The following is a 54,832-nucleotide window of genomic DNA, read 5'->3' on the forward strand; positions in this document are numbered from 1 at the left end:
GACTGGCTCCACACCTACAATCACCACCGCGGACACACCGCCCTCGCAGGCAAACCACCCGCCAACCGCGTCCCCAACCTCACTGGGCAATACACCTAGTCGCCCGTGGCGCCGTCTATCTGCTCGCGCAGCAGGTCCGCGTGGCCGTTGTGGCGCGCGTACTCCTCGATCATGTGGGTGTAGACCCAGCGCAGGCTGAAGACCTCGCCGCGGTGGTGGCTCTCCGCCTGCGACAGCAGGTCCAGGGAGCGGCCCGAGGCGGCCTGGCGGGCCAGTTCCACCTCGGTCTGCCACACCCGTTCGTTCTCGGCCCAGGTGGCGTCCTCGTCGAAGTGGAAGTCGCCGTCCGGGTCCTCGTCGGTGCAGTACAGCTCGGGAAGGTCCTCGCCGAGCATGATCTCCCGGAACCAGTACCGCTCCACCTCCGCCATGTGCCGTACGAGGCCCAAGAGGCTCAGCTCGGAGGGCGCGAGCGCGGCGCGGCGCAGCTGCTCGTCCTGGAGCCCCTCGCACTTCCAGGCGAGGGTGGCGCGGTGGTAGTCGAGCCAGCCGTCGAGCATGTCCCGCTCGTCGGCGGTGGTGGCGGGCTCGGTGCGATGTGATCCGGAACTGGTGGTCATGGGGGACATCCTCGGTGAACCGGGCCCCTGCCACCAGGGATTAAGCTGCGGAAGTCCCACAAGGATCAACCTGGAGGTTCCCCGGTGAAGGTCGGCTGCATCGGACTCGGCGACATCGCGCAGAAGGCGTACCTCCCTGTCCTCACCACCCGCCCCGGGATCGAGCTGCACCTGCAGACCCGTACCCCCGCCACCCTCGAGCGGGTCGGGGAGATCCACCACGTCCCCGCCGCGCGCCGGCACACCGATCTCGACGCACTGCTCGCGGAAGGGCTCGACGCGGCCTTCGTGCACGCCTCGACCGCGGCCCACCCCGAGATCGTCACGCGGCTCCTGCGGGCCGGCGTGCCCACGTACGTGGACAAGCCGCTCGCCTACGAGCTCGCGGACTCGGTGCGGCTGGTGGAACTGGCCGAGGAACGCCGGGTCTCACTGGCCGTCGGCTTCAACCGCCGCCACGCGCCCGGCTACGCGCAGTGCGCCGACCACCCGCGCGAGTTGATCATCATGCAGAAGAACCGGGTCGGGCTGCCCGAGGACCCGCGCACCCTGGTCCTCGACGACTTCATCCACGTCGTCGACACCCTGCGCTTCCTGCTGCCCGGCGAGGCCGAGCACGTCGACGTCCGTGCCGTGGTGCGCGAGGGGCTGATGCACCAGGTGGTGCTCCAGCTGGCCGGCGACGGCTTCACCGCGCTCGGCATCATGAACCGGCTGTCCGGCTCCACCGAGGAGATCCTGGAGGTCTCCGGCCGGGACACCAAGCGGCAGGTCGTCAACCTCGCCGAGGTCATCGACCACAAGGGCCAGCCGAGCGTCCGGCGCCGCGGGGACTGGGTGTCCGTGGCCCGCCAGCGCGGCATCGAGCAGGTCGTGGACCACTTCCTGGAGGCCGTCGAGACGGGCAGGACCCTCAGCGCCCGGGACGCGCTCCTCACCCACCGGCTGTGCGAGCGGGTGGTGAAGTCGGCTCTGGAGCAGGCCTCCTGAGCGAACGGACGCCCGCCACCGCGCAGTACACCGCGAGCGCGGCGAGGGCCGCCCCCACCGGCCAGTCCCCGAAGCGCCCGTAGAGGGTCGTGCCCCGGGCGAGCGGGACCTCGTACACCGCCGCCGCGCTCGCGGAGGTCGGCAGCGCCGCGCCGATCCGCTCGCCGGACGGGCCGTGCACGACGCTGATGCCCGTGAGGGTGGCGTGCACCATCGGGCGGCCGTTCTCGGCCGCGCGCAGGGCCGCCAGCGAGGCGTGCTGGGGCGGGGCCCAGCTCTCCTGGAAGGTGGAGGTCGCCGACTGGGCGATGAGCAGCGAGGCCCCGTCCCGGGTCAGGCGCCGGCTCATGTCGGGGAAGGCCGACTCGAAGCAGACCAGCGGGCCGAGACGGACACCGGCGGGGGCGCCGCCCCCGCCGTCCTGCCGCGCGGGCAGGTCCATGACCACGGGGGCCGTGCCGGGCACCCGGTCCTCGCCCGCCGCCTTGCCGACCGAGGTGGCCCAGCCGAGCAGCGCCCGGGCCGGTACGTACTCCCCGAAGGGGACGAGCCGCATCTTGTCGTAGCGGTCGCCGGTGGGGCCGCCAGGGCCCACGAGCACCGCGCTCTTGTAGATCCCCGGCCGGTCCGCCCGCCGCGCGTCCACGTTCACCAGCAGCGGAGCCCCGACCTCCGCCGACAGCGAGGCCAGCCGCCGGGCCAGGTCCGGGCGGGCCGTCAGGTCCTCGCCGACGCTGCTCTCGCCCCACACCACGAGGTCGACCCGCTGCCCCGCCAGCGGCCGCGTCAGCCGCTCTCCGACCGCGAACCGCCGCTCCGCGCTGTCCGGGCCGTCCGCCACCGGACCCGGTTGTACGACCGCCACGCGCAACCGGCCGGACTCCGCGGGAACCGCCGCCCACACCCACACCACCGCGGTCAGCACCGCGCACCCCGAAAGCCCCGCCACCGCCGGGATCCGCGCCCCAGGCACCGCGACCAGCAGCACCACGGCGCAGTTCACCGCCACGACCAGCAGGCTGACCAGCCACACCCCGCCCACGGAGGCCAGCCGCAGGGCGGGCGGCACCTGCCACTGGCTCGCCCCCAGCAGCCCCCACGGCCCGCCCAGCCCCTGCCAGGACCGGACCAGCTCCGACAGCAGCCAGCCCGCCGGTACGAGGACCAGCGCGGACAGCGCCCGGCCGGCCGACGGGGCCCCGCCGAGCAACTCCCGTACCAGGAGTGCCCAGGGGATCCAGAGCAGCCCCAGCAGGGCCGCCACTGGCACCAGGAAGACGTGCAGGCTGGGCAGCAGCCAGTGGTGGACGGCCACGATGAACCCCGCGCCGCCGAGCCAGCCCTCCAGGGCCGCCCGCCGCCCGGTGGGGGCCGACCTCAGCAGCAGCATCCAGGGCGCGAGGGCGACGTAGGCGAACCACCAGAGCGCGGGGGCGGGGAAGGCGAGGGCGGGCAGCGCCCCGGCGGCGACCGCGGCGGGCGCGCGCCACCGGTCCATCCACTCGTTCCGCATCGCGACCATGGCGCGCCTCCCCTTCCAGTCTGGCAGTGCAGTGCAGTGCAGTGCAGCGCCGGGCAGGCTCAGGCGGACATGTGCCGCCAGGTCTCGTGCACGGTGACGCGCGTGAGCCGCCAGCCGTCACGGGTGCGGGCCAGTGCGAAGGAGTAGCGTCCGGCGGCGACGAAGTTGGGCGCGGTGACCGTGCCGTCGAACTCCGGACCCGCCAGGCGCATCGGGTTGAGGAAGTCGGCCCGGACCTCGGCGCTGTCGCCGGGCGAACCGCCCAGGTCCTCCAACCGGACCAGCCGGTTGACGATCAGGTGCTGACGCACGGGGAAGAGCCGCATGGTCTCCGCGAGCCAGTCCGCGACCTCCCTCACCGACCCCTCGATCCCGCCCGCCGAGCTGTAGTCGACCCGGCCGGAGGCGGTGAAGAGGGCACGGTAGGCGTCCCAGTCGCCGTCGTCGACGGCCACCGCGTAGCCCGTGACCACCTCGTCGATCGCCATCCGGTCCATTACCGTCGCGAGATCCACACGCTGAGTCATCGGGTCAGTGTGGGGCTGCGCGTGCCCGAGGCCAAGGGGCGTGCGCGGACCGGATCTTCCCGCGGCCGCTCAGCGACCGGAACGGGCCTCCCGCTGCCGGACCACGACGAGGAACGCGTCGCTGTCCAGATCCATGACCACCTCGGCCGGCACCCCCTCCCGCATCCGCTGCGCCGCGTACTCCTCCGCGGGCCAGCTCCCCCGCGGACTTCCGGCCGGAAAACGCTCCAGTACCACTCGACCCATGGGACACCCCCTGCTTGCTTGCCTTCCGGTCTCTTCAGGTCTCTTCAGGCACAACGACGCGGAAGCCGCCCGGGAACGTTCCCGAGCGGCTTCCGGTTCACCCGAAGCGGTGGAGCGGGGTCCTGCTAGGAGCCGGACTCACCTGCGTGCGGGCTCAGCACGTCCGCGCCGATCAGCGCGAACAGCAGGATGCCCAGCAGGATCCGGTAGATCACGAAGGGCATGAAGCTCTTCGTCGAGATGAACTTCATGAACCACGCGATCACGGCGTAGCCCACGAAGAAGGCGATGACCGTCGCGAAGATCGTCGGGCCCCAGGAGATGTGGCCCGGCTCCTCGAGCACGTCCTTGATCTCGAACGCGCCGGAGGCCAGCACGGCCGGGATGGCCAGCAGGAAGGAGTAGCGCGCCGCGGCCTCGCGGGTGAAGCCCAGCAGCAGACCGCCGGAGATCGTCGCGCCGGACCGGGAGACGCCCGGGATCAGCGCCATCGCCTGGCAGAGACCGAAGATCAGGCCGTCCTTGACACCCAGCTGCTGGAGCGTCTTGCGCTCGCGGATGGCGCGGTGCCGGCCGCCCTCCTCGTCGCGGGCGGCCAGCCGGTCGGCGACGCCCAGCACGACGCCCATCACGATGAGGGTGGTCGCCGTCAGCCGCAGGTCGCGGGCCGGGCCCACGATCGCGTCCTTGAAGACCAGGCCGAGGACACCGATCGGAATCGAGCCGACGATCACCAGCCAGCCCATCTTGGCGTCCTGCTCGGAGCGCAGGGCCTTCGTGTACAGGGAGCGGAACCAGGTGGAGATGATCCGCGCGATGTCCTTGCGGAAGTAGATCAGCACGGCGGCCTCGGTGCCGATCTGCGTGATGGCCGTGAAGGCCGCTCCTGGGTCGTGCCAGCCGGCGAACGCCGCGGTCAGCCGCAGGTGGGCGCTGGAGGAGATCGGGAGGAACTCCGTAAGCCCCTGGACGAGACCGAGGATTAGGGATTCGAACCAGCTCATGTCGGGGTGCGCTCGTCCTTGTGATCGTCGGGCAGTTCGCCCCCGATGCTAGGGCCCGTGCGAAGTGCCGCTGACCACTGGGGGGTGCTGGGGCGTCAGCTCGTACGACGATCCCCGGGTTCGCGGGGGTGCCAGGCGGTGCCGCTTGCGCCAGGCGACGGCTCCGGCCCCCACCACCGAGACCACGATGAAGCCGAAGGAGGCGAGGAACGCGGGCGAGCCGGGGGAGGAGGCGCTGGCCCCCGCGATCACGTACGCGGTGGTGTTCGGCACGACGCCGATCGCCGTGGCGAGGAGGAACGGGCCCCAGCCGCAGCGGGACACCGCCGCGCAGTAGTTGGCCACCACGAAGGGGACTCCGGGGAAGAGCCGGACGGCGAGCATCGAGCGGAAGCCGTGCCGGCTGAGCTGGCCGTCCGCCGCCTCCAGCCAGCGGCCGCGCAGATGCGGACGCAAAGCCTCCTGGCCCATGATCCGCCCGAGGCCGAAGGCGATCCCGGCGCCCAGGACGGTGCCGCCGACCGCGGCGACGAGGCCGAACTGGGTGCCGAAGACGGCTCCCGCGGCCAGGTTCAGCAGGGGACGCGGCACGAAGGCCGCCGCGCACACCCCGTACGCGGCCGCGAAGAGCAGGACCGCCGTGCCCACCGGGAGGCCCGGGGGCCAGCCCTCCGAGAGCAGGCGCTGGGGCTCGAACAGCAGCACGCACACGCCGGCCGCCACGAGCAGCACGACGAGCAGCGACAGCCGGGTCCACGGCGCGAGGAGGAGGGACATCCCGGGAGACTAGCCGAGGTATGCGGCGGCGCGCCGTAATCTGGGCCTCATGCCGTCGAACGGCCGACGACCCCCGAGGGTTCCCGGCAGCGCCCTCGCGGACACCCTGCTGGAGCGGCTGACCGGGACGTACGCGGCGGCCGCCGACCCCGTGCGGGCCGAGGCGATGACCGCGTACATGAAGGACGTGGCGCCCTTCCTCGGCATCCCGACACCGCTGCGCCGGGACCTGTCGAAGGCGGTGCTCCGGGACACCCCCAAGCCGTCCGAGGCGGACTGCGCGGCGCTCGCGCTGCGCTGCTGGCGGCTCCCGGAGCGCGAGTACCACTACTTCGCGGTGGACTACCTGCGCCGCCACGTCTCCCGGTGTTCCTCCGGCCTCCTGCCGGTGGTCCGGCACCTCATCGTCACCGTCCCCTGGTGGGACACCGTCGACCTGCTGGCCGCGCACGCGGTCGGCCCGCTGGTGGCCGCCGACCCGGAGCTGGCGCGGGTGATGGACGAGTGGATCGAGGACGAGGACCTCTGGCTCGCCCGCGCCGCCCTGCTGCACCAGCTCCGCTACAAGGCCGCCACCGATTCCGGGCGCCTGTTCGCGTACTGCCGCCGCCGGGCCGGCGACCCGGACTTCTTCCTGCGCAAGGCCATCGGCTGGTCCCTGCGCGAGTACGCGAAGACCGACCCCGACGCGGTGCGCGCCTTCGTCGCGTCCGCAAGCGGCACCCTGTCTCCGCTGTCCGTGCGCGAGGCGCTCAAGAACCTCTGAGGGCCCTCCGGTTCACCGGGTAAATCATTCGACGGGCCCGGGGCCGTCCGGCAGGATCGGGGGCATGTCCCGGTTCGCCTTCCCCGCAGCGCCGTCCGCAGTCGCGGACGCGCCGAAGGCTGCCGAATTCGCCTTTCCCGCAGAGACCTTCGCCGCATTCGACGGCGCACGAAGCTGACCCTTCCCGGATCGTCCGGCGGACCCCGCAGGGGGAGGGTCGGCTCGGTTCAGGGGTCCCGTCCACGCTTCGAGCAACGGGAAGAGACAAGCGATCATGGCCAAGACGGCCTTCGTGCGGACCAAGCCGCACCTCAACATCGGCACCATGGGTCACGTCGACCACGGCAAGACCACCCTCACCGCCGCCATCACCAAGGTCCTCGCCGAGCGCGGCGGCGCCTCCTTCGTGCCCTTCGACCGCATCGACCGGGCCCCCGAGGAGGCCCGGCGCGGGATCACCATCAACCTCACGCACGTCGAGTACGAGACCGACACCCGGCACTACGCCCACGTGGACATGCCCGGGCACGCGGACTACATCAAGAACATGGTCACCGGGGCCGCGCAGCTCGACGGGGCGATCCTCGTCGTCTCCGCCCTCGACGGGGTCATGCCGCAAACGGCCGAGCACGTGCTCCTCGCCCGGCAGGTCGGCGTCGACCACATCGTCGTCGCCCTGAACAAGGCCGACGCCGGGGACCCCGAGCTGACCGACCTGGTCGAGCTGGAGGTCCGCGAGCTGCTCACCGCGCACGGCTACGGCGGGGACGCCGCGCCGGTCGTACGGGTCTCCGGACTCGGGGCGCTGGAGGGCGACCCGCGGTGGACCGGGGCGATCGAGGCGCTGCTGGACGCGGTGGACACGTACGTGCCGACGCCGGTGCGGTACACGGACGCGCCGTTCCTGCTGCCCGTGGAGAACGTGCTGACCATCACCGGGCGCGGGACCGTCGTCACCGGAGCCGTCGAGCGCGGCAGCGTCCGCCTCGGCGACCGCGTCGCGGTCCTCGGCGGCGACGGCGAGCCCGCCGAGACGGTCGTCACCGGGCTGGAGACCTTCGGGAAGCCGATGGAGTCCGCCGAGGCCGGGGACAACGTCGCGCTGCTGCTGCGCGGGGTCCCGCGCGACGGCGTGCGCCGCGGACACGTGGTGGCGGCGCCCGGCAGCGTGACGCCCAAGCGTCACTTCACCGCGCAGGTGTACGTGCTTTCCGGGCGCGAGGGCGGCCGTACGACTCCGGTCGCCACCGGCTACCGGCCGCAGTTCTACGTGCGCACCGCCGACGTGGTGGGCGACGTGGACCTGGGCGAGGCCGGCCTGGCCCGGCCGGGGCAGACGGTCACGATGACCGTCGAGCTCGGGCGGGACGTCCCGCTGGAGTCGGGGCTCGGCTTCGCGATCCGCGAGGGCGGGCGGACGGTCGGCGCGGGGACGGTCACGGCCGTCCTGGGCTGACCCGGACGTTCGGGGCCGTACCGGCCCCTCTGTGGTGACGGCGGAGCCGCTGCGTCAGACTGCCGTCACCACAGACATGCGGGGAAGCAGAGGGGCGGGCGAAATGGGCGGCGACACGGCACTCGTGCTGGGCGGCGGGGGACTGACGGGCGTGGGCTGGGAGTGCGGAATCCTGTACGGGCTCGCCCGCGCGGGCGTCGACCTCACCACCGCCGACCTCGTCGTCGGCACCTCGGCGGGCTCGGTCGTCGGCGCCCAGCTCACCTGCGGGCAGCTGTCCGTGCGGGAGCTGTACGAACGCCAGCTCGGCGATGCCACCGGGGAGATCCCCGCGAAACTGGGGGCCGGCGTCATCGCGCGGTACGCCCTCGCGATGGCCCGCTCCCGCGACGCGACGGTCTACCGGCAGCGGGTCGGTGCCATGGCCCTGGCCGCCGACACCGGCGCGGAGGCCGAGCGCCGCGAGGTGCTCGCGGCCCGGCTGGTCTCGCACGAATGGCCCGAGCGGCGGCTCGTGGTGACCGCCGTGGACGCGCTCACCGGCGAACCGGCCGACTTCGACCGCGAGAGCGGCGCCGGGCTCGTCGACGCGGTCTCGGCGAGCTGCGCCGTGCCGGGCGTATGGCCGCCGGTGACGGTCGGCGGACGGCGGTTCATCGACGGAGGCGTCCGTTCCGCCACCAACGCCGACCTCGCCGCGGGGTACGCGCGCGTCGTGGTCATCGCGCCGATCTCGCTCGGCTCCGGGCTCGTCCCCTCGCCGGCCGCGCAGGCGGCGCGGCTGCGGGAGGCGGGGGCGCGGGTGCTGGTGATCAGCCCGTCGGCGCAGGCCCGCAAGGCCTTCGGGCGCAACGTACTCGACCCCGCCCGGCGGGACCCCGCGGCGCGGGCCGGTCTGGCGCAGGCGGTCGAGCACGTCGAGGCGGCGGCCGCGGTCTGGTCCGGCTGAGCCGGGAAGGGGCCGGGGGCCGCGGGGTCCCGCACCCGGCGGAACGTCCCGTTGCGGCCCGGCCCGACAATGGTGGGGTGAGCGACGAACAGATCCCGGTCGTCCGGGACGTGGGCCAGGGCACCGCCAAGCTGATGCCGGACGTGGACGGTGAGCGGGCCTGGCTGCTGACCGTCGACGGGGCCCCGCAGTCGTACGTGGACCTGGACGATCCGCAGCACCTGGAGTTCGAGTACGTACGCCGCCTCGCGCACGTCCTGGACTGCGCGGCGGAGCCGGGGCGCGCACTGGACCTCCTGCACCTGGGCGGCGGCGCCCTCACCCTGCCGCGGTACGCGGCGGCGACCCGGTCGGGATCCCGGCAGGCGGTCGTCGAGTTCGACGCGGGCCTGGTCGAGCTGGTCGCCGAACACCTGCCGCTGCCGGCGGCCTCCGGGATCACGGTGCACACCGCCGATGCCCGGGCCTGGCTGGAGGCGGCGCCCGCGGCGAGTGCGGACGTGGTCGTGGCCGACGTCTTCGGCGGCTCACGGGTGCCGGCGCAGCTGACGTCGGTGGAGTACGCGCGGGCGGCGGCGCGGGTGCTGCGGCCCGGCGGGCTGTACGCCGCGAACCTGGCGGACGGGGCGCCGTTCGACTTCCTGCGGGCGCAGCTGGCGAACTTCGCGGAGGCGTTCGGGGAGCTGGCACTGATCGCGGAGCCGGGGGTGCTGCGGGGGAGGCGGTTCGGGAACGCAGTGCTCCTGGCCTCCGACGCGGGGCTTCCGGTGGCCGCGCTGGCCCGGCGGTGCGCGGGGGACGTGTTCCCGGCGAGGGTGGAGTACGGGGACGGGCTGGTGCGGTTCAGGAAGGGGGCGGTGCCGGTGGCCGACGCGGACGCGGGGCCGTCGCCGGCTCCGCCGGAGGGCGCGTTCTCGGTGGGGTAGCCGGCTCGCCGCCGCGCCGTGCAGGGACTCCGCCCCGCGCCCCGCGCCCCGCGCCTCAGACGCCGGCCGGGCTGGAGGGGGCGGCGGGGCTGGAGGGGGTGGCGGGGCCGGACGGGGCGGCGGACTGCTGGGTGAAGGTGGTCGGTTTGGTCTTGCGGGTCATGTGGCGGACGTCCGGGATCAGCAGGACCAGGGCCGTGGCCAGGACGACCAGGGAGGCGCAGCCCCACAGGGCCTCGGTGCGGCCGAAGGCCGTTTCGGCCGGGCCGGCCAGGGCGGTGGCCAGGGGGAGCATCGACACCGAGCCGAACCAGTCGTAGGCGGAGACCCGGGAGAACTTCTCCTCCGGGATCTCCTGGTGCATCGTGGTCATCCAGTTCACGCCGAAGACCTCGATCGCGGCCCCGCTGACGAACATCACGGCGCACAGTCCCCAGACCGGCAGCGGCACGGCGAGGCCCGCCGACGGCAGCGCCAGCGGGAACACGCACAGCGTGCCGATCAGCAGCAGCCGGCGCGGTTTCCACGCCATCATCAGGACGGCCCCGGCGATGGTGCCGACCCCGAAGAAGGCCAGGGCCACGCCCCAGGGCGCCGCCCCGCCCAACCGGTCCCGGGCGACCAGCGGACCGTAGACCGCCTCCGCGGCGCCCACCACGGCGACGACGACGGAGAACTGGAGCACGATGCTCCACAGCCAGGGGCGGGTCCGGACCTCCACCCACCCCTCGCGCAGATCGGCCAGCAGGCCGCCGCCGGGGGCCCGGTCGGGGACGTGGCTCACGTCGAGGAACGCACGCAGCAGGCCCGCGACGGCGAAGGCGGCCGCGTCCACGGCCAGGACCCAGCCCGGGCCGAGCACGGCGATCATCGCCCCGCCGAGGGCGGCGCCGCCGATGCCCGCGCCGTTCATCGCCATGCGGAACAGGGCGAAGGCCCGGTTGGAGTGCTCGCCGGAGACCGTGGACAGCAGCATGCCCTCGGCCGCGGGATTGAAGAAGGCCGTGCCGGTGCCGCACAGGGCGGTCAGCAGCATCATCTGCCACAGCCGGGGGTCGCCGGTGAGGACGAGCAGCGCGAAGGCGGCCTGCGAGAGGCAGTTCAGGGCGTTGGCCGCGACCATCACGCGGTGGCGCGGCAGCCGGTCGGCGACGGCGCCGCCGATGAGCAGGAAGAGGACGAGCGGCAGCGTACGGGCGGCCGCGACCAGTCCGATGTCGCCGCTGGACCCGCCGGCCTCCATCACCGCGAAGGTGGCCGCGATGAGCGCTCCGTGGCTGCCGAGGTTCGTGACCACCGCCGCACCCGTGAGCAGGGTGTAGTTGCGGCCCGCCCAGTCCGGCCGACGACGGCGTGCGGGCGTACGGGGCGCGGGCGTACGGGGTGCCGCGTCGGGGGGAGAACTCACCCCCGGACTATCCCCGCCCCGGGCCGAGAATCCAAACGGATTCCCGGACCGGGGCGGCGGAGGCGGAGATCAGCTGGTGGAGAGCCGGATCGAGCTGAGCATCTTGTCGGAGACGTCGGTCGGGACCTCGTCCTTCACGCCCGCCGCGCCGACGATCACGAAGCTGGCGAAGTCACCGACGGCGTTCTTGAAGCCGAAGCCGATCGCCTTGCCGTCCGAGGAGCACTTGTTCTCCTTCTTCACTCCCGGGGCGGTCGCGACCACCGTGTGGCCCTTGAGGCCGGAGGCGGTCGTGTACTCCTTGGCCTCGCTGACCTTCACCGTTCCATTGGGCTCCTTCTGGGCGTACGCCGCCCAGACCCAGGTGCCGGTGTTGTCGGTCGCGACCTGGGCCGTGTCCTTGGCGCCCTGGGCACCCTTGACGCCGGTGTCCGCGAGCGAGTACTTCTCCATGGTGCCGTCGGCGTTCTTGTCGACCGTGCACCACTCCTGCTTGAGGGTGGCGGTCCCGGACATCGTGACGACAGGCTTGCCGTCGGTCTCGTCGTGGAGGGAGAGGGACACCCCGGAGTCGTTGACGTTCCACTCGGGGGGCACGTCGTAGGTCACGTTGTACTTGGTGTTGACGACGACCTTCCAGCCCGGGATGACGGGCTGCATGTTGCCGCCGGCCCGCGGGTTGGGGCTGCTGCCGGCCGGGGCGGGTGTCTCGGAGGCCGGCGGGGAGCTGGCCACCGGCGGCTTGTCGTTGGCCTCGGTCTTCTTGTCGTCCCGGGTCAGGACGTACGCGCCGGTCGCGGCGGCCGCCACGAAGACGGCGGTCGCCGCGACGATGGCCACGGTCTTGGTCGAGTACGGGCTCCCGCCGCCGCCCTGGGGCTGCTGAGGCTGTTGGGGCTGCTGGGGCGGGCCCCACTGCTGGCCGGGAACGCCCGCGGGCGGCTGGTAGCCGGGCTGCTGCGGGTATCCGTAACCGGCCTCCTGCGCGTACGGGTTCGGCTGCCCCGGCTGCTGCTGGTACGGGTTCTGGTGCGCGTCCTGAGGGTTCTGTTCGCCCCCGGGGGGCTGCTGCTGTCCTGGCCACATGGCCGGTAACGATAGTGGGAGCGGACCACGGGAGCCACGGCCGCCCCCTCGCGGGCTCTGGCCAAGGACATCTACTCGCGGGTAACATCGCGTTTCATGAGCGCAGATCAGATGAACGTGGGCGAACTGCTCGCCGCGACGGTGCCGATGGCCCGGACCCTGAACCTCCAGTTCCTGGAGACCACCCCCGAGCGTGCGGTCGTCCGGCTTCCGGACCAGCCCGACTACCACAACCACGTCGGCGGCCCGCACGCCGGCGCCATGTTCACCCTCGCCGAGTCCGCGAGCGGGGCGATCGTCCTGGCCGCCTTCGGCGACCAGCTCTCGCGCGCCGTGCCCCTCGCCGTGAAGGCCGAGATCGGCTACAAGAAGCTCGCCAAGGGCGTCGTGACCGCCACCGCCACCCTCGGTCGCCCGGCCGCGGAGGTCATCGCCGAACTCGACGCGGGCGGCCGCCCAGAGTTCCCCGTCACCATCGCCATCCAGCGCGAGGACGAGGCCGTGACCGGCGAGATGACGGTCGTCTGGACCCTGCGCCCCAACGCATAGCGTTCCGGCGCCGCCGCGAAAGGCCCCCGCCCCTGCCGCGCGGGGGCCTTTCGCGTGCCCGTGGTCCCGTGGCCGGACGAGCCAGCTCCACGGAACCACGCAATCCACGGGCGTGCGACGGCTAGAGTCCGTCGGACGACGATGGAGGGAGCGCCCGTGGCCAAGGTCAACATCAGCCTCGATGCGGAGCTCGTGGTGGAGGTGATGGTGCTCGCCGGGGTCGGCTCGCCGCAGGACGCGGTGGAGGCCGTCGTACGGGACTACATCGCGCGCGGGCACCGCACCGAGGCGCGGATCCAGCGGCAGGACGAGCCGCGGCGGGCCGCCGACAGCCTGCCGCCGCTGCCGGAGGGCTGAACCTGGACGACCGCGGCGGCGCGTCTCGGCGGAGCCCGCGCACGCGCGGCGCACAGTGGGCGGGGGAGCGGTCCGGCGCGGGCCGCTCCCGCCGAACCCCGCCGCAGGAGCGCCGATGAGCGAGGCCGTGTCCAGACGTTCGGCGATGCGGCTGCTCGCGGCGGCGGGCGGGGTGGGCGCGGCCCTCGGAACGGGGGCCTGCGCGCCGACCGTCCCGCCGGGTGCGGGGCCCCGCACGACCACGCCCGCGGCGGGGGCCCCGGCCGGGCCCGCCGCCGGGCCCGCGGACTCGGCCGCCGCCCGCGTCGAGGCGCTGCTGGAGCGGCTTACCCTCGACGAGAAGACCGCCCTGCTGCACGGCGCCCGGGACCCCGCCCCCCTCGGCCAGGCCGGCTACGTGCCCGGCGTCCCGCGCCTGGGCATCCCGGCGCTGCGCCTCGCCGACGGGCCCGCCGGGGTACACGTCGCCAGGCCCGCCACCGCACTGCCCGCGCCGGTCCTGCTCGCCTCCGCCTTCGACCCCGCGCTGGCCCGCGAGTACGGGCGGGTCCTCGGCCGCGAGGGCCGCGCACTCGGCCAGGACGTCCTGCTGGCGCCCATGGCCAATCTCATCCGGACCCCGTACGCGGGCCGGAACTTCGAGACCTTCGCCGAGGACCCGAGACTGACGGCGGACCTGGTCGCGGAGGTGGTCCGCGGCGTCCAGGACGAAGGGCTCATCGCCACCGTCAAGCACTTCGCCCTCAACAACCAGGAACACGGCCGCGACACCGTCGACGTGATCGCCGCCGAGCAGACCCTGCACGAGACCGAGCTACGGGGCTTCGAGGCCGCCGTGGCGGCCGGCGCGGGCGCCGTGATGGGCGCCTACAACCGGGTCAACGGCGTCCACGCCTGCGAGAACAAGCCGCTGCTCGACGAACTGCTGCGGGGGAGCTGGGGGTTCGACGGCTGGGTGATGTCCGACTGGAACGCCACCCACAGCACCGTCGCCGCCATCGGCGCCGGCCTCGACATGGAGCTGCCCGGCGGCACCCACTTCGGCGGGCCGCTGCGCGAGGCGGTGCGCGGCGGTTCCGTGACCGAGGCCGCCGTCGACCTCGCCGTCCACCGGATCCTGACCACCATGGACCGCTTCGGGCTGCTGGCGGCCCGCCCCGCCGCCCGGCCCGCGCGCAACCCCGCCGCCGGGGCCCGGATCGCCCGCAAGGTGGCCACCGCCGGAGCCGTGCTGCTGCGCAACGAGGCCGGCACCCTGCCCCTGACCGGCGCCGCCGCCCGCTCGGTCGCGGTGATCGGCCCCACCGCCCAGGTGCCGTTCGTCGGCGGCGGTGGCAGCGCGCACGTGGTCCCCGACGGGGCGGCCGCCCCGCTCACCGCCATCCGGCAGCGGGCCGGCAACGGCTCCACCGTGCGCCACGCCCTCGGCGAGGACCTGTACGGACGGCCGCTCCCCGCGAGCCTGCTGACCCCGCCCGCCGGCCTGGACGACCAGCCGGTGGCCGCCGGGCGGGAGTGGACCCACGCGGGCGAGTTCCGGCTGGCGGCGGACGACGAGTGGACCCTGATCGTCCACTACACCGGGCAGCGGCCCGTCGTGCGCCTCGACGGCGAGGAGCTGTTCCCCGTCCGGCAGGGCATGGCCGAGCACTTCGCCGGCGGACTGCTCGGCTCCGCACCCGACGGGATGGCCGTCCGCCGCCGCACCCTCGCCCTCAAGGCGGGCCCGCACCGGCTCACCGTGACCGCCCGGGGCGGCGACGCGGGCCAGCGCTTCCGGCTCCGGCACACCACCGGGGCGATCCGGGCCGCGGACCTCGCCGAGGCCGTGAGGACCGCGAAGTCGGCCCGCAGCGTGGTCCTGTTCGCCTACGAGGACGCCACCGAGGGCCGGGACCGGACCTCCCTGGCCCTGCCGGGCGGGCAGGAGCGGCTGATCGAAGCGGTGGCCGCCGCGAACCCCCGTACGACCGTGGTGCTCAACACATCCTCCGCCACGACCATGCCGTGGCTCGCCCGGACCGGGGCGGTCCTCCAGATGTACTACCCGGGCCAGGAGGGCGCGGGCGCCACCGCCGACGTCCTCTTCGGCGACGTGGACCCGGGCGGCCGCCTCACCCAGACCTTCCCGGCCGACGAACGGGCGACTCCGGTCGGCGGCGATCCGCTGCGCTACCCGGGCGTGGGCGGCCGGCAGGAGTACGCCGAGGGCATCCACGTCGGCCACCGCTGGTACGACGCCCAGCGGGTGGCGCCGCTGTTCCCCTTCGGACACGGGCTCTCGTACACGACCTGGCACTACGAGAACCTCACGGTCCGGCCGGAGCGCGAGGGGGTGCGCGCGGAGTTCACCGTCCGCAACACCGGCCGCCGCAAGGGCACCGAGGTGGCCCAGGTGTACGTCGGCCCGTCCCCGGAGCTCCGGCTCGACCAGCCGGTGCGCGCACTGGCCGGCTACCGGCGGCTCACCCTGGCGCCCGGCGAGGCGCAGCGGGTCACCGTCAACGTCGACGCCCGGACACTGTCCTCCTGGGACCCGGAGGGGCACGCCTGGGTGCTGGGTTCCGGCCGCCGGGAGGTGTTCGCGGGCCGTTCCTCCCGAGAGCTGCCGCTGAAGTCAAAGGTCGTGGTGGGGAGCCGATAGGCTGCCCGTTCGGCGTGTCACAGGGGGCGCGCCGGGACGACACGGGAGGACGTACCGGTGCACATCCAGGAATGGCTGGAGACGATTCCGGCGGTCAGCATCTATCTCCTGGTGGGTCTGGTCATCGGGCTGGAGAGCCTCGGCATTCCGCTGCCGGGCGAGATCATCCTGGTCAGCTCGGCGCTGCTGGCCTCACAGCACGGCGAGATCGACCCCGTGATCCTGGGGCTCTGCGCGATCACCGGAGCAATCGTGGGGGACTCGATCGGCTACGCGATCGGGCGCCGGGGCGGCAAGCCGCTGCTGGAGAAGCTGGGACGGCGCTTCCCCAAGCACTTCGGCCCGCAGCAGGTGGCGCTGGCGGAACGCTCCTTCGACAAGTGGGGCATGTGGGCCGTCTTCTTCGGGCGGTTCGTGGCGCTGCTGCGGATCTTCGCGGGGCCGCTCGCGGGCGTGCTGCACATGCCGTACTGGCGGTTCCTCGTCGCCAACGTCCTCGGCGGGATCCTCTGGGCGGGCGGCACCACGGCCGTCATCTACACGGTCGGCATCGTCGCGGAGCCGTGGCTGAAGCGGTTCTCCTGGCTGGCCCTGGGCCTCGCCGTGCTGTTCGGCCTCGTGGTGACCCTGGTGGTGCGCAGTCGGATGAAGAAGGCGGCCGCCGAGGCGGGCGCGGCCGCGGCCGAGATCCCCGCGCAGTCGGAGGCCCGGGCGACGGTCGGCGAGTGACGGCGGCGGAGCGGCCGGAGCCCGACTGGTCGACCGAGGGCCGGGAAGACCACTACCACTCGCTGGTGAACGGGCTCGGACGCGCCGCCGAGGCCGGGGACACGGACCTGGTGCGGCGCCTGCTGGCCGGGGGAGCCGAGGTGGACGCCTGGGTCCAGGGCGGCCGCAGGGCGCTGGACCTGGCGGTGTGCGCGGGGCACGCGGACATCGTACGGCTGCTCCTCGCCGCGGGCGCCGACCCCCGGCACGTCGCCGGGCCGTACTACGAGTCGGGGCTGCTGTCGCTGGCGGCGATGAACGGTCACACGGACGTCGTACGCGCCGTCCTCGACGCGGGCGTCGACCCGAACGGTCCGGAGGGGAAGCTCCACCACGTGCCGCTGATCCTCGCGGCCACCACCGTGGAGGGCGGATACTCGGAAACCGTGGACCTGCTGCTGGAGCGGGGCGCCGACATCGAGGGGCGGATGAAGGGCAGTACCGCCCTCGACTGGGCGGCCGCCTGCGGATACCCCGCGATGGTGGAGCAGCTGCTCGCGCGCGGCGCCGCGGTCGCGAAGCAGACCGTGCTGGGCGCGATGGCGGGCCGCAAGCGCAACGCGGACGGCGGCATCAGACACGGCTGGCGCGACCGCGACCCGGAGTACGCGGCCGTCCTGTCCGCACTCCGGGTCGTGTGGGAGACCCGTTAGCCCTCCACGGTGACCGAGGCGCGGTGCTGCTTGGCCAGCTCCACGTACATCAGGGCGTTGATCCGGATGTGCTCGCGCTCCTCCTCGGACAGCTCGCGGCGCACCTTGGCCGGGACGCCCGCCACCAGCGAGCCGGGCGGCACGACCATGCCCTGCGGGACCAGCGCCTGCGCGGCGACCAGCGAACCGGCGCCGATGACCGCGCCGTTCAGCACGGTCGCGCCCATGCCGATCAGGCAGTCGTCCTCGACGGTGCAGCCGTGCACGACGGCGTTGTGGCCGATGGAGACCCGCTCGCCGATCGAGACCGGGAAGCCCGGGTCCACGTGGACCGTGCAGTTGTCCTGCACGTTGCTGTCGGCCCCGAGCGTGATCGGGCCGCAGTCGGCGCGCAGCACCGCCGAGTACCAGATGCTCGCGCCGGCGGCGAGGGTGACGTCGCCGACCACGACCGAGGTGGGCGCGGTGAAGGCCGTCGGGTCGATGTCCGGGTTCTTGCCGCCGACACCCGCCACGAGTGCCTGGGCCGCCTGGTGCGTCATGTTCTCTTCCTCTGCCGTCTGGATGTCGTCCGGGTGCCGCGCCAACAGCACCGTAGGGCACGCGGTCCGGCGTGGCGGCGATGGGGTGAAGATCACAGGATGGTGGTCCGGACGACCGCCGCCCGGCGCATTACCGTGGCCGGGTGCCGAAAAAGCAGAACACGTTCTCATCTCTGACGGCCCTGCGCCGCCGGCTGGCGAGCCGCGCGGTCCACACCGGCTGGCGCTGGATGCAGCGGGCCGGCGCGGTCACCGCGCAGACCCCCGGGCCCCTGCGGTTCGGGGCGATCGGCGACGGCACCCGGCTCGCCTTCCCGCAGGGCACGATCTTCGGCGAGCCCTGGATCCGGCTCGGCGGGCACTGCATCATCGGCGAGCAGGTCACCCTGACCGCCGGGATGATGCCGGACCTCGACCTGGGCACGGAGCCGATGCTGGTGCTCGGCGACGGGGTCGTCATCGGCCGGGGCAGCCATGTCATCGCCGACGCCCGGATCGCCATCGGGTCGAACACCTTTTGCGGTCCCGGGGTCTACATCACGTCCACGAACCACAGCTACGACGATCCGCACGAGCCCGTCGGCCGGCAGTGGCCGCGCAGCGCGCCCGTGGAGATCGGCCCGGGGTGCTGGCTCGGCACCGGCGCGGTGATCCTGCCGGGCGCGCGACTGGGCCGCAACGTCGTGGTGGCCGCGGGGGCCGTCGTACGGGGCGAGGTGCCGGACCACGCCGTGGTGGCGGGCGCGCCGGCACGCATCGTGCGGCGCTGGGAGCCGGAGACGGGCTGGCAGCCGCCGCTGCGCACGCCGGCGCCGGTGCCGATCCCGGACGGGATGACCCCGGAGCAGCTGCGCGGGCTGGCCCGGCTGGCGGAGGCGGAGCAGGCGGGGGTCGAGACGGCCGGCTAGGCGTCTCCCCGGGGTCTCTGGGGGCGGGTCAGCCCGCGGCCAGGAGGACCGTTCCCGCCAGGGCCAGGCCGGCGCCCGCCGCCTGGATGCCGCGCAGCCGTTCCTTGAGCACGGCGAAGGCGGCGAGCGCGGTGACCACCGGGTAGAGCGAGGACAGTACGGCGGCCAGCGTGACCGGGCCGCTCTGGGCGGCCAGGGAGTACGTGCCGTTCGCCGCGACGTCCGCGAGGCCGACGAAGGCCAGGGCGGGCAGCAGCCCCCACAGGATCCGCGAGCCGGTGCCCGCGGGCAGGGCCGGGACGCCGCGCCGGGACTGCGTCCACAGGGCGGCGCCGCCCACGGCGACGTTGGTGACCCGCTGGACGAACAGTGCGAGGAACAGCCCGGTGAGGGTGGTGGACGCCTGCGCGATCAGGGCCATCACCGCGCCGAACCCGAAGGCCGCGACCAGGGTGAGGACGACGGCCCGCCGCTGGACGGGCGCGCCGCGCAGCTCCGGGCCGCCCGCGAGGACGATGCCCACGACGGCCACCGCGATGCCCGCGAACTGGCCGGGGCCGGGCCGCTCGCCCAGGACCAGACCCGCGGTGACGGGCACGACCACGCCGAGCGAGCCCAGCGGGGAGACCACGCCCATCGGGCCGAGGGCCAGCGCCTTGTAGAAGCTGAGCATCGCGACCGGCCCGACCAGACCGGCGCCGACCGCGAACCACAGCTGCGGTCCGGCCTCCCGCCAGGCGCCGGTGCCGAGGACCACCCCGCCGAGCACGAGGACCGCGAGGACCTGCGAGACGACGACCACCGTGAGCGCCGGTATCCGGCGGGTCAGCAGCCCGCCGCCGAAGTCGGCGAGGCCCCACAGCACGGCTGTGGCCAGGGCGAAGAGGGCGGTCATGGACGGGCCTCGCAGTACAGTGCAGTGAACGCCGGAGTGCAGCATCGAACACAGAACACGGTAGTGCACTCCATTGGACCGTGTCATCCAAAATATTGGACGGAATGGTGTCGGATCTCGAACAGCTCACCCAGGCGCTCGCCCGGAACCTCAAGCGGTGGCGCGGGGAGCGCGGTTTCACCCTGGACTCCCTGGCGGCCCGCGCGGGAGTGAGCCGCGGGATGATCATCCAGATCGAGCAGGCGCGTACGAACCCCAGCGTGGGCACCACGGTCAGGCTGGCCGACGCGCTGGGCGTGAGCATCTCCGCGCTCCTCGACCACGACAGGGGCCCGCAGGTCCGGATCGTCCCGCCGGACCAGGTCGTACGGATCTGGTCCAGCGAGGCGGGCAGCTCCACGACGATGCTGATCGGTACCGACGAGCGCGGGCCGATGGAGCTGTGGACCTGGCACCTGGTGCCGGGCGAGGGGACGGACTCCGTCCCGCACCCCTCCGGCACCATCGAGATGCTGCACGTCACGGCCGGTGAGCTGACGCTGGTGGTCGGCGAGGAGGAGTTCCGCGTACCGGCCGGAGCCGCGGCCGCATTCGAGGCCAACCTCGCGCACTCCTACCGCAACGACGGCTCCGTACCGATGGAGATGACCCTCGCGGTGTCGGTCCCCCCGGTCTCGGCGCCGCTGCCCGCGCACACGCACGGGGGCCGGGCCTAGAGCGCGGGGATCTCGATCGCGGGGCAGCGGTCCATGACCATGGTCAGCCCTGCCTCGCGGGTCCGGGCGAACGCGGCCTCGTCGATCACGCCGAGCTGGAACCAGACGGCCTCCGCGCCGATGGCGGCCGCCTGGTCGGCCACCGGGCCGGCCAGCTCGCTGTTCACGAAGACGTCGACGACGTCCACCTTGAACGGGATCTCCGCCAGCGAGGCGTACCCGGGCTCGCCGTGCACCGTCTCGGCCTTGGGGTGTACGGGGATCACGCGCTTGCCGAACCGCTGGAGCACGCGCGCCACCCCGTAGGCCGCCCGGTCCTGGTTGTTCGAGAGGCCCACCACGGCCCAGGTGTCGCCGAGCTCGGTGAGGATCTTGCGGATGGTTGCCGGGTCGCCGTACACGGGCGCCGCCTCCTGTGGTTCTCGTCCGTCGTTCGAGTCTGCTGCCGTTGCCGTTCAGCCTGGTCAACCGAAAGGACACATGTCCGATTCCCCGTAGGGTGGAGCGGTGAAGGCAGACCAGTACGCGACGGTCGCCCGCGAGGGCGTGCACGAGTCCGAGATCAACCGCTCGCGGTTCCTGTGCTCGCTCGCGCCCGCCGCGACCGAGCAGGAGGCGCAGGAGTTCGTCGCGCGCATCCGCAAGGAGCACCCCACCGCCACGCACAACTGCTTCGCCTACGTGATCGGCGCCGACGCCTCCGTCCAGAAGGCCAGCGACGACGGCGAGCCCGGCGGCACCGCCGGGGTCCCGATGCTGCAGATGCTCGTGCGCCGCGACATCCGCTACACCGTCGCCGTGGTCACCCGCTACTACGGCGGCGTGAAACTCGGCGCCGGCGGTCTGATCAGGGCCTACGGCGGGGTCGTCGGCGAGGCCCTCGACGAGCTCGGCACCGTCACCCGGCGCCGCTACCGGCTGGCCACCGTCACCGTCGATCACCAGCGGGCCGGCAAGACCCAGAACGACCTGCGCGCCACCGGCCGGACCGTGGTGGACCTGCGCTACGGCTCCGCGGTGGAGATCGAGGTCGCCCTCCCGGAGGCGGACCTGCCCGCCTTCGAGGCCTGGCTCGCCGACAGCACGGCGGGCACCGCCGGCCTCACCCTCGGCGGAGAGACGTACGCGCCCTGAGCGCCCCGGGGACGGGTTAGCGTAGAGGGGTTCAGCGAGCGGGAGACGACCAGGGGGAGACGGCATGCGCGGCGGGGCCGGCGAGTGAAGTTCCTGCACACCTCGGACTGGCACCTTGGCCGGGCCTTCCACCGGGTGAACCTGCTCGGCGCCCAGGCCGCCTTCGTCGACCACCTCGTCGAGACCGTCCGCGAGCGCGAGGTCGACGCCGTCCTCGTCGCCGGCGACGTCTACGACCGGGCCGTGCCCCCGCTGCCCGCCGTCGAGCTGTTCGACCGCACCCTGCACCGGCTCGCCGACCTCGGCGTGCCCACCGTGATGATCTCCGGCAACCACGACTCCGCGCGCCGGCTCGGCGTCGGCGCCGGGCTGATCGACCGGGCCGGGATCCACCTGCGGACCGACCCGGCCGGCTGCGCCCACCCCGTCGTCCTGGCCGACGCGCACGGCGAGGTGGCGCTGTACGGGCTGCCGTACCTGGAACCGGCCCTGGTGAAGGACGAGTTCAGCGCGGACAGGGTCAGCCACGAGGCGGTACTGGGCGCGGCCATGGACCGGATCCGGACCGACCTGGCCGCCCGCGCGCCCGGCACCCGCTCCGTCGTCCTGGCACACGCCTTCGTCACCGGCGGGCAGCCCAGCGACAGCGAGCGCGACATCACCGTCGGCGGGGTCGAGGCCGTGCCCGCCTCGGTCTTCGACGGAGTGGACTACGCCGCCCTCGGCCACCTCCACGGCTGCCAGACCATCAACGAACGGGTCCGCTACTCCGGTTCCCCGCTCGCGTACTCCTTCTCGGAAGTCCACCACCGCAAGACCATGTGGCTGATCGAACTGGGCGCGGACGGGGAGATCGCCGGCGCCGAGCGGATCGACACCCCCGTACCGCGCCCCCTCGCACGGCTGCGCGGACGCCTCGACGACCTGCTGGCGGATCCGGCGCACGCGGTGCACGAGGACGCCTGGGTCGAGGCCACCCTCACCGACCCGGTACGCCCCGACGACCCCATGGCCCGGCTCGCCGCCCGCTTCCCGCACACCCTCAGCCTCGCCTTCGACCCCGAGGGCCGCGAGGAGGAGTCCGGCTCCTCCTACGCCCAGCGGCTGCGCGGCCGCAGCGATCAGGAGATCGCCGAGGACTTCGTCGCCCACGTGCGCGGCGGCGGCCGGGCGGACGAGGCCGAACGGGCCGTCCTCCAGGGCGCCTTCGACGACGTACGGGCCGACGACAGCCGTCAGGAGACCCACCGATGAGGCTGCACCGGCTGGCGGTCACCGCCTTCGGGCCCTTCGCCGAGCCCCAGGAGATCGACTTCGACGCCCTGTCCGGCGCCGGGATCTTCCTGCTGCACGGGCCCACCGGAGCGGGCAAGACCTCCGTGCTCGACGCCGTCTGCTACGCGCTCTACGGCTCCGTGCCCGGCCCCCGCCAGGCCCCCGGCACCAGCCTGCGCAGCGACCACGCGTCCGCCGGGACCCCCACCGAGGTCACCCTCGAACTCACCGCGGGCGGCCGCCGCCTGGAGATCACCCGCCGCCCCGAGCAGGAGCGCCCGAAGAAGCGCGGCACCGGCACCACCAAGGACAAGGCACAGAGCCGGCTGCGCGAGCACACCGGCGGGGGCTGGGAACCGCTCAGCCGCTCCCACCAGGAGATCGGCGAGGAGATCGAGCAGCTGCTCGGCATGAGCCGCGAGCAGTTCTGCCAGGTCGTCCTGCTGCCGCAGGGGGAGTTCGCGAAGTTCCTGCGGGCCGACGAGGCCGCCCGCGGCCGGCTCCTCGGCCGCCTCTTCGACACCCGCCGCTTCGCCGCCGTCGAGGCCCTGCTCGCAGAGCGCCGCCGGGCAGCCGAGGCCAAGGTCCGGGCCGGCGACGAGAAGGTGCTGCACACCGCGCAGCGGCTCGCCCAGGCCGCCGGGGACAGCGCCGACCTGCGGGCCTGGCCGCTGCCCGGACACCAGCCCGGGGATCCCGGGCTCGCCGACGCGATCCGCGCCTGGGCGGCCGTCGCCCGCTGCTCGGCCCGGGAACGGCTGGACGTCGCCGAGTACGCGCTCGCCGCCGTCGAGAGCCGCCACCACAGCGCCCGGCGGGCCGCCGAGGACGCGCGCGAGCTCGACCGGCTCCAGCGCCGGCACGCGGAGACCGTCCGCCGGGCCGCCCTGCTCGCCGAGGCGGAGCCCGAGCGGGAGCGGGTGCGCGATCTCCTGGACCGGGCCCGGCGCGGCGCCCTGGTCGCCCCCGCCCTGGAACTGCGCGGCGCCGCCTCCGCCGCCCACCTCGCCGCCGCGCACGCGGAGGCGGCCACCCGCGCGGAACTCCCGACGCAGCTGAAGGAGGCGGGCACCGAACAGCTGGCCGCCGTGGAACAGCGGCTGCGCGAGGACCTCGGCGCGCTCGGCGCCGCCCACCGGGCCGAACAGCGCAGCTCCGAGATCGGCCGCGAGCGCGCCGACCTGGAACGGGAGTCCCGGGCCGCCGAGGAACAGCACCAGGAGTCCGCCGAGTGGCTGGAGCGCTGGGAGGCGACCCGGACCGCCCTGCAGGAGCGCGTGGACGCCGCCCAGCAGGCCGCCACCCTCGCCGAACAGCTCGCGGGCCGGCTGGAACCCGCCCGGATGCACCTCAATGCCGCCCGCCGCAGGGACGAGCTCGCCGCGGACGCGGACCGCGCCGAGGCCGAACTGCTCACCCTGCGCGAGGACTCGGCCGCCGCCCGGGAGCGCTGGCTGGAGCTCAAGGAGGCCCGGCTGCGCGGCATCGCCGCCGAACTCGCCGAGGCCCTGGTGGCGGGGGAGGCCTGCACCGTGTGCGGGTCCGCGGAGCACCCTGCTCCGGCCCGCCCGGCCCCCGGCCACGTGGACCGCGCCGCCGAGGACGCCGCCCACGGCCTCTTCGAGCGGGCCGAGCAGGCCCGGGCCGCCGTCGAACGCCGGCTCGCCGCCGCCCGGGAGGCCCGCGCCGAGGCCGCGGCCGCCGCCGGGGACGCCACCACCGCCGAACTCCTCGCCCTCACCTCGGACCTGAGCGCCCGGCATGCCGCCGCCCACGCGGCGGCCGCCGGACTGCACTCCGCCCGCGAACAGCTCGCCCGCGCCGAACGGGAGCACGCCACGCGCAGCTCCGAGCGGCAGGGCGCCGAGACCCGGGCCGCCGCCAGGGCCTCGCGCCGCGAGGCCCTGGGCCGGGAACAGGCCGCCCTGGAGGCCGAACTGACCCTCGTACGGGACGGCGCCCCCACCGTCGCGGCCCGCGCCCGCACCCTGGAGGACCGGGTCCGGATGGTCTCGTCCGCCGCCGGGGCGCTGCGCCGCGCCGAGGGCACCGCCGCCCGGCTGAAGGAGGCCGACGACCAGCTCGCCGACGCCGCCTTCAAGGCCGGCTTCGACACCATCGAGGCCGCCGCCGACGCGGTGCTCCCCGAGTACGAACGCACCGCGCTCCAACACCGGCTGGACGCCTGGCAGACGGAGGAGGCCCTCCTCGCGGACCGCCGCGGCGAAACCGGCGCCGCCGAAGCGGCGGCACTGCCCCCGGCCGAACCGGAGCGGGCCGAGGCGTACGCGGCCCGGGCCGCGGCGAGGCTTCGTACGGCGGGGTCGGCCGCCGACGCGGCCCGGGAGCGCTGCAGGGAGCTGGACCGCCTCTCCCGGCAGGCCGAGCAGGAACTGCGCGCGCTGGGCCCGCTGCGGGAGGCCTACGACCGCGTCGCCCGGCTGGCCGGACTCACCGCGGGCACCTCCGCCGACAACGAGCGCAAGATGCGGCTGGAGGCCTACGTGCTGGCGGCCCGCCTGGAGCAGGTGGCCGCCGCCGCGACGGTACGGCTGCTGCGCATGTCCGGCGGCCGCTACACCCTGGTCCACTCCGACGCGCGGGCGGGCGGACGCGGGCGCTCCGGCCTCGGCCTGCACGTGGTCGACGCCTGGACCGGCAGCGAGCGGGACACCGCCACCCTGTCGGGCGGCGAGACCTTCTTCGCCTCGCTCGCCCTCGCGCTGGGCCTCGCCGACGTGGTCACCGACGAGGCGGGCGGCATGCGCCTCGACACCCTCTTCATCGACGAGGGCTTCGGCAGCCTCGACGACCAGGCGCTGGACGAGGTGCTCGACGTACTGGACTCGCTGCGCGAGCGGGACCGCAGCGTCGGCATCGTCAGCCACGTCGCCGACCTGCGGACCCGGGTCCAGGCCCAGTTGGAGATCGTCAAGCAGCGCGGCGGCTCCGTCGTGCGCCACCGCACGGCGGCGCTCACGGACTGAGGGGCCTCCTGGGCAGGGGCGAGGAGTAGACGATGCTCGTCGTGACCGCACCGAGGCCGGAGATCCGGCCCGTGACCTCCTCCAGGTGCCCCATCGAGCGGGCCGCGACCTTGAGCACGAAGCAGTCGTCCCCCGTGACGTGGTGGGCCTCCAGGATCTCGGAGGTGGCGTCCAGGAAGTCGTGGAACGGCTTGTAGTTGCCGTGCGGATAGCGCAGCCGCACCAGGGCGAGGATCGACTTGCCGAGCTTCTCCGGGTCCACCACGGCCGTGTAGCCGGTGATGATGCCGGTCTCCTCCAGCCGGCGGACCCGCTCGGTGACCGCGCTCGCGGACATGGACACGGACCGGGCGAGCTCGGTGAAACTGGCGCGGCCGTCCCGCTGGAGGACTTCGAGGATGCGCCAATCGGTGGCGTCAGGGGAATAGTCGGTCATGGTGCAGGTCTAGCAGGGGATTCCCCGGCAGGACAAGGAAAGGGCCGGGGAAAGTCGCTTCCGAGAAGTGATCAACAAATCGTAGATTTCTTGCCATGACGACGACGAAGAACACCGCCACCGCCACCGCCACCGCCAACCCCGTGCTCCGGGTGCCTCCGGCCTCCCCGGCCGCGGCCGCCGCGTACTTCGCCGCGAGCCTCGCCTTCCACGCGGACGTCTCGGACGTCGCGAGCGCCTTCAAGGCCCACCGGGAACAGGGCGTCGAGCTCGGCTTCCAGCTCATCGACTCCCGCTCCACCCCGTCCTGGGACCAGGCCCACGTGCCCGGAGCCATCCACCTGCCGACCGCCCTCATCCCCGAGCAGGCCGAGCGGCTCCTCGACAAGAACGTCCCCGTGGTGACGTACTGCTGGGGCCCGGGCTGCAACGGCGGCACCCGCTCCGCCCTCGCCCTCGCCGAACTCGGCTTCCAGGTCAAGGAGATGCTCGGCGGCATCGAGTACTGGATCCGCGAGGGCTTCGAGGTCGAGACCTGGCAGGGCAGCCAGCAGCGCGCCGAGGCCGACCCGCTGACCGCGCCCACCGACTCGGACGACTGCGGCTGCTGACGTGAGCGCCTTACGAGGCGTGAGCGCTTGCCGAGGCGTGCGAGGGGTCCGCGGCCCATGTGGCCTACGAGGCCCACGCGGACGGGCCGCTCGTCCCCCGGGGGAGACGAGCGGCCCGTCAGTCGTTCGTAGCGGACGGCACGAGCCGCGCCGTCAGAGCTTCGACAGCTCGTCCACCAGGTCGTCCAGCCCCAGCGAGCCCTGCGACAGCGCCGCCATGTGCCAGGCCTTCAGGTCGAAGGACTCGCCGTGCGCGGCCCGCGCGTTCTCCCGGCCCAGCAGCCAGGCGCGCTCGCCCAGCTTGTAGCCGATAGCCTGCCCCGGCATCGACAGGTAGCGGGTCAGCTCGCTCTCGATGAAGTCCGCCGGCCGGCCGCTGTGCAGGCCGAAGAACTCCTGAGCCAGGTCGACCGTCCAGTTCTCGCCCGGGTGGAACGGAGAGTCGTCCGGGATCCGCAGCCCCACGTGCATGCCGATGTCCACGATGACCCGCGCCGCGCGCATCATCTGGCAGTCCAGGTAACCCAGGCGCTGCTCGGCGTCCTTGAGATAGCCCAGCTCGTCCATCAGCCGCTCCGCGTACAGGGCCCAGCCCTCGCAGTTGGCGCTGACCCAGCCGACGGTGGCCTGGTAACGGGACAGCTGGTCCGCCACGTGCGTCCACTGCGCGAGCTGCAGGTGGTGGCCCGGCACACCCTCGTGGTACCAGGTGGAGACCAGGTCGTAGACCGGGAAGCGGGTCTGGCCCATGGTGGGCAGCCAGGTGCGGCCCGGGCGGGAGAAGTCCTCCGAGGGGGAGGAGTAGTACGGGGCCGCGGGGCCGCCCGGCGGGGCGATCCGGGACTCCACCTTGCGGACCCGCTCGGCGAGTTCGAAGTGCGTGCCGTCGAGGTTCTCGATGGCCTCGTCCATCAGGCCCTGCAGCCAGGCCTGGACCTCGTCCACGCCCTCGATGTGGGTGCCGTGCTCGTCCAGGTGCTTCAGCGCCTCCCAGGGGCCCACGCCCGGGAGGATCTTGGCGGCCTCGGTCTTCATCTCGGCGAGCAGCCGGTGGTACTCCGCCCAGCCGTAGGCGTAGGCCTCGTCCAGGTCGAGGTCCGTGCCGTTGAAGTAGCGCGACCAGCGGGCGTAGCGCTCGCGGCCCACCGTGTCCGGCTTGTCCTCGACGGCCGGGGCGTACACCGCGCTCAGCCAGTCGCGCAGTTCGACGACGGCGGCGGTGGCGCCGGCGGCGGCCGCGTCCAGCTCGGCGCGCAGGGCGTCCGGGCCGGCGGAGACGAACTCCTCGAAGAAGGCACCGCCCTCGCCGCCCTCACCCGCCCACGCGCCGAGCTGGCCGATCATGGTCGTGGTGGCGCGCGGGCCACCGTACAGGCCGCGCTCCAGGCCGAGCCCCAGGCTCTCGCGGTAGCCGGCGAAGGCGGCCGGGACGGCGCGCAGGCGCTCGGCGATCGCCGCCCAGTCCTCCTCGGTGTCGGAGGGGGTCAGGGTGAAGACCTCGCGGACTTCGTGCGCGGGACCGTGGATGTTGCTGACGGCGCACAGGTGCTCGTCGGCCTCGTGGACGGCGAGCTCGGCGCTGAGGCGCTCGCGCAGCAGACGGGCGCAGCGGCGCTCGGCGTCGCTCTCGGCACCCGGCAGCGCCTCGGCGGCGTCGAGGCGGGCGAGCGTGTCGCGGGCCAGCTCGGCGACGGCCGCGCGACCCGCCGGCGAGAAGTCCGGAAGCTTGCTGGAGCTCGCGGCGACACCGAGGTAGGTGCCCGTGATCGGGTCGAGGGCGATGAGGGCATCGACGTACGCGTCGGCCACCTGGCGGGGCAGTTGAGGTGCGCTGCCGTTCTGGAGGATCTCTGACATGCGGCCATCTTCGTATGTGGGACGTGCTCCCGTCATCACAGATTGCCGTCAGCCTTCCGACGTGGACCGGGGCCGGCCCCGGCGGGTGTGCGGGAGGAGGTCAACCAGCTCTCTGCGCAGGCGAGTTCGCGCCGTGTGGGCGGGGCGGTCGGGGGCCGGAAGACCCGGAGTTCGGCCGGATCGGAAGGACCGCGGACGCTCTCCATCCGGATTGCCGGTCGTGCCGTTACAGGCGGTTCGTACGGGCTTCCGGCGATCCGGCCCGGACCCGGCGAAGGCCGGCCCGCGGCGGTCCGCGGGCCGGTTCGCGCCGGTCCTGACCGGTCCTGACCGGTCCTGACCGGTCTGGGCCGGTCTGGGCCGGTCTGGGCAAGTCTGGTCAGGTCTGGGCCGGGTGCTCGGGGCGACGGGGCTTCAGTGCGGGCGGCGCGCGGCGGCCTGCTGGTCGCGCCCCAGCTCGTAGGGCAGGCGCGAGCTGACCGGGGTGGCGTCGAGCCGGGCGGTGATCACCAGGGTGCCCTCCTCGATCTGGTAGTCGAGGGGGAGGCCGAGGCCGCGCATGGCGGCGACCATGCCGGTGTTGGCGGCCTGCGTGACGGCGTACACGCTGTCGCAGCCGGCCTCGACGGCCATCGCGATGAGCCGGCGCAGCAGCTCGGAGCCGATGCCGCGGCGCTGCCAGTCGTCCTCGATGAGCAGGGCGACCTCGGTCTCGTCGCCGTCCCACAGCAGGTGGCCGAGGGCGACGAGCTTCCCGGAGGCGGTGGTGGCGGCGAGGGTGCGGCCGAAGCGGGGGCTCAGCAGGTGGCCGAGGTAGCGGTCGGCGTCGACGACCGGCCCGTGGTAGCGCAGCCCGAGGGTGCGCTCGGAGCAGCGGTCGTGCATGGCCCGGGCCGCCGCCTGGTCGGAGCCGTCGGCGCGGCGCACGGTGATCTCGTTGCCCTCGGGCAGGGTCAGCACGTCCTGGCTGCGCGGGACGCGGGGGCCGAGCCGGGCGTCGAGCTCGACCAGGGCGCGGGCGCGGGCGAACTCGGTCGGGGTGAAGGGCAGGTAGGGACGCTCCACGGTGATCGCGCCGCCCGAGGGGTCGCACAGCCGCATGACGGTGGCCTCCAGGACCCCTTCGACGGGCGCGTCCGCGCCGAGGTTGGGGCGGCCGGAGAGGGTGGTCGCCGGAATCGAGTGGATGGTGCAGCGGCCGAGCAGCTGGCGCAGCGCGAGGGGGAGCTCGGCGGCGTCGAGGGCGGTGCGGGTGGCCAGGCCCAGGACGCGGGTCGGGGTGTCGACGAGGTCGTGGGCGTCGGCCCGCTCGATCCACGTGCTGTGGCCGCCGGCCCCGGAGATGGCGCGGGTCAGATCGGCGGAGGCCAGCTGCTGCGGGGCGCGCAGCAGGAACTCGTCGACCGTGCCGCCCTCGGGCAGCGGGTGCGTCTGGAGGGTCAGGATGTCGACGCCGCTGCGGGCGAGCGCGGTGCAGACGGCCGCGAGGGAGCCGGGCTCGTCCCGTACGGTCGTGCGCATCCGCCACAGGCTGGTGGTGGCGGTCGCCGTCGCGGTCGGGCCGGAGGCGGCGGCCGGGGGCGACGTCGGATCACTTGGCGCTGTGCTCTGCGGCGGCGGCGCATGGCTGTGCCGCCGCGCCCACCAGGTGTGGAACGCCGCGGTCACCAGGAGTGCGATGGCCGAGGCGACCAGCAGGATCGGGCCCCTCGGACCGTGCACGACGAGATTGGCGATGGCGTCGGCGACCGCGACGGCGCAGAACAGGGCGGCGAGTTCGACGAGGTCGCGGCGCCAGTGGTGGCGGTGGGGACGCTGGGCGGAGGCGAGGCTACGGTCAGTCATGCACACCACTGTGGCTCAGGGGTGTTGCGTGATCACGAACGGTCTGTGACCGACTGGTTAAGTGTCCGTCTGGCCGATTTCATCCAGTTTTCCGAGCCATTTCCGGAAACGAGGGGGTGAGCCCCCGGGCCCGCGCCCTACTGGCCCACGCGGCCGGGCTGGAGCGTCCTGGTGAACAGTACGCCGCCGCCCTGGCGGCGCAGCCGGACCGTGAGCTCCCCGCTGCCGCCGTCGATGTCGACCTCGCCGTAGTACGGAGGGTTCTCCGACGGCGACATGTTGGCGAAGGGGGCCGACTGGACGTACGCCGTCTCCGGGCCGAAGGTGGCGTCGAGCCGCCCGGCCGGGAAGCCGCCGGCACCGATCGGGCCGGACACGAACTCCCAGAACGGCGCGAAGTCGGTGAAGGCGGCCCGTTCGGGCGCGTAGTGATTCGCGGCGGTGTAGTGCACGTCGGCGGTGAGCCAGATGGTGCCGGTGATGCGCTGGTGCTTGATGTGGCGCAGGAGTTCGGCGATCTGGAGCTCCCGGCCCAGCGGAGCGCCCGGGTCGCCTTGGGCGACCGCCTCGAAGTTCGCGGTCCCGTCGGGCACGACGATGCCGAGCGGCATGTCGGCGGCGATGACCTTCCAGGTGGCGCGGGAGCGGGAGAGCTCGCGTGTGACCCAGGCCAGCTGTTCGGGGCCGAGGATGCCGATGGGGTCCTCGGTCCGGGTGCCGGGGGAGTTGGCGTCGCGGTACGTGCGCATGTCGAGCACGAAGACGTCGAGCAGCGGGCCGTACCGCATCACCCGGTACATCCGGCCCTCGGCGCGGCCGCCGCGCAGGTCGGTGACGGGGAAGTACTCGCCGAAGGCCTGGCGGGCGCGGCCGGCGAGGGTGTCGGCCTCCTTGACGGTGTAGCGGGGGTCGTCGATGAGCTGGCCGGGGTACCAGTTGTTGCGCACCTCGTGGTCGTCCCACTGGGCGAGGACGGGGACCTGGGCGTTGAAGGCGGTGAGGTTGCGATCGAGCAGGTTGTAGCGGAAGTTCCCGCGGAACTCGGCGAGCGTCTCGGCGACCTTCGCCTTCTCCTCGGTGGTCACGTTGCGCCAGAGGCTGCCGTCGCGCAGGGGTACGGACTCCTTGATCGGCCCGTCGGCGTAGATCGTGTCGCCGCTGAAGAGGAAGAAGTCGGGGTTGCGCAGCCGCATTTCGTCGAAGACGCGGTAGCCGCCGAGGTCGGGGTTGATGCCCCAGCCCTGGCCCGCCAGGTCTCCCGACCACAGGAAGCGCACGTCGTGGCGGCGGGAGACGGGGGTGGTGCGGAAGGTGCCGTGGACCGGCTCGGCGGTGCGGCGGGGATCGTCGGGGTCCGCCAAGACGACGCGGTAGTGGATCTGCTGCCCGGGTGGGAGGTCGCGCAGGACGGTGGTCCCGGTGAAGTCGCTCGACGGGCCGAGCAACGGGCCGCGGTGGCGGCGTACGGCGTAGCGGAACGCCTCGCTCGGGGAGGTCTCGACGTACATCCGCGCGAGGCGGTCGGAACGGGTCCAGACGGCGGCCGAGTGGGCGGTGATCTCGCCGGACTGGACGCCCCAGAGCGCCTTCGGCCGGTCGGAGCGGGCGAAGGCGGGGGCGGCGAGTGCCGGAGCGGCGAACAGTGCGGAGGACAGGGCGAGGGAACCCCCGATGAGGGTCCGTCGGGTGTGCGGCATCGATGCCATCGGTGCGTCTCCAGGGGCCGGCGAGGACGGGTCGGACCAGCGTGCCGCCGCACCCCGGCCCGGCCGCGTCGCCCACGCGAACCTGGGATGAACAGCCGTCAGCCGCTCATCCGTTCGCCACCCGGTACTTCGCCCAGTATTTCGGGAGGCGCTGCGGGTGGTTACCCGGGTAGCCGTTCAGGCCGTCACGAGGCTCGCGCGGCGGGCCGTGTCAAGGATCACCCGGGAGACGAGCGCCGGGTCGTCGTTCATCGGGACGTGACCGCACCTCGGGAGCCGGACCAGCCGGGCGTCGGGGACGGTGTGCTTGGCGCGCACGCCCTGGCGGCGCAGCAGCAGCCGATCGCGCGTCCCCCAGGCGATGGTGACCGGCAGACCGGGCACGTCGTCTGTGAACCGTACGGAACCGCCGGCGGCCAGGGTCTCCTCGAAACCGGTGGCATCGCGCAGGGCGAGCGTCTCGGCGACCACGGCCTCCGGCGAACGGCGGGCCGGGCGGGCGTAGATGGTCCCGGTGAGCGCGGCGCGGCCGGCGGCGGTGCGCGAGAGCCGCCGTACCGCGGGGAGGGGCAGGGCCTTGGCGCCGGCCCGCATCGCGAGGAGGGTGGCGAAGGCGTAGCGGCGCTCGCCCTCCGTCCAGAACCCGGCGGGGGACAGGGCGGTGACCGAGCGGACGAGCTTGCTCCGGCCCATTTCGAGGGCGAGCAGCCCGCCGAGCGAGTTGCCCGCGACGTGCGGGCGCTCGACACCGAGGGTCGCGCAGAGCGCCCCGAGCGCGGGGGCCACGGTCCCCAGCGTGTACGGAACCCCCTGCGGCAGGGCCTCCGAGGCGCCGAAGCCCGGCAGATCGACGGCGATCACGTCGTGCTCGGCGGCCAGGATGTCGGTCACCGGCCGCCAGGCCTGGAGGTGATGGCCGATGCCGTGCAGCAGGAGAAGCGGTTCGCCGGAGCCCTTGCGCTCGTAGGCGACGGTGGTGGTGCGGGGGCCGAGCGGCGAATCGAACGTGAAGGAGACCGTGGCGGTCATGCTGCTGCTCCTCGTCGGTGGGACGCGTGCGAGACAGGGTGTCAGTAAGGCCTACCGCCATGATTACCGTCCGGTAGCCCTTGACTACAAGCCTTCGGAGCGCACGAGAACCACGAGAACATCCCGTGAACGGCTTGATGCGTATGCCCGATCTGCCCGGCAAAGGGATGAGCATTGGTCTTGACCAAGGGGGTGCACCGTCCTATCGTCGCAGGGATAGTGCAGGAACCTTTAATAAACAAGGGCGCGGAACTGCCGCTGGAACACACGGCGAGTGCAGCGACGGCAGGAGGAGTCAGGGTGGGGACCACGCAGCTCGAAACGGCGCCGGAGCCGAAGTACTGGCACCTCAAGACCGTCCTCAGCGAGGCGCTCGACCAGGACTTCGCCGTCGGCGAGGTCCTGCCCAACGAGCGTGAACTCGCCGCCCGTTTCGGCGTCGCCCGTGCGACCCTGCGTCAGGCGCTGGAGCAGCTGGAGCTCGAAGGCCGGCTGCAGCGTCGCCGCGGAGTCGGCACCACCGTCGCCCCGCCGCGCGTGGGCGTGGCCGTCGGCACCGCGCGGCACAGCTGGCCCGGCGACGGCGCCGACGACTGGCAGCCGGTGGACGCGGCGGAGAGCCTGCCGCCCGCCGCGGTGCTCAAGCTCCTCGGTACCGGTGGGGACTTCGCCGCCGACCAGCCGGTGCACACGGTGCGCCGCACCAGGGTCACGCAGGGCCAGGCCGTCGCCGCCGAGCTGCTCTACGTTCCGGCCGCCTCGGTGCCCGGACTCCCGGCGATCGAGGCTCCGTCCGGACCGGCCCGTGCCCGCGCCGTCCTGCGCGAGCTGCAGCGACTGGTCCTCGACGGCCAGGACCGCTCGGTGGAGCTCGGCTCCGCGCGCGCCGACGACGCCAAGGAACTGGACCGCCTGCCCGGCGCCCCGGTCCTCCTCGTCACCACCCGCTACTTCACCGCCGCGGGCACGGCCGCCGTCTCGGTGGCCACCTACCGCGCCGACACCTGCCGCCTCACCTTCGGCGACTCGGGCAACGTCGAGATCACCCACGAACCCCGCGTCGCCTCCTGACACACGGCCTGGGCCGGGCCGTCACGGCCCGGCCGGCCCCGGAGTGACCGCGGGACGGCCGGTCAGCGGTCAGCGGCGGGCCGTGACCTTCTTCTCCACGGCGAAGAGCTCCTCCTCGACGTGGTCCAGCGCGAGCCGCAGGGCGCCCGTCGCCACCGCGGCCTCGCCGAGCAGGGACTGGGCCACCCGAGGCGGGCGCAGGCAGTAGCGCTCCAGCTCCCGGCGCAGGGGCTCCAGGACCCCGTCGAGCCCGGCCGCCCAGCCGCCGACGACCACCAGCTCCGGATCCATCGCCAGGACCAGCGCCGCCACGTCGTGGACCAGCCGCTGCAGGAACCGCTCCACCGCGGCCACCGCACGCTCGTCGCCCCGCCCGGCCATCGCGAAGACCTCGGCGACGGCAGGCTCGTCCAGGGGGTGCAGCGGCTCGCCCGTGGTCGACAGCAGCCGCTCGGGAGTGACCTCGCGGCCCAGCAGGTGCAGGGCGCCGATCTCACCGGCCGCCCCGCCGAAGCCCCGGTGCAGCCGGCCGCCGATCAGCGAGCCGGCGCCGGGACTGAGCCCGGCCATCACGAACACCATGTCGCCGGTGTCCCGCGCGGCGCCCTTCCAGTGCTCGGCGACCGCCGCCGCGTTGGCGTCGTTCTCCACCTGTACGGGGCAGCGGAACGAGCGGCGCAGCCGCTCCCCGAGCGGCAGCCCGGTCCAGCCGGGCAGCGCCGTGCCGAGGCGGACCGTGCCGTCCGCCTCCACGATCCCGGGGCTGCCGACCCCGACCGCCCGCAGGGAGTCCCGCGGGACGCCTGCGCGGCGCAGCAGATCGGCGACGGCCGCCCGCACCCGCTCCAGCCGCTCGTCCGCGGACGCCTCCTCCGCGACGTCCTTGGTGCCGGCGCCGATGACGCGGCCGTCCAGCCCGGACAGCAGCACCGCGATCCGGTGCGAACCGATCTCGATGCCCAGCAGGTGTCCCGCCTCGGCCCGGAACCGGAACCGTCTGGCCGGCCGTCCCTGGCGTCGCGCGCCTTCCTCCGCTTCGGCCTCGACGACGAGCCCGGTCCCGATCAGCCCCTCCACGACACCTTCGACGGTCGGCCGGGAGAGCCCGGTCAGGCGTGTGAGGTCGGTGAGGGTCGGCGATCCGGCCGTGCGCAGCGCGCGCAGCACGACGGCGGAATTGATCCGCCGGAGCAGAGAGGGGTCCCCGCCGGTCAGCTGCCCCAACGTGTGTCCTCCCAGCTAGCGAGCTTGTCAGCCGGATCGTACTGCGCCCCCGGTGCGGCGGCGAGAAGCGGCCCCCCATCGGCCGGAATCAGCTCTTCCTCAGGCCGGTGAGACGAACCCCGACTCGTACGCCATGATCACGGCCTGGGTGCGGTCCCGCGCCCCCAGTTTTGCCAGGATCGCGCTGACGTGGGACTTGACCGTCTCCGTGCCGATGATCAGGTCGGCCGCGATCTCCACGTTGGTGAGCCCCCGCGCCATGAGCCGCAGCACCGCCTCCTCCCGCTCGGTCAGCGCGGCCCGCTCCAGCACCGCCCGGGCCTTCCGGTTCCCGTACTCCGCGGCCAGCGCCCGCACCGCCGCCGGGAAGAGCAGCGTCTCGCCCTCCGCCACCAGCCGCACCGCGTGCACGATCTCCGAAGGCCGGGCCCGCTTCAGCAGGAACCCGTCGGCTCCGGCCCGCAACGCCTGGTAGACGTACTCGTCGTTCTCGAAGGTGGTGACCACGAGGATCTTCGGCGGGGAGTCCACCGACTTCAGGACCGCCCGGGTCGCCTCGATCCCGTCGAGCAGCGGCATCCGCACGTCCATCGCCACCACGTCCGGCCTGAGCTGGCGGACGAGCGGGACCACGGAGGCCCCGTCCGCGGCCTCACCCACCACCTCGATGTCGGGCTGGGAGTCAAGGACTGCGCGCAGACCCGCGCGCACGAGGGGTTCGTCGTCGACGAGCAGTACGGTAACCGGCATCCGGTCAGCGTATTCGCTCCAGTGGAAGCCGGGCGCGCACCCTCCAACTGCCCTCGTACGGACCGGTCTCGGCCTCCCCGCCGAGCAGCGCGGCCCGCTCCCGCATCCCGCGCAGCCCGCTTCCGCTGCCCTGTGTCAGGGCCGGCCCCGCCGGCAGCGGGTTCGACACCTCCAGGTCCAGCCGGCCCCCGGCCATCTCGATCCTCACCCGGACGGGCACCGGCCCGCAGTGCCGCAGCACGTTCGTGAGCGCCTCCTGAAGGATCCGGTACCCCTCCCGGGTGACCGGCCCCGGCAACTTGTCGAGCGGGCCGGTCAGTTGTGCGTCCACCGCCGCCCCGGAGGCCCGGGCCGACTCCAGCAGCCGGTCCGCCTCCACGAGCGTCGGCCGCTGCGACGGTTGCTGCCCGGACTCCCTCAGGACGCCCAGGACCCGTTCCAGATCCTCCAGCGCGGCCCGGCCCGTCTCCTCGATCGCGCACAGCGCCCGGTCCGTGAACTCCGGGTCGCCGGCGGCCCGGGCGGCCCCCGCCTGCACCACCGCCACCGTCAGCGCGTGCCCGATGGAGTCGTGCAGTTCGCGGGCGATCCGGTTCCGCTCCAGCAGCTGTTCGGTCCGGACCTCCAGCGCGGTGAGCCGCTCGGCCGCCGAAGGCCCCAGCAGCCGCTGGGCGATCGCGGTGATCAGCTCCCCGAGCAGCACCACTATGGCGATGAGCAGGACCAGCGGCACCGGCACCAGCAGCGCGGCGGCCCACCGCGGGGGCGCGAAGGGAAGCATGAGGTCCCCACCCAGCGGATGCCCTATCGCGATCGAGACCAGCTCGACCGTCATGGCCGGGAGCCACACCGTCGGGACCCAGGCGCCCGCCGCGAGGACGAGCCGCACCTCGAGCCACACCAGGGTCCGCCACCGGTCGTTCCACCGCTTGGAGGGGACCGCGCTGATGGTGCTCTCCGAGCGGTCCCAGTCGTGCGGCGTCAGCAGGAACCGCGCCTGCAGCCCCTCGACCAGCCGCACCCAGGGGACCAGACCGAGCGGTACCGCGATGAGCAGCGGAACCCACGGCATCTCGGGCCCTATGAACATCCAGAGGGCCACCAGCAGGATGGGCACGCAGAGGTGCAACCAGCGTGAGTAGGTCACCGGTTGGAGCGCGGCACGGAGCAGTCGGTACATGCACTCATCGTGACAGTCGGCGGCCGGCAGGCGTCTCCCCCACGTGGGGGAGACGGCACCCTCGCATGGGGGAGGGAGGGGAGTGGGGCCGGCGGCGAGTCTTGAGCCATGAACAGCATCGAGATCCGAGAACTCACCAAGGCATACGGCACCCACCGTGCGGTGGACGGCCTCACCTTCGATGTCCTGCCCGGACGGGTCACCGGCTTCCTCGGCCCCAACGGCGCCGGCAAGTCCACCACGATGCGCCTGCTGCTGGGCCTGGACCGGGCCACGTCCGGTACGGCCACGATCGGCGGGCAGCGCTTCACCGACTTCCCCGACCCGCTGCACCGGGTCGGCGCGCTGCTGGACGCCCAGGCGGCCCACGGCGGGCGCACCGCCCGGGACCACCTGCGTTTCCTCGCGGCGGCCGACCGGATCCCGATGCGCAGGGTGGAGGAGGTCCTGGAGCAGGCCGGGATAGCCTCCGTGGCCAGGCGGAGGATCAAGTCCTTCTCGCTCGGCATGCGCCAGCGCCTGGGCATAGCCGCGGCGCTGCTGGGCGACCCCGGGGTGCTGCTGCTGGACGAGCCGACCAACGGCCTCGACCCCGAAGGCATCATCTGGATCCGCGAGCTGATGCGCGGTCTCGCCGCCGAGGGACGCACCGTCCTCGTCTCCAGCCATCTGATGTCGGAGACCTCGGCGCTCGCCGACCACCTGGTCGTGCTCGGCAACGGCAGGCTGCTGGCCGACACCTCGATGGAGGAGTTCATCGACGCCCGCAGTACCCCGCGGGTGCGCCTGCGCACCTCCGACCCGGTTCGGCTGCGGGCCGCGCTGGCCCGGGACGGCTTCGAGCTGGTGACCGCGGACGACGGGCGGTGGACCGTCGAGGGCATACAGGCCGATCAGGTCGGCAGCCTGGCCGCCCGAGAGGGCGTGCCCGTGCTGGAACTCGCCGACGACAGGGCCTCGCTGGAGCAGGCCTACCTGGATCTCACCGCCGATCACGCCCAGTTCACCGCAACCCGCTGATCTTCCCCTCTTCCCCACTCAGGAGGTTCGCCATGAGCGCTGCTCTGCCCACCCTGCCCGTCCTGCACTCGGAATGGATCAAGCTGCGGTCCCTCCGCGGCACCATAGGCGCCTACATCACCGTCTTCGTCGCCACCGCCGGGATCCAGGCGCTCACCGCCGCGGCGATAGGCCAGTCCGAAGAGGGCAGCATGGGTGACGACAGGCTCCTCGCGGCTTACTACGGACTCAACTTCGGCCAGATAGCGGCGATGGCCTTCGGAGCGAACGCGCTGTCCGCCGAGTTCCACAACGGAGCTCTGCGCACCTCGCTGGCCGCCGTGCCGAACCGCACCCGCTTCTACCTGTCGAAGATGGCCATGGTGGGGGTACTCGCCTTCGTGATGGGGGAGGTCACCGCCCTCGTCACCTTCGTCGCCGGCCAGTCGTTCATGGGGCCGTACGCCATGGAGCTGGGTGACCCGGGCACCGTCCGGTCCGTGTTCGGCTGCGGGATGTACCTGGCGCTGATGACGCTGTTCGCGGCGGGACTGACGGCCGTCCTGCGGAGCGCGGCGGCCGTGTTGAGCCTGCTCATACCCTTCGTGCTGCTGGTGTCCTTCGTCATCGGAGCGAGTGCCGAGGGCGCGGCCCAGCTCCTGCCGGACCGGGCCGGGCAGATGATGATGCGGATGGAGGCCGGTGACCTCGTCGGACCCTGGACGGGACTCGGTGTGATGGCGCTGTGGGCGGCCGTCGCGGTCATCGGCGGGTGGGTCTCGGTGCGGCGCCGGGACGCGTGACGACGGGCCAGTTGTCAGTGGTGGTCGGGATACTGACGGTATGACCACGGCAGAGCATCTCGACATGATCGACCGGCTCCGGGTGCGGGAGTTCCCCACCGAGCCGGTCTGGTCCGGCGGGCAGAGCAGCGGCCCGGGTTACCACCTCGTCCGGGTCGGCCGGACCGCGGACTTCTGGGAGGACGGCGGCGCGGGCCGGACCGAGGCGACCGACCAGATCAACGCCGAGTACGGGGCGCTCACCCGGTCGCTCTCCGACCGGTGGGGAGACCCGCAGGTCTTCAGCCTCGGATCGCTGCTGGAAAGGGCGCTCGACGGGGAGGAGATACCGGAGCCGTGGGACGAGCTGAGCGACAGCACCGACCACGTGCACCTGTGGCGGGCCGGCGAGCAGTGGCTGGTGGCCTACGTGGCGCAGGGGGCCGAGGGGGACCCCTACCTGCTGATGGCAGGGGTCACCGTGATCGACCCGCCCTAGCGCTCGGGGAGCTCGGGGGTCTCGGCGGCGGCGCGGAGGCGGGCGTACTCCTGGGCCATGGACTCGGCGGTCCAGTGGGCGTTGAGGCCGCTCGGGTTGGGGAGGGCCCAGATGCGGGTGGAGCCGATGGTCCGTTCCTGGGGGCCGATCTGCGCCTTCCGCTCGCCGAAGGCGGTGCGGTAGGCCGTCACTCCTACCACCGCCAGCCACTGGGGGCGCAGGAGTTCCACCTTGGCCGTCAGGATGCGGCCGCCCTCGCGGAACTCCTCGGCGCTCAGTTCGTCCGCGCGGGCGGTGGCCCGGGCCACGACGTTGGTGATGCCGAGGCGGTAGGTGAGGAGTTCCTCCTGTTCCGCCGGGGCCAGTCGGCGGGGGGTGAAGCCCGAGAGGTGCAGGACCGGCCAGAACCGGTTGCCGGGGCGGGCGAAGTGGTGGCCCGTCGCGGCGGAGAGGAGCCCGGGGTTGATCCCGCAGAACAACACACGCAGACCGCCCGCGACCACGTCCGGGAGGACGCGGTCGCGGGCGGCGGTCAGCTCTTCGGGGGTCAGAGGATCGACCCCGGCGCGTACCCGGCGGCCTCCGGGTGCTGCTTGGCGATCGCCTCGATCCGGGAGACCACGGTCGCGACCTGGTCGCCCGCGGCGCCCGTGAAGGACAGCTTGTCGGCCATGAGGGCGTCGAGCTGGGCCCGGTCCAGGGGCATCCGCTCGTCGGCGGCCAGCTTGTCCAGCAGCTCATTGCGCTCGGCGCCCTGCTCGCGCATGGCGAGCGCGGAGGCCACCGCGTGCTCCTTGATGACCTCGTGGGCGGCCTCGCGGCCGACGCCGGCCCGCACCGCGCCCATCAGGACCTTGGTGGTCGCGAGGAAGGGCAGGTAGCGGTCCAGCTCGCGGGCGACGACGGCCGGGAAGGCGCCGAACTCGTCGAGGACCGTCAGGAAGGTCTCCAGCAGGCCGTCGAAGGCGAAGAACGCGTCCGGCAGGGCGACCCGGCGGACCACGGAGCAGGAGACGTCGCCCTCGTTCCACTGGTCGCCGGCCAGCTCGCCGGTCATCGAGGCGTAGCCGCGCAGGATGACCATCAGGCCGTTCACGCGCTCGCAGGAGCGGGTGTTCATCTTGTGCGGCATCGCGGAGGAGCCGACCTGGCCGGGCTTGAAGCCCTCGGTGACCAGCTCGTGGCCGGCCATCAGGCGGATCGTCTTGGCGATCGACGAAGGGGCGGCGGCCAGCTGCACGAGCGCGGTGACGACGTCGTAGTCGAGCGAGCGCGGGTAGACCTGGCCGACCGAGGTGAAGGCCTGGGCGAAGCCGAGGTGGGCGGCGATCCGCTGCTCCAGGTCGGCGAGCTTGGCGGCGTCGCCGCCGAGCAGGTCGAGCATGTCCTGGGCGGTGCCCACCGGGCCCTTGATCCCGCGCAGCGGGTAGCGGCCGAGGAGGTTCTCCAGGCGGTCGTAGGCGACGAGCAGCTCGTCGGCTGCGGTGGCGAAGCGCTTGCCCAGGGTGGTGGCCTGCGCGGCCACGTTGTGGGAGCGGCCGGCCATGACCAGCTCGGCGTGCTCGGCGGCCAGCTTGCCGAGGCGGGCGAGGACCGCCACCGTGCGGTCGCGGGCCAGCTCCAGCGAGAGCCGGATCTGCAGCTGCTCGACGTTCTCGGTGAGGTCGCGCGAGGTCATGCCCTTGTGGACGTGCTCGTGACCGGCGAGGGCGTTGAACTCCTCGATGCGGGCCTTCACGTCGTGCCGGGTGACCTTCTCGCGCTCGGCGATGGAGGCGAGGTCGACGGTCTCCAGGACGCGCTCGTAGTCGGCGAGGGCCGCGTCCGGGACCTCGATACCGAGGTCCTTCTGGGCGCGCAGCACGGCGAGCCACAGCCGCCGCTCCAGCGTCACCTTGTACTCGGGGGACCACAGGACGGCGAGCTCCGCGGAGGCGTAGCGGCCGGCCAGGACATTGGGGATGCGGGGCTTGGCAGTCACGTGGAAGGATTCTACTTGGGCTGCCGCTGTGCGTTTACGCAGGTAGGGCCACCGCTCGCGATTGTGGCTTGCTACGAGAGCGGCGCGTCCCCGTACGGCAGCAGCTCCGGGCGCTTGGCCGGGCGGCCGTCCCCGGAGGAGCGGCCCGTCAGGCGGCGGCCGATCCAGGGGATCAGGTGCTGCCGGGCGAAGCTCACGTCCTGGGCCCGGCGCACCGTCCAGCCGGGGGGTGCGGCGGCGGGCAGTTCCGTGCGCCAGTCCTCCTCGGCGGGCAGGCCCAGGGTCTGCCAGACGGCCTCGGCGACCCGGCGGTGCCCCTCCGCCGTCAGGTGCAGCCGGTCCACGTCCCACATCCGCTGATCGCCGAGCGCGGAGGCCCCGTACAGGTCGACCACCAAGGCGCCGTGCCGGGCGGCGAGCTCCTCGATGATGAGGAAGAGCTCCTCCATGCGCGGCCGGAAGCGTTCCATCACCGGACCGTTGCGCCCCGGGGAGCGCATGAGGACGAGGTGCTTGCAGGACGGAGCGAGGGTTTCCACCGCCGCCTCCAGGTGGCCGCGGACGCGGCCCATGTCCACCTTGGGGCGCAGCGCGTCGTTCAGCCCGCCCACCAGGGTCACCACGTCGGCGCCCATCGCCGCCGCCACCGGGGCCTGGTCCTCGGCGATCTGGCCGATCAGCTTCCCGCGGACCGCGAGGTTGGCGTAGCGGAAGCCCGGCTCGCGCGCGGCGAGGCGGGCGGCCAGCAGATCGGCCCAGCCCCGGTAGGAGCCGTCTGGAAGCAGGTCCGACATGCCCTCGGTGAAGGAGTCGCCGATCGCGACGAAACTGGTGTAAGAGGCATTCATCTCCATGGCGGAGTGATGTTACCGCGTGGTACCCCGGCCCCGCAGGGCCGGGGACCACACCTCACCCCAGGGATCAGGCGGGCGCGGGCCTTCCGAACAGCTCCCGCAGCACGTCCTCCATCGTCACCAGGCCCGCCATGGCATCCTCCGCCCCGAGCACCGCCGCCAGGTGCGTACGGCTGCGCCGCATGGCGGTCAGTACGTCGTCCAGCGGGGTCTCCTCCCGCACCTGGGCGATCGGCCGCAGCTCCGACACCGGGAACGGCTCGCTCCGCGCTTCCCCGTCCGCGTCCAGGGCGTCCTTCACGTGCAGGTAGCCCAGGATCCGGTCCTGCTCGTCGATCACCGGGAACCGGGAGTACCCGGACTCGGCCGACAGCCGCTCCAGGCCGGCGGGAGTGATGCCCACGCGGGCAGAGACCACCCGGTCCGCCGGCAGCACCACATCGGTCACCGGCCGCCGGCCCAGCTCCAGGGCGTCGTGCAGGCGCTCGCTCGCGCGGTCGTCGAGCAGACCCGCGTCACTGGAGTCCTTGACCATCCGTGCCAGCTCGTCGTCCGAGAAGCTCGCCGCGATCTCGTTCTTCACCTCCACCCGCAGCAGTCGCAGCAGGACGTTGGCGAAGGCGTTGATCGCGAAGATCACCGGCCGCAGTGCCCGGGTGAGGGTCACCAGCGGCGGCCCCAGCAGCAGCGCGGTGCGCACCGGCTCGGAAAGCGCCACGTTCTTCGGCACCATCTCGCCGAAGAGCATGTGCAGGTACGTCGCCAGCGACAGCGCCACCGCGAAGGAGATCGCGTGCGTCAGCCCGTCGGGTACCCCGACGAGGTCGAACAGCGGGGTCAGCAGGTGCGCGATGGCCGGCTCGGCCACCACACCCAGCACCAGGGTGCACAGCGTGATGCCCAGCTGCGCCGCCGCCATCAGCGCCGACACGTGCTCCAGGCCCCACAGGACGGCGCGGGCACGCCGGTCGCCCTGCTCGGCGTACGGCTCGATCTGGCTCCGCCGGACCGAGATCAGCGCGAACTCCGCACCGACGAAGAAGGCGTTGACGACCAGGGTCGCCAGGCCGATCAGCAGCTGGATGACGGTCATCGGGCCTCCTCCGTTCCCCCGGCGCGCCCGGCCGGCGCGTGCAGCAGCACCCGCGCCGCCCGGCGTCCGCCGGCGTCCACGACGTCCAGGCGCCAGCCGTCCAGTTCCAGCTGGTCGCCGACGGCCGGGATCCGGCCCAGCTCGGTCGCTATCAGACCGGCCAGCGTCTCGTACGGACCGTCCGGCACCCGCAGGCCGATCCGCTGGAGCTGATCGGTGCGCGCGGCGCCGTCGGCGGAGTAGAGGAGGCGCCCGGAGTCGTCCGTACCGGCCGGGGCCAGGTCCGGGGTCTCGTGCGGGTCGTGCTCGTCGCGGACCTCGCCGACGACCTCCTCGACGATGTCCTCCAGCGTGGCCACGCCGGCCGTGCCGCCGTACTCGTCGATGACCACGGCCATCGTCTGCTTGCCGGACAGCCGGTCCAGCAGCCGGTCCACGGTCAGGGACTCCGGTACGAGGAGGGGCTCGCGCAGCAGCTGCGACACCGGACGGCGGCGGCGCTCCTCGGCGGGCAGCGCCAGCACGTCCTTGATGTGGACGGTGCCGACGACGGTGTCCAGGCTCCCCCGGTAGACGGGGAAGCGGGACAGGCCGGTGGCGAGCGTCGCATTCGCCACGTCCTCGGCGGTGGCCTGCACGTCGAGGGCGGTGACCTGGACACGCGGGGTCATCACGTTCTCGGCGGTCAGGTCGGCCAGGTTCAGGGTCCGCACGAACAGCTCGGCTGTGTCCTTCTCCAGGGCGCCCTCCTTCGCGGAGTGCCGCGCCAGGGCGACCAGCTCCTGCGGCGTGCGCGCGGAGGCCAGCTCCTCGGCCGGCTCCATGCCGAGACGGCGCACCATGTGGTTCGCGGTGGTGTTGAGGTGGCTGATCAGGGGCCGGAAGGCCCGGCTGAAGACGCGCTGCGCCGTCGCCACGCGCTTGGCGATCGCCAGCGGGGAGGAGATGGCCCAGTTCTTGGGCACCAGCTCGCCGACGACCATCAGCACCACGGTCGACACGACGGTGCCGAGGACCAGGGCGGTGGAGGACGCGGCGGCGGCCGGCAGGCCCATCGCCTCGAACGGGCCCCGGAGCAGGGTGGAGATCGACGGCTTGGAGATCATGCCGATGACCAGGCCGGTCACGGTGATGCCGAGCTGGGCGCCGGAGAGCTGGAACGTCAGGGTGCGGACGGCGGCCAGGGCGCTGTCGGCCCCGCGCTCGCCGCGCTCGACGGCCCGCTCGAGCTCGCTCCGTTCCACGGTCGTCAGCGAGAACTCGGCCGCGACGAAGACTCCGCAGGCGACGCAGAGCAGCAGTGCCACGACGAGCAGGAGCACCTCGGTCATCGGTCGATCACCTCCGTCCCATGATCGGGCAGGAGGAGGGGGACCGCGCGGTATCGCGGACGGCTGTGTCGGGGACCGGGAGGCTCGCCCATGGGCGGACGCTCACACCTTTCACTCAAGAGGGACCTTTGCCCACATGGTAAAGGACGGGCAAAGGGAACGGATCATTCTTTTGGTGGAGCGTGGCCGGATGATGGGATCCGGACATGAGTGATCTTCAGATCGGACCGGCGTCGGCGGCCGACCTCGGCGCCGTGCTGGACTTCTGGCAGGCCGCCGCCGAGGGAACGAGTATCAGCGACGACCTGGCCGGGGTCGAGCGCCTCCACGAACGTGATCCGCAGGCGCTGCTGCTCGCGCGGCGCGACGGAGAGCTCGTCGGCACGGTGATCGCGGGGTTCGACGGCTGGCGCTGCCACCTCTACCGGCTCGCGGTGCACCCCGGCCACCGGCGCCAGGGGATCGGGACCGCGCTGCTGGCCGCCGCCGAGGAGCGCTTCGTGGCGCTCGGCGGGCGGCGGGCGGACGCGATGGTGCTCGTCCGCAACGAGCGGGCCCACCTGGCCTGGGAGGCCGCGGGCTACGGGCCCCAGGACCAGTGGAAGCGCTGGGTCAAGCCTCTCGGCGGGCCGACCCGATGACGCAGTAGGAGGTCGGCAGGGCCGGACCGCGCTCGGGCAGCCGCACGCGCCGCTGCGAGACGATCCGGAAACCGGCCGCCTCGATGGCGGCGAGCGGGTCGCGCGCGGTGTGGCAGCCGCCGAAGAGCCGGGGCCAGACGGTCCGGTCCAGCGTGCGCTGGACGGCGGCCATGCCCGGGCCGGGCGCGCGGCCGTGCTCGAAGAAGCGCAGCTCGGCGCCGGGGCGGAGCACGCGGTGCAGTTCGGCGAGGGAGCGGGGCAGGTCCCGTACGGTGCACAGCACCAGCGAGGCGACGGCGACGTCGAAGGCCTCGCTCTTGACCGGGAGGGCCTCGGCGGCGGCCGGTACGACGTCCACGGGGACCTCGCAGCGGAGCGCGGCGGAGGACGCCAGGCGGCGGAGGGTGCGCTCTGGTTCGACGGCGACGACCTCGGAGACGGCGCGGGGGTAGTGCGGGAAGTTCAGGCCGTTGCCGGCGCCGATCTCGATGACGCGGCCGGAGACGCCGTGCAGCAGCTCGCGGCGGAGGGGGGCGATGCCGGCGCGGGTCTCGGCGGCTTTGCTCGCGCGGGCGTAGAAGCGGGCGAAGACCGGGTGGTGGACGGGGTCGTGGGGTGGGGTGGTGCGGGTGGTGTGGAGCGTGCGGTTCTTGCGGGGGCGCGGCATGACGGACCTCCCGGGGGCGGATGTGCCGGTACCTTCAGCGTGCCCTGTCGGCGGGGCCTCATCCCTTGCGGTCCGACTGCCGGGGCTCGGCCCCGGGCTCGCGCCTCAAACGCCGGCGGGGCTGAAAGAACGGGGCTCCGCCCCGGGCCCCGCGCCTCAAACGCCGGCGGGGCTGGATTTGTGACGCCCGGGGCTGGATGGTGCGGCGGAGGTGGAAGATCGGGGCTCCGCCCCGGACCCCGCGCCTCAAACGCCGGCGGGGCTGGGTGGGGCGGCGGAGGTGGAAGATCGGGGCTTCGCCACGGGCGCCGGGCCCGCGCCGCGAACGCGGGCGGGGCCCGGCGGGGGCCGGAGGTCAGGCGTTGGTGAGGGTGTAGGCCGGGGGGGACCAGGTGGTGAGGAAGGATTGTGCCGACCAGGTGCCCGAGAGGGGTGGGGCCAGCCAGGTCGGGGCCGATGCGCGGAACTCGGTGGGGGAGAGGGCGCCCGAGCCCTCCGGGATCGCGCCCAGCAGGGGCAGGGCCGAGGCCGTCGGGAGGTCCGCCAGGTTGCAGCGGGCCGCCAGGTCCGGGTTCCGCGGCCAGCTGCCGACGACCACGCCCAGCGGGGTCAGGTCGCGGGCTCGCAGGGCTTCCGCCGTGAGGGCGGTGGAGTTGAGGGTTCCGAGGCCCGCCGGGGCGACGATCACGGTCGGCGCGCCGAGCAGCCGGGCCGCGTCGGCCAGGGTGTTGCCCTCGTCGTCGAAGTGGACCAACAGCCCGCCCGCGCCCTCGACCAGGACCAGGTCGTGCACCTCGGACAGCTGCCGCGCGGCCTCCGCGATCTCCGCCGGGGCGAGGGCCGGCAGCCCCGCGCGGCGGGCCGCCGTGTGCGGGGCCAAGGGCTCCGGATAGCGGGCCAGTTCCACCGCGGTGACCGCGGAGCCGGCCAGGCGGACCGCCTCCGCGGCGTCCCCGGGCTCCTGCGGACCGACGCCCGTCTGTGCGGGCTTGAGCACCGCCACCGAGCGGCCGGCCGCGATCGCGGCGGCCGCGATCGCCGAGGTGACCACCGTCTTGCCGATTTCGGTGCCCGTCCCGGACACCATCACTACGGACATCTCAGCCTTCCTGCGCCGCCGCGCACACCGCGCGGCAGATACGGGTCACATCCGCCTCGCCGGTGACGAACGGCGGCATCACATAGATCAGGTCCCGGAACGGGCGCAGCCACACGCCCTCGCGCACCGCCGCCCGGGTCGCGGTGGCCACGTCGACCTCGTGGTCCAGCTGCACCACGCCGATGGCGCCCAGGACGCGTACGTCCCGCACGCCGGGGATCCCGGCCGCGGCGGCCAAGCCTTCGCGCAGCCCGGCCTCGATCCGCTTGACGTCGGTCGCCCAGTCCTGCCCGAGGAGGAGTTCGATCGAGGCGAGCGCCACCGCCGAGGCGAGCGGATTGCCCATGAAGGTCGGCCCGTGCGCGAGGACGGGCACCTCGCCCTGCGAGATCCCGTCGGCGACCCGTTCCGTGCACAGGGTCGCCGCGAGGGTGAGGTAGCCGCCGGTCAGCGACTTGCCCAGGCACATCACGTCCGGGGTGATCCCGGCGTGGTCGGCGGCGAAGAGCGCGCCGGTCCGGCCGAAGCCCGTCGCGATCTCGTCCAGGATGAGGAGGACGCCGTACTCGTCGCACAGCTCGCGCAGCACCCGCAGGTACCCCGGGTGGTGGAAGCGCATGCCACCGGCGCCCTGAACGACCGGCTCCACGATGACGGCGGCCAGTTCGTCGGCGTGCGCGGCGATCAGGGATCGCAGGTGGTCCGCGTACGCCGGGTCCACGGGCGTGTCGAAACCGCCGGGCGGCGCGTCCGCGAAGACCTGCCGCGGCAGGTGACCCTGCCACAGCTCGTGCATGCCGCCCTCGGGGTCGCAGACGGCCATCGGCTGCCAGGTGTCCCCGTGGTACCCACCGCGCCAGGTCAGCAGCCGGGTCTTGCCCGTCCGGCCCACCGAACGCCAGTACTGCAGGCACATCTTGACCGCGACCTCGACGGCCACCGAGCCCGAGTCGGAGAGGAAGACGTGCTCCAGCCCCGGCGGCGTGATCTCGACGAGCTTCGTGGCGAGCCGGACGGCGGGCTCATGGGTGAGCCCGCCGAACATCACGTGCGACATGCGGCCCAGCTGCGTGGTCACGGCCTCGTTGAGCACCGGGTGGTTGTAGCCGTGGATGGCCGACCACCAGGAGGACATGCCGTCGACCAGCTCCTCGTGACCCTCCCCCTGGGAGGGCTCGGCGAGGCGCAGCCGCACACCCGAGGCGGAGGCGATGACCAGCGGCTCCTGCCGGCCGGGCATCGGACCGTACGGGTGCCAGACGTGCTGCCGGTCCAGTGCGAGCAGTTCCGCGCCGGACGACGGCGCGTCGAGCGGGTGGAGCCGATCAGGCATTGGGAGCGATGTCCGTTCCCGCGCCGCGGCGGCGTACGGCCACCAGCTCCGGCCGGACCTCGCCGGCCTCGGCCTGGGCCGGTACGGGCTTCGCCTCAGCGGGCCCGTGCCCGGAGCAGCCGCCGCACGCCGAGCCGCAGCCCACCGCCTGGGCGTCGTCGGCCGGGGCCGCGCCCGAACCGCAGACCGGGGCGCCGCCGTTCGAGCCGCAGCCTCCGGTGGCAGCGGCCGCCGCGTCGGAGCGGTGCGCGGGAAGGGTCGACGTACCGGCGCCCTCCACCTCGAAACCGGCGTCCGCGATCATGTCGAGGTCGGCCTGACCGGCCTGGCCCTCACTGGTCAGGTAGTCGCCCAGGAAGATCGAGTTGACCACGTGCAGGGCCAGCGGCTGCAGCGAGCGCAGGTGCACCTCGCGCCCGCCGGCGAGGCGGACCTCGACGTCGGGGCAGACGAACCGCGCCATCGCCAGGATCCGCAGGCACCGCTGCGGGGTGAGGTTCCACTCCTTGGCCAGCGGGGTGCCCTCGAAGGGGATCAGGAAGTTGACCGGGACCGAGTCCGCGTCCAGCTCGCGCAGCGAGAAGACGACGTCGACCAGGTCCTCGTCGGTCTCGCCCATGCCCGCGATCAGACCGGAGCACGCGGACAGGCCGGCGGCGTGCGCCTTCTGTACGGTGTCGACCCGGTCCGCGTAGGTGTGGGTCTTGGTGATCGCCCCGTACGTCGCCTCGGACGTGTTGAGGTTGTGGTTGTAGGCATCCGCGCCGGCGTCGCGCAGCCGCTCCGCCTGGCCGTCCGAGAGCAGGCCGAGGCACGCGCAGACCTCGATGCCCTCGTTCTGCTCCTTGATCGCCTCGATGGTCTTGCCGACCCGGTCCACGTCCCGGTCCGTCGGCCCGCGGCCGCTCGCGACGAGGCAGACCCGCTTCGCGCCGCCCGCGACACCGGCGGCGGCGGCCTGGGAGGCCTCTTCCGGCTTCAGCCACGTGTACTTGAGGATCTCCGCCTTCGACCCCAGGCGCTGGGAGCAGTAGGAGCAGTCCTCCGGGCACAGGCCCGACTTCAGGTTGACCAGGTAGTTCAGCTTGACCCGACGCCCGAACCACTGGCGGCGCACCTTGCCGGCCGCGGCCACCACGTCGAGCAGTTCGTCGTCAGAAGTCGCCAGTACGGCGAGCGCTTCTTCGCGGGTCGGCAGCTCGCGCCGCAGCCCCTTGTCCACCAGGGTGTTCAGCAGGTCCATGCACCCGATCCTGGACCACAGCACCCATCCCGGCCAAGGAGAGATCGCACAACATGGCCGGATGGGTGTGTGTGTATCACCACACCTGGCGCACAAGTCACGGCCGCTAGGGTCGGGCAGGTCTGTGGACTGCCGACAAAACACGAGGACATGCCGATGCCCCAGCACACCCCCGAGCCCGAGGATGTCTTCGCCTGGATCGATGCCGCGGAGAGCGCGCGGGAACAGGCGGGGCTGGTCCGCACGCTCCGCCCGCGGCCGCCGGTGTCGCCGCTCCTGGACCTCGCGAGCAACGACTACCTGGGCCTGTCCCGGCACCCCGAGACCATCCGCGGGGCACGGGAGGCGGCCGAGCGCTGGGGCGCCGGAGCCACCGGTTCCCGTCTGGTGACGGGGACGACCGAGCTGCACGCGGAGCTGGAGCGGGAGCTCGCCGACTTCTGCGGCTTCGAGGCCGCGCTGGTCCTCTCCTCCGGGTACGCGGCCAACCTCGCCGCCGTCACCGCGCTCGGCGACTGGGGGACGCTGGTCGTCTCCGACGCCGGCAACCACGCCTCGATCGTCGACGGCTGCCGCCTCTCGCGCGCCGAGACCGCCGTGATCCCGCACTCCGACCCGGACACCGCGCGCAAGACGCTCGCCGCGCACGACGGCCGGGCGCTGCTGGTCAGCGACTCGGTGTTCTCCGTGGACGGGGACGCCGCCCCGCTCGTCGGGTACGCCGCCGCCTGCCGCGACGAGGGCGCGGCCCTGATCGTGGACGACGCGCACGGACTGGGCGTGCTCGGCGAGGGCGGCCGCGGCGCACTGCACGCCGCCGGGCTCGCGGGCGCGCCCTACGTGGTCGCGACACTGACCCTCTCGAAGTCCCTGGGCAGCCAGGGCGGAGCCGTGCTCGGTCCGGCCAAGGTGATCAGACACCTGATCAACACGGCGCGCACCTTCATCTTCGACACCGGGCTGGCCCCGGCCGCCGCGGGCGCGGCGCTGGCGAGCCTGCGCCTGCTGCGGCGGGAACCGGAGCGGGCGGGCCGCGCCCGCGAGGTGGCCGACCGGCTGTACGGGCGGCTCACCGCGTCCGGCCTGACCGCGGCCCGGCCGGACGCGGCCGTGGTGTCGGTACGGGCCCCGTCGGCGTCGGCGGCACTGCGCTGGGCCGCCGACTGCCGCGAGGCAGGTCTGTCCGTGGGGTGCTTCCGTCCGCCGTCGGTGCCGGACGGCATCTCCCGGCTGCGGCTGACCGCCCGGGCCGATCTCACGGGGGACGAGATCAACCGGGCGGTCGGGACGATCCTTCGGACCGCGCCGCCCGGAGCCACGGACCGCTAGGCGGAGCTACGCGGGCACGTCCGCCCGTACGGAGGCGAGGAAGCCGTCCCAGGCCGGCCCGGTGAAGAGCACGGCCGGGCCGTCCGCCCGCTTGGAGTCGCGGACGGCGAGCAGGCCGCCGCCGAGGGCGGCCGCTTCCACGCAGTTGTTCATTCCGGTGCTGCGGCTGCTCCGCCGCCACCGTGCGCTGATCAGAAGTCCGCCGCTGGATAAGGGGGTTGCGGACACGGGGGTGCCTCCTTACGCGTCGTCAGCAAGGCTGCTGATGAGATCCGACGAGTCCTGGGGCGGGAGGGCGTGTTCCTGGATGCTGCGGAACGCGGCGCTGTACGCCTCTAGGTCTTCCTTCCGCTCCAGATAGAGGCTACTCGTCAAATGGTCGAGTACCACCACATCCAGATCGGCGATGTCCGGAAATGAAAAAATCACGAACGGTCCTGTGAGGCCGAGATGGCCGCCGACGCTGAACGGAAGGACCTGCAGGCACACTTGGGGCAGCCGGGCCACCTCCGCCAAGTGCCGCAACTGCTCGGCCATCACCCCGGGCCCGCCGATCTGCCGGCGCAGCACCGCCTCGTCCAGGACCGCGCTCAGCTCCAGCGGCGGATCCGCCCGCAGCACCGACTGCCGGGCCAGCCGTACGTCGACCAGCGCGTCCACCTTCGGTTCCGGCAGCCCGCCCAGCGCGGCCCGGGTCACCGCCCGCGCGTACCCGGAGGTCTGCAGCAGTCCGGGCACCACGGACAGTTCCACGGTGCGGGCCGACCGGGCGCCCGCCTCCAGGCTGATGAAGTCCCGGTACTCCTGCGGCAGCAGCCCCCGGTAGTCGTGCCACCACTGGCGGCCCCGCCCGGTGTCACCGGCCGGACCGGGGCCGGCGGCCGAGGCCGACAGGGCCTCCAGCAGGGCGCGTTGCTCCGGGCTCACGACCTCCCCGTAGACGTCGAGGAGAAGCCGGATGTCCTCCGGCTTCACACCGCTGCGGCCTGTCTCGATGCGGCTGATTTTCGACTGGTGCCATCCCATGATCCGGGCGGCCTCACCACTGGTGAGTCCGGACCGGTCACGCAGGGCACGCAGTTCCTCGCCGAGCTTGCGCCGACGCACCGCGGGACCGTGCTGCACACCCGCCTCCCTTCCACCGGCACAGCTCGCACCAGTCTGCCGTCCAAATACGCTCTTCCGTAGCAGAGTTCACCGCATCGAGCGACAGATATATGCAGATCTTGGGGGAACGGCAGGTGTAACGGCACGATGGGTGGCACTCTGGCGTCCAGCACAGATCCGGGGCGGTTCCGCCCCGGTGGGAAAGGGACCGTCGCCATGGCAGACCACCAGGAAGCATCCGTCACTCTGCCGAGCGATCCCGCCTCGGTCGCCGCCGCCCGCCGCTACGTGGCGGACGTGCTGAGCGAATGGGGACTCCCCGAGGGCGCCGAGACCGCGGACAGCGTCCGGCTGATCGTCTCGGAGCTCGCCACCAACGCCGTACAGCATACTTTCGGCCAGTCGCCCACCTTCACCGTCGACCTCCGGCTGGAGCGTCAGGAGTGGCTGCGCGTCGGGGTGACCGACAGCCACCCGCGCTGGCCCAAGCGGCTCCCGGCCGCCGTCCAGCAGGACAACGGCCGGGGCATGGTCATCATTCGCTGGCTCGCCGCGGAGGCCGGCGGCCGGCTCTCGGTCACGCCGACCGAGGAAGGGGGCAAGACGGTGTGGATCGCGCTGCCCTGGGCCGTCGGAGCGCCGACGGCGGCGCGGAGCGCGACCGGCTGCTGACCGGGCTCAGGCGGTGCCGCGTTCCACCGCGCTGCGCTCGATGCACAGCTCGTTGCCCTCGGGGTCGGCGAGCACGACCCAGCCCATGACGCCGTCCTCGTCGCGGCGGTCGTCCACGAGCTTCGCGCCGAGCCCGATCAGCCGCTCGACGGTCTCGTCCCGGGTGCCGGTGGGCGGCTCGATGTCCAAGTGGACCCGGTTCTTGACGGACTTGGCGTCCGGCACCCGGATGAACAGCAGTCCGGGCACCCCGGGCCGCCCCGGCTCCAGCAGGATCTCGTCGTCCCCCTCCACGTCGTCGGGGTGGATGGGGAAGCCGGTCACCGCGGACCAGAACTCGGCGACCCGGTAGGGGTCGAGGGCGTCGAAGGTGATGTGCCGGACGGGGTTGACGAACATGTGTCTCCTCGCTGGGGATTCCGTATGCGGAGCCGTACGCGGAGCCGTATACGGAACCGGGTTCTTGGGGCAGCGGAGTTGAACCGGGTGCCTGCCCGAAACGTGGGTTAACGCAGCGGAAAAGCGCGGGCCCTAGCGTGGCGGCCACGTTCGACCGCCAATGATCACCCATGATCCGGTAAAGCGGCGGTGGTCGGGACGGAAAGCCTTCTCCTGCGTTGGGCAAGACATGCTTGGCTCGGATATGTGCAGGTCAACAAAGTGTTGAAGGCGGCTAGGGTCGCCCCGGCGTGCTGTTGATCTTGTCCCGGAAACTTGGTGATGACGAGTGCATCTGACACCGCACGAGCAGGAGAGACTGCTCATCCACGTGGCTGCGGACGTGGCCGAGAAGCGAAGGGTGCGCGGGGTCCGCCTCAACCACCCCGAGGCGATCGCGCTGATCACGTCGCACATCCTCGAAGGGGCCCGTGACGGGCGGACCGTGGCCGAGCTGATGGCCTCCGGCCGCACCGTCCTGCGCCGCGAGGACGTCATGGAGGGGATCCCCGAGATGATCCACGACGTCCAGGTCGAGGCGACCTTCCCGGACGGCACCAAGCTCGTCACCGTCCACGACCCCATCGTCTGAAGAGGAGTGCCCGCATGATCCCCGGCGAGATCGCCTACGGGGACGGCCCGGTGCGCCTCAACGAGGGCCGCCCCGTCACCCGCCTCACCGTGCTCAACGCCGCCGACCGCCCGGTCCAGGTCGGCTCCCACTACCACTTCGCCGAGGCCAATCCCGGCCTCGACTTCGACCGCGCCGCCGCCCGCGGGCTCCGCCTCGACATCGCCGCCGGTACCGCCGTCCGCTTCGAGCCGGGCATCCCGGTCGCGGTGGAACTCGTACCGCTGGGCGGCCTGCGCACCGTGCCGGGACTGCGCGGGGAGACCGGAGGGCCGCTCGATGGCTGAGATCTCCCGCCAAGTGTACGCCGACCTCTTCGGGCCGACCGCCGGAGACCGGATCCGGCTCGCCGACACCGATCTCTTCGTCGAGATCGAGGAGGACCGCAGCGGCGGCCCCGGCCGGGCCGGGGACGAGGCCGTCTTCGGAGGCGGCAAGGTGATCCGCGAATCCATGGGGCAGGCCCGCACCACCCGGGCGGAGGGCGCCCCCGACACCGTGATCACCGGCGTCGTCGTCCTCGACCACTGGGGCATCGTCAAGGCCGACCTCGGCATCCGCGACGGCCGGATCTGCGGCATCGGCAAGGCCGGCAACCCCGACACCATGGACGGGGTCGACCCGGCACTCGTCATCGGCCCCGAGACCGAGATCATCGCGGGCAACGGGAAGATCGTCACCGCCGGCGCCATCGACGCCCACGTGCACTTCATCTCCCC

The 54,832-nt window shown here is 73.3% G+C and carries 57 protein-coding genes and 1 pseudogene (1 of these 58 cut by a window edge); 27 read left to right on the forward strand and 31 right to left on the reverse strand.

Annotated features, from left to right (window positions below; translation table 11 throughout):
• Nucleotides 1-99, forward strand: a pseudogene (locus IF88_RS47245) (IS481 family transposase); the annotation flags it as partial.
• On the opposite strand, the gene IF88_RS0115525 reads toward IF88_RS47245, so the two are convergent.
• The gene (locus tag IF88_RS0115525; RefSeq protein ID WP_030711420.1) at nt 96-620 is read right to left on the reverse strand and encodes a DinB family protein; all 525 of its coding nucleotides are present in this window, start codon (nt 618-620) and stop codon (nt 96-98) included. The pseudogene IF88_RS47245 and the gene IF88_RS0115525 overlap by 4 nt on opposite strands.
• An 84-nt stretch (nt 621-704) precedes the next feature.
• On the opposite strand from IF88_RS0115525, the gene IF88_RS0115530 reads away from it, so the two are divergent.
• Nucleotides 705-1,610 carry a Gfo/Idh/MocA family protein gene (locus tag IF88_RS0115530; RefSeq protein ID WP_030711422.1) on the forward strand — a complete coding sequence of 302 codons (906 nt, stop codon included), beginning with the start codon at nt 705-707 and terminating at the stop codon, nt 1,608-1,610.
• Here the strand turns inward: IF88_RS0115530 and lnt are convergent.
• The 5 genes from lnt to IF88_RS0115555 form a co-directional block, all read right to left on the reverse strand.
• A complete protein-coding gene (gene lnt / locus IF88_RS0115535) occupies nt 1,555-3,132 on the reverse strand; it encodes an apolipoprotein N-acyltransferase (RefSeq protein WP_420710971.1) in 1,578 nt (525 codons plus the stop codon). The two genes, IF88_RS0115530 and lnt, sit on opposite strands and share 56 nt — an antisense overlap.
• 59 nt (nt 3,133-3,191) lie before the next feature.
• Nucleotides 3,192-3,659 carry a nuclear transport factor 2 family protein gene (locus IF88_RS0115540; RefSeq protein WP_030711426.1) on the reverse strand — a complete coding sequence of 156 codons (468 nt, stop codon included), beginning with the start codon at nt 3,657-3,659 and terminating at the stop codon, nt 3,192-3,194.
• A gap of 69 nt (nt 3,660-3,728) precedes the next feature.
• A complete protein-coding gene (locus IF88_RS47250) occupies nt 3,729-3,905 on the reverse strand; it encodes a hypothetical protein (RefSeq protein ID WP_199808082.1) in 177 nt (58 codons plus the stop codon).
• 125 nt (nt 3,906-4,030) lie between these two features.
• Complete coding sequence (locus tag IF88_RS0115550; protein WP_030711428.1) at nt 4,031-4,909, reverse strand: undecaprenyl-diphosphate phosphatase; 879 nt, start codon at nt 4,907-4,909, stop codon at nt 4,031-4,033.
• Between the two features lie 48 nt (nt 4,910-4,957).
• Nucleotides 4,958-5,686: a TVP38/TMEM64 family protein gene (locus IF88_RS0115555; protein ID WP_030711430.1), complete on the reverse strand. Its 729-nt coding sequence runs from the start codon at nt 5,684-5,686 to the stop codon at nt 4,958-4,960.
• 49 nt (nt 5,687-5,735) lie between these two features.
• Here IF88_RS0115555 and IF88_RS0115560 point away from each other — a divergent pair, with 49 nt between their 5' ends.
• The 4 genes from IF88_RS0115560 (at nt 5,736) to IF88_RS0115575 (ending at nt 9,783) form a co-directional block, all read left to right on the forward strand.
• On the forward strand, nt 5,736-6,452 hold the full coding sequence (locus IF88_RS0115560) for a DNA alkylation repair protein (RefSeq protein WP_030711431.1): 717 nt from the start codon (nt 5,736-5,738) through the stop codon (nt 6,450-6,452).
• Between the two features lie 274 nt (nt 6,453-6,726).
• Nucleotides 6,727-7,908, forward strand: coding sequence for an elongation factor Tu (tuf, locus tag IF88_RS0115565; protein ID WP_030711434.1), 1,182 nt, complete (start codon nt 6,727-6,729; stop codon nt 7,906-7,908).
• Nucleotides 7,909-8,011: 103 nt separating this feature from the next.
• Complete coding sequence (locus IF88_RS0115570; protein ID WP_030711435.1) at nt 8,012-8,857, forward strand: patatin-like phospholipase family protein; 846 nt, start codon at nt 8,012-8,014, stop codon at nt 8,855-8,857.
• Nucleotides 8,858-8,991: 134 nt separating this feature from the next.
• Nucleotides 8,992-9,783, forward strand: coding sequence for a spermidine synthase (locus IF88_RS0115575; RefSeq protein ID WP_051836962.1), 792 nt, complete (start codon nt 8,992-8,994; stop codon nt 9,781-9,783).
• 55 nt (nt 9,784-9,838) lie between these two features.
• On the opposite strand, the gene IF88_RS0115580 is transcribed toward IF88_RS0115575, so the two are convergent.
• Both IF88_RS0115580 and IF88_RS0115585 read right to left on the reverse strand, forming a co-directional pair.
• Nucleotides 9,839-11,191, reverse strand: a complete 1,353-nt coding sequence (locus IF88_RS0115580) for an MFS transporter (RefSeq protein WP_030711439.1) — start codon at nt 11,189-11,191, stop codon at nt 9,839-9,841.
• A 69-nt stretch (nt 11,192-11,260) separates the two neighbouring features.
• Nucleotides 11,261-12,277: a hypothetical protein gene (locus tag IF88_RS0115585; RefSeq protein WP_030711443.1), complete on the reverse strand. Its 1,017-nt coding sequence runs from the start codon at nt 12,275-12,277 to the stop codon at nt 11,261-11,263.
• Nucleotides 12,278-12,373: 96 nt separating this feature from the next.
• Here IF88_RS0115585 and IF88_RS0115590 point away from each other — a divergent pair, with 96 nt between their 5' ends.
• The 5 genes from IF88_RS0115590 (at nt 12,374) to IF88_RS0115610 (ending at nt 17,248) form a co-directional block, all read left to right on the forward strand.
• Entirely contained in the window at nt 12,374-12,826 is a 453-nt protein-coding gene (locus IF88_RS0115590) for a DUF4442 domain-containing protein (protein WP_181382609.1), read from the forward strand.
• A 156-nt stretch (nt 12,827-12,982) separates the two neighbouring features.
• Nucleotides 12,983-13,183 (forward strand): type II toxin-antitoxin system VapB family antitoxin, encoded by a 201-nt coding sequence (locus IF88_RS0115595; protein WP_030711446.1) that lies wholly within the window; start codon nt 12,983-12,985, stop codon nt 13,181-13,183.
• Between the two features lie 115 nt (nt 13,184-13,298).
• On the forward strand, nt 13,299-15,827 hold the full coding sequence (locus IF88_RS0115600) for a glycoside hydrolase family 3 protein (RefSeq protein ID WP_030711447.1): 2,529 nt from the start codon (nt 13,299-13,301) through the stop codon (nt 15,825-15,827).
• 57 nt (nt 15,828-15,884) lie between these two features.
• Entirely contained in the window at nt 15,885-16,556 is a 672-nt protein-coding gene (locus IF88_RS0115605; RefSeq protein ID WP_030711448.1) for a DedA family protein, read from the forward strand.
• Nucleotides 16,553-17,248, forward strand: a complete 696-nt coding sequence (locus tag IF88_RS0115610) for an ankyrin repeat domain-containing protein (protein WP_107050548.1) — start codon at nt 16,553-16,555, stop codon at nt 17,246-17,248. The genes IF88_RS0115605 and IF88_RS0115610 overlap by 4 nt, the downstream gene beginning before the upstream one ends.
• On the opposite strand, the gene IF88_RS0115615 is transcribed toward IF88_RS0115610, so the two are convergent.
• A complete protein-coding gene (locus IF88_RS0115615) occupies nt 17,245-17,790 on the reverse strand; it encodes a gamma carbonic anhydrase family protein (protein ID WP_030711451.1) in 546 nt (181 codons plus the stop codon). The genes IF88_RS0115610 and IF88_RS0115615 overlap by 4 nt on opposite strands.
• A 143-nt stretch (nt 17,791-17,933) precedes the next feature.
• Between IF88_RS0115615 and IF88_RS0115620 the strand changes: the two genes are divergently transcribed.
• The gene (locus IF88_RS0115620; RefSeq protein WP_030711452.1) at nt 17,934-18,698 is read left to right on the forward strand and encodes an acyltransferase; all 765 of its coding nucleotides are present in this window, start codon (nt 17,934-17,936) and stop codon (nt 18,696-18,698) included.
• Between the two features lie 28 nt (nt 18,699-18,726).
• Here the strand turns inward: IF88_RS0115620 and IF88_RS0115625 are convergent, their stop codons facing one another.
• Nucleotides 18,727-19,593: a DMT family transporter gene (locus tag IF88_RS0115625; protein WP_030711455.1), complete on the reverse strand. Its 867-nt coding sequence runs from the start codon at nt 19,591-19,593 to the stop codon at nt 18,727-18,729.
• 107 nt (nt 19,594-19,700) lie between these two features.
• Here IF88_RS0115625 and IF88_RS0115630 point away from each other — a divergent pair, with 107 nt between their 5' ends.
• On the forward strand, nt 19,701-20,309 hold the full coding sequence (locus IF88_RS0115630; RefSeq protein ID WP_051836929.1) for an XRE family transcriptional regulator: 609 nt from the start codon (nt 19,701-19,703) through the stop codon (nt 20,307-20,309).
• On the opposite strand, the gene IF88_RS0115635 is transcribed toward IF88_RS0115630, so the two are convergent.
• Nucleotides 20,306-20,710 (reverse strand): CoA-binding protein, encoded by a 405-nt coding sequence (locus IF88_RS0115635; protein ID WP_030711458.1) that lies wholly within the window; start codon nt 20,708-20,710, stop codon nt 20,306-20,308. The two genes, IF88_RS0115630 and IF88_RS0115635, sit on opposite strands and share 4 nt — an antisense overlap.
• Before the next feature lie 106 nt (nt 20,711-20,816).
• Between IF88_RS0115635 and IF88_RS0115640 the strand changes: the two genes are divergently transcribed.
• The 3 genes from IF88_RS0115640 (at nt 20,817) to IF88_RS0115650 (ending at nt 25,705) form a co-directional block, all read left to right on the forward strand.
• Nucleotides 20,817-21,443, forward strand: a complete 627-nt coding sequence (locus tag IF88_RS0115640; protein WP_030711459.1) for a YigZ family protein — start codon at nt 20,817-20,819, stop codon at nt 21,441-21,443.
• A gap of 84 nt (nt 21,444-21,527) precedes the next feature.
• Nucleotides 21,528-22,697, forward strand: coding sequence for an exonuclease SbcCD subunit D (locus IF88_RS0115645; RefSeq protein WP_030711461.1), 1,170 nt, complete (start codon nt 21,528-21,530; stop codon nt 22,695-22,697).
• Complete coding sequence (locus IF88_RS0115650; RefSeq protein WP_030711463.1) at nt 22,694-25,705, forward strand: AAA family ATPase; 3,012 nt, start codon at nt 22,694-22,696, stop codon at nt 25,703-25,705. Before IF88_RS0115645 ends, IF88_RS0115650 begins: the two co-directional genes overlap by 4 nt.
• On the opposite strand, the gene IF88_RS0115655 is transcribed toward IF88_RS0115650, so the two are convergent.
• Nucleotides 25,695-26,141 (reverse strand): Lrp/AsnC family transcriptional regulator, encoded by a 447-nt coding sequence (locus IF88_RS0115655; RefSeq protein ID WP_030711465.1) that lies wholly within the window; start codon nt 26,139-26,141, stop codon nt 25,695-25,697. The two genes, IF88_RS0115650 and IF88_RS0115655, sit on opposite strands and share 11 nt — an antisense overlap.
• Nucleotides 26,142-26,236: 95 nt before the next feature.
• Here IF88_RS0115655 and IF88_RS0115660 point away from each other — a divergent pair, with 95 nt between their 5' ends.
• On the forward strand, nt 26,237-26,752 hold the full coding sequence (locus IF88_RS0115660) for a rhodanese-like domain-containing protein (protein ID WP_030711467.1): 516 nt from the start codon (nt 26,237-26,239) through the stop codon (nt 26,750-26,752).
• Between the two features lie 153 nt (nt 26,753-26,905).
• Here IF88_RS0115660 and IF88_RS0115665 read toward each other — a convergent pair whose 3' ends face one another.
• From IF88_RS0115665 to IF88_RS0115680, 4 genes are all read right to left on the reverse strand, one after another.
• On the reverse strand, nt 26,906-28,609 hold the full coding sequence (locus IF88_RS0115665; RefSeq protein ID WP_030711469.1) for a DUF885 domain-containing protein: 1,704 nt from the start codon (nt 28,607-28,609) through the stop codon (nt 26,906-26,908).
• A 414-nt stretch (nt 28,610-29,023) separates the two neighbouring features.
• Complete coding sequence (locus IF88_RS0115670) at nt 29,024-30,454, reverse strand: GNAT family N-acetyltransferase (protein ID WP_030711471.1); 1,431 nt, start codon at nt 30,452-30,454, stop codon at nt 29,024-29,026.
• Nucleotides 30,455-30,591: 137 nt separating this feature from the next.
• Nucleotides 30,592-32,151, reverse strand: coding sequence for an alkaline phosphatase D family protein (locus IF88_RS0115675; protein WP_037806052.1), 1,560 nt, complete (start codon nt 32,149-32,151; stop codon nt 30,592-30,594).
• Between the two features lie 186 nt (nt 32,152-32,337).
• Nucleotides 32,338-33,189, reverse strand: coding sequence for an alpha/beta fold hydrolase (locus tag IF88_RS0115680; protein WP_030711474.1), 852 nt, complete (start codon nt 33,187-33,189; stop codon nt 32,338-32,340).
• Nucleotides 33,190-33,489: 300 nt separating this feature from the next.
• Between IF88_RS0115680 and IF88_RS0115685 the strand changes: the two genes are divergently transcribed.
• Nucleotides 33,490-34,260 carry a GntR family transcriptional regulator gene (locus IF88_RS0115685; RefSeq protein WP_030711476.1) on the forward strand — a complete coding sequence of 257 codons (771 nt, stop codon included), beginning with the start codon at nt 33,490-33,492 and terminating at the stop codon, nt 34,258-34,260.
• Between the two features lie 69 nt (nt 34,261-34,329).
• On the opposite strand, the gene IF88_RS0115690 is transcribed toward IF88_RS0115685, so the two are convergent.
• From IF88_RS0115690 to IF88_RS0115700, 3 genes are all read right to left on the reverse strand, one after another.
• The gene (locus IF88_RS0115690) at nt 34,330-35,484 is read right to left on the reverse strand and encodes an ROK family transcriptional regulator (protein WP_030711478.1); all 1,155 of its coding nucleotides are present in this window, start codon (nt 35,482-35,484) and stop codon (nt 34,330-34,332) included.
• Nucleotides 35,485-35,583: 99 nt separating this feature from the next.
• Entirely contained in the window at nt 35,584-36,234 is a 651-nt protein-coding gene (locus IF88_RS0115695; protein WP_030711480.1) for a response regulator transcription factor, read from the reverse strand.
• A gap of 4 nt (nt 36,235-36,238) precedes the next feature.
• Nucleotides 36,239-37,414, reverse strand: coding sequence for a sensor histidine kinase (locus IF88_RS0115700; RefSeq protein WP_030711482.1), 1,176 nt, complete (start codon nt 37,412-37,414; stop codon nt 36,239-36,241).
• 108 nt (nt 37,415-37,522) lie between these two features.
• Here IF88_RS0115700 and IF88_RS0115705 point away from each other — a divergent pair, with 108 nt between their 5' ends.
• Genes IF88_RS0115705 through IF88_RS0115715 form a run of 3 tightly spaced genes read left to right on the forward strand, consistent with a single transcriptional unit; the run spans nt 37,523 to nt 39,694 of the window.
• Complete coding sequence (locus tag IF88_RS0115705; RefSeq protein ID WP_030711484.1) at nt 37,523-38,434, forward strand: ABC transporter ATP-binding protein; 912 nt, start codon at nt 37,523-37,525, stop codon at nt 38,432-38,434.
• Between the two features lie 32 nt (nt 38,435-38,466).
• Entirely contained in the window at nt 38,467-39,216 is a 750-nt protein-coding gene (locus IF88_RS0115710) for an ABC transporter permease (protein WP_030711486.1), read from the forward strand.
• Nucleotides 39,217-39,256: 40 nt separating this feature from the next.
• A complete protein-coding gene (locus tag IF88_RS0115715; RefSeq protein WP_030711488.1) occupies nt 39,257-39,694 on the forward strand; it encodes a hypothetical protein in 438 nt (145 codons plus the stop codon).
• On the opposite strand, the gene mug is transcribed toward IF88_RS0115715, so the two are convergent.
• The 5 genes from mug to IF88_RS0115740 all read right to left on the reverse strand — a co-directional run bounded on the left by mug (nt 39,691) and on the right by IF88_RS0115740 (nt 44,953).
• The gene (mug, locus tag IF88_RS0115720) at nt 39,691-40,245 is read right to left on the reverse strand and encodes a G/U mismatch-specific DNA glycosylase (RefSeq protein ID WP_037806036.1); all 555 of its coding nucleotides are present in this window, start codon (nt 40,243-40,245) and stop codon (nt 39,691-39,693) included. The genes IF88_RS0115715 and mug overlap by 4 nt on opposite strands.
• Complete coding sequence (gene purB / locus IF88_RS0115725) at nt 40,242-41,675, reverse strand: adenylosuccinate lyase (protein WP_030711492.1); 1,434 nt, start codon at nt 41,673-41,675, stop codon at nt 40,242-40,244. Before purB ends, mug begins: the two co-directional genes overlap by 4 nt.
• 71 nt (nt 41,676-41,746) lie before the next feature.
• Nucleotides 41,747-42,529, reverse strand: a complete 783-nt coding sequence (locus tag IF88_RS0115730) for an SGNH/GDSL hydrolase family protein (protein WP_030711494.1) — start codon at nt 42,527-42,529, stop codon at nt 41,747-41,749.
• Nucleotides 42,530-42,596: 67 nt separating this feature from the next.
• Complete coding sequence (locus tag IF88_RS0115735) at nt 42,597-43,622, reverse strand: hemolysin family protein (protein ID WP_030711495.1); 1,026 nt, start codon at nt 43,620-43,622, stop codon at nt 42,597-42,599.
• Nucleotides 43,619-44,953, reverse strand: coding sequence for a hemolysin family protein (locus IF88_RS0115740; protein WP_030711497.1), 1,335 nt, complete (start codon nt 44,951-44,953; stop codon nt 43,619-43,621). The genes IF88_RS0115735 and IF88_RS0115740 overlap by 4 nt, the downstream gene beginning before the upstream one ends.
• 206 nt (nt 44,954-45,159) lie before the next feature.
• On the opposite strand from IF88_RS0115740, the gene IF88_RS0115745 reads away from it, so the two are divergent.
• Nucleotides 45,160-45,594, forward strand: coding sequence for a GNAT family N-acetyltransferase (locus IF88_RS0115745; RefSeq protein WP_030711499.1), 435 nt, complete (start codon nt 45,160-45,162; stop codon nt 45,592-45,594).
• Here the strand turns inward: IF88_RS0115745 and IF88_RS0115750 are convergent.
• The 4 genes from IF88_RS0115750 to bioB form a co-directional block, all read right to left on the reverse strand.
• On the reverse strand, nt 45,566-46,261 hold the full coding sequence (locus IF88_RS0115750; protein WP_037806039.1) for a class I SAM-dependent methyltransferase: 696 nt from the start codon (nt 46,259-46,261) through the stop codon (nt 45,566-45,568). The two genes, IF88_RS0115745 and IF88_RS0115750, sit on opposite strands and share 29 nt — an antisense overlap.
• 355 nt (nt 46,262-46,616) lie before the next feature.
• A complete protein-coding gene (gene bioD, locus IF88_RS0115755) occupies nt 46,617-47,360 on the reverse strand; it encodes a dethiobiotin synthase (protein WP_030711503.1) in 744 nt (247 codons plus the stop codon).
• 1 nt (nt 47,361) lies between these two features.
• Nucleotides 47,362-48,693, reverse strand: coding sequence for an adenosylmethionine--8-amino-7-oxononanoate transaminase (locus tag IF88_RS0115760; RefSeq protein ID WP_030711505.1), 1,332 nt, complete (start codon nt 48,691-48,693; stop codon nt 47,362-47,364).
• Complete coding sequence (gene bioB / locus IF88_RS0115765; RefSeq protein ID WP_030711507.1) at nt 48,686-49,936, reverse strand: biotin synthase BioB; 1,251 nt, start codon at nt 49,934-49,936, stop codon at nt 48,686-48,688. The genes IF88_RS0115760 and bioB overlap by 8 nt, the downstream gene beginning before the upstream one ends.
• Nucleotides 49,937-50,092: 156 nt before the next feature.
• Here bioB and IF88_RS0115770 point away from each other — a divergent pair, with 156 nt between their 5' ends.
• Entirely contained in the window at nt 50,093-51,265 is a 1,173-nt protein-coding gene (locus IF88_RS0115770) for an 8-amino-7-oxononanoate synthase (protein ID WP_030711509.1), read from the forward strand.
• A gap of 6 nt (nt 51,266-51,271) precedes the next feature.
• On the opposite strand, the gene IF88_RS0115775 is transcribed toward IF88_RS0115770, so the two are convergent.
• On the reverse strand, nt 51,272-51,493 hold the full coding sequence (locus IF88_RS0115775) for a DUF397 domain-containing protein (RefSeq protein WP_030711511.1): 222 nt from the start codon (nt 51,491-51,493) through the stop codon (nt 51,272-51,274).
• Nucleotides 51,494-51,505: 12 nt separating this feature from the next.
• On the reverse strand, nt 51,506-52,390 hold the full coding sequence (locus IF88_RS0115780) for a helix-turn-helix domain-containing protein (protein WP_030711513.1): 885 nt from the start codon (nt 52,388-52,390) through the stop codon (nt 51,506-51,508).
• A 198-nt stretch (nt 52,391-52,588) separates the two neighbouring features.
• Between IF88_RS0115780 and IF88_RS0115785 the strand changes: the two genes are divergently transcribed.
• The gene (locus tag IF88_RS0115785) at nt 52,589-53,044 is read left to right on the forward strand and encodes an ATP-binding protein (RefSeq protein WP_030711516.1); all 456 of its coding nucleotides are present in this window, start codon (nt 52,589-52,591) and stop codon (nt 53,042-53,044) included.
• Between the two features lie 6 nt (nt 53,045-53,050).
• Here the strand turns inward: IF88_RS0115785 and IF88_RS0115790 are convergent, their stop codons facing one another.
• Nucleotides 53,051-53,443, reverse strand: a complete 393-nt coding sequence (locus IF88_RS0115790) for a VOC family protein (RefSeq protein WP_030711518.1) — start codon at nt 53,441-53,443, stop codon at nt 53,051-53,053.
• Between the two features lie 328 nt (nt 53,444-53,771).
• On the opposite strand from IF88_RS0115790, the gene IF88_RS0115795 reads away from it, so the two are divergent.
• The 3 genes in view from IF88_RS0115795 to IF88_RS0115805 are tightly spaced (at most 14 nt apart) and all read left to right on the forward strand, a layout consistent with a single transcriptional unit that may run on beyond the window.
• Nucleotides 53,772-54,074, forward strand: a complete 303-nt coding sequence (locus IF88_RS0115795) for an urease subunit gamma (RefSeq protein ID WP_030711521.1) — start codon at nt 53,772-53,774, stop codon at nt 54,072-54,074.
• 14 nt (nt 54,075-54,088) lie between these two features.
• A complete protein-coding gene (locus IF88_RS0115800) occupies nt 54,089-54,400 on the forward strand; it encodes an urease subunit beta (protein ID WP_030711524.1) in 312 nt (103 codons plus the stop codon).
• A protein-coding gene (locus IF88_RS0115805; protein WP_030711525.1) for an urease subunit alpha crosses the window boundary here: on the forward strand, nt 54,393-54,832 show its start. 1,282 nt of this gene lie beyond the right edge of the window; 440 of the gene's 1,722 nt are visible here — the first part of the coding sequence; its start codon is at nt 54,393-54,395; its stop codon lies beyond the right edge, outside the window. Before IF88_RS0115800 ends, IF88_RS0115805 begins: the two co-directional genes overlap by 8 nt.

It is taken from the genome of Streptomyces sp. NRRL F-2580, assembly GCF_000720115.1.
Lineage (GTDB): Bacteria > Actinomycetota > Actinomycetes > Streptomycetales > Streptomycetaceae > Streptomyces.

What these genes read in the sequence shown, in the direction of transcription:
- IF88_RS0115525 (WP_030711420.1), bottom strand. Translation starts at nt 620, where the DNA reads ATGACCACCAGTTCCGGATCACATCGCACCGAGCCCGCCACCACCGCC.
- lnt (WP_420710971.1), bottom strand. Translation starts at nt 3,132, where the DNA reads ATGGTCGCGATGCGGAACGAGTGGATGGACCGGTGGCGCGCGCCCGCC.
- IF88_RS0115540 (WP_030711426.1), bottom strand. Translation starts at nt 3,659, where the DNA reads ATGACTCAGCGTGTGGATCTCGCGACGGTAATGGACCGGATGGCGATC.
- IF88_RS47250 (WP_199808082.1), bottom strand. Translation starts at nt 3,905, where the DNA reads ATGGGTCGAGTGGTACTGGAGCGTTTTCCGGCCGGAAGTCCGCGGGGG.
- IF88_RS0115550 (WP_030711428.1), bottom strand. Translation starts at nt 4,909, where the DNA reads ATGAGCTGGTTCGAATCCCTAATCCTCGGTCTCGTCCAGGGGCTTACG.
- IF88_RS0115555 (WP_030711430.1), bottom strand. Translation starts at nt 5,686, where the DNA reads ATGTCCCTCCTCCTCGCGCCGTGGACCCGGCTGTCGCTGCTCGTCGTG.
- IF88_RS0115560 (WP_030711431.1), top strand. Translation starts at nt 5,736, where the DNA reads ATGCCGTCGAACGGCCGACGACCCCCGAGGGTTCCCGGCAGCGCCCTC.
- tuf (WP_030711434.1), top strand. Translation starts at nt 6,727, where the DNA reads ATGGCCAAGACGGCCTTCGTGCGGACCAAGCCGCACCTCAACATCGGC.
- IF88_RS0115570 (WP_030711435.1), top strand. Translation starts at nt 8,012, where the DNA reads ATGGGCGGCGACACGGCACTCGTGCTGGGCGGCGGGGGACTGACGGGC.
- IF88_RS0115575 (WP_051836962.1), top strand. Translation starts at nt 8,992, where the DNA reads ATGCCGGACGTGGACGGTGAGCGGGCCTGGCTGCTGACCGTCGACGGG.
- IF88_RS0115585 (WP_030711443.1), bottom strand. Translation starts at nt 12,277, where the DNA reads ATGTGGCCAGGACAGCAGCAGCCCCCCGGGGGCGAACAGAACCCTCAG.
- IF88_RS0115590 (WP_181382609.1), top strand. Translation starts at nt 12,374, where the DNA reads ATGAGCGCAGATCAGATGAACGTGGGCGAACTGCTCGCCGCGACGGTG.
- IF88_RS0115600 (WP_030711447.1), top strand. Translation starts at nt 13,299, where the DNA reads ATGAGCGAGGCCGTGTCCAGACGTTCGGCGATGCGGCTGCTCGCGGCG.
- IF88_RS0115615 (WP_030711451.1), bottom strand. Translation starts at nt 17,790, where the DNA reads ATGACGCACCAGGCGGCCCAGGCACTCGTGGCGGGTGTCGGCGGCAAG.
- IF88_RS0115625 (WP_030711455.1), bottom strand. Translation starts at nt 19,593, where the DNA reads ATGACCGCCCTCTTCGCCCTGGCCACAGCCGTGCTGTGGGGCCTCGCC.
- IF88_RS0115650 (WP_030711463.1), top strand. Translation starts at nt 22,694, where the DNA reads ATGAGGCTGCACCGGCTGGCGGTCACCGCCTTCGGGCCCTTCGCCGAG.
- IF88_RS0115655 (WP_030711465.1), bottom strand. Translation starts at nt 26,141, where the DNA reads ATGACCGACTATTCCCCTGACGCCACCGATTGGCGCATCCTCGAAGTC.
- IF88_RS0115660 (WP_030711467.1), top strand. Translation starts at nt 26,237, where the DNA reads ATGACGACGACGAAGAACACCGCCACCGCCACCGCCACCGCCAACCCC.
- IF88_RS0115665 (WP_030711469.1), bottom strand. Translation starts at nt 28,609, where the DNA reads ATGTCAGAGATCCTCCAGAACGGCAGCGCACCTCAACTGCCCCGCCAG.
- IF88_RS0115670 (WP_030711471.1), bottom strand. Translation starts at nt 30,454, where the DNA reads ATGACTGACCGTAGCCTCGCCTCCGCCCAGCGTCCCCACCGCCACCAC.
- IF88_RS0115675 (WP_037806052.1), bottom strand. Translation starts at nt 32,151, where the DNA reads ATGCCGCACACCCGACGGACCCTCATCGGGGGTTCCCTCGCCCTGTCC.
- IF88_RS0115680 (WP_030711474.1), bottom strand. Translation starts at nt 33,189, where the DNA reads ATGACCGCCACGGTCTCCTTCACGTTCGATTCGCCGCTCGGCCCCCGC.
- IF88_RS0115695 (WP_030711480.1), bottom strand. Translation starts at nt 36,234, where the DNA reads ATGCCGGTTACCGTACTGCTCGTCGACGACGAACCCCTCGTGCGCGCG.
- IF88_RS0115700 (WP_030711482.1), bottom strand. Translation starts at nt 37,414, where the DNA reads ATGTACCGACTGCTCCGTGCCGCGCTCCAACCGGTGACCTACTCACGC.
- IF88_RS0115705 (WP_030711484.1), top strand. Translation starts at nt 37,523, where the DNA reads ATGAACAGCATCGAGATCCGAGAACTCACCAAGGCATACGGCACCCAC.
- IF88_RS0115710 (WP_030711486.1), top strand. Translation starts at nt 38,467, where the DNA reads ATGAGCGCTGCTCTGCCCACCCTGCCCGTCCTGCACTCGGAATGGATC.
- IF88_RS0115715 (WP_030711488.1), top strand. Translation starts at nt 39,257, where the DNA reads ATGACCACGGCAGAGCATCTCGACATGATCGACCGGCTCCGGGTGCGG.
- IF88_RS0115730 (WP_030711494.1), bottom strand. Translation starts at nt 42,529, where the DNA reads ATGGAGATGAATGCCTCTTACACCAGTTTCGTCGCGATCGGCGACTCC.
- IF88_RS0115735 (WP_030711495.1), bottom strand. Translation starts at nt 43,622, where the DNA reads ATGACCGTCATCCAGCTGCTGATCGGCCTGGCGACCCTGGTCGTCAAC.
- IF88_RS0115740 (WP_030711497.1), bottom strand. Translation starts at nt 44,953, where the DNA reads ATGACCGAGGTGCTCCTGCTCGTCGTGGCACTGCTGCTCTGCGTCGCC.
- IF88_RS0115745 (WP_030711499.1), top strand. Translation starts at nt 45,160, where the DNA reads ATGAGTGATCTTCAGATCGGACCGGCGTCGGCGGCCGACCTCGGCGCC.
- IF88_RS0115750 (WP_037806039.1), bottom strand. Translation starts at nt 46,261, where the DNA reads ATGCCGCGCCCCCGCAAGAACCGCACGCTCCACACCACCCGCACCACC.
- bioD (WP_030711503.1), bottom strand. Translation starts at nt 47,360, where the DNA reads ATGTCCGTAGTGATGGTGTCCGGGACGGGCACCGAAATCGGCAAGACG.
- IF88_RS0115760 (WP_030711505.1), bottom strand. Translation starts at nt 48,693, where the DNA reads ATGCCTGATCGGCTCCACCCGCTCGACGCGCCGTCGTCCGGCGCGGAA.
- bioB (WP_030711507.1), bottom strand. Translation starts at nt 49,936, where the DNA reads ATGGACCTGCTGAACACCCTGGTGGACAAGGGGCTGCGGCGCGAGCTG.
- IF88_RS0115770 (WP_030711509.1), top strand. Translation starts at nt 50,093, where the DNA reads ATGCCCCAGCACACCCCCGAGCCCGAGGATGTCTTCGCCTGGATCGAT.
- IF88_RS0115785 (WP_030711516.1), top strand. Translation starts at nt 52,589, where the DNA reads ATGGCAGACCACCAGGAAGCATCCGTCACTCTGCCGAGCGATCCCGCC.
- IF88_RS0115790 (WP_030711518.1), bottom strand. Translation starts at nt 53,443, where the DNA reads ATGTTCGTCAACCCCGTCCGGCACATCACCTTCGACGCCCTCGACCCC.
- IF88_RS0115800 (WP_030711524.1), top strand. Translation starts at nt 54,089, where the DNA reads ATGATCCCCGGCGAGATCGCCTACGGGGACGGCCCGGTGCGCCTCAAC.